General features: G+C 68.0%; 51 protein-coding genes, 1 tRNA gene, 1 other RNA gene and 1 pseudogene. 28 read left to right on the top strand and 26 right to left on the bottom strand.

What is annotated here, in order from left to right; translation table 11 throughout:
• A partial coding sequence (locus tag ACK5M9_RS11645) for a PPE family protein (RefSeq protein WP_416893318.1) occupies window positions 1-1,650 on the top strand: 1,650 nt, incomplete at its 5' end.
• Here ACK5M9_RS11645 and ACK5M9_RS11640 read toward each other — a convergent pair.
• Complete coding sequence (locus ACK5M9_RS11640) at window positions 1,647-2,282, bottom strand: MBL fold metallo-hydrolase (RefSeq protein WP_416893317.1); 636 nt, start codon at window positions 2,280-2,282, stop codon at window positions 1,647-1,649. The genes ACK5M9_RS11645 and ACK5M9_RS11640 overlap by 4 nt on opposite strands.
• Window positions 2,282-3,367, bottom strand: a complete 1,086-nt coding sequence (locus ACK5M9_RS11635) for an S-(hydroxymethyl)mycothiol dehydrogenase (RefSeq protein ID WP_416893316.1) — start codon at window positions 3,365-3,367, stop codon at window positions 2,282-2,284. The genes ACK5M9_RS11640 and ACK5M9_RS11635 overlap by 1 nt, the downstream gene beginning before the upstream one ends.
• A gap of 125 nt (window positions 3,368-3,492) precedes the next feature.
• Here ACK5M9_RS11635 and ACK5M9_RS11630 point away from each other — a divergent pair, with 125 nt between their 5' ends.
• From ACK5M9_RS11630 to ACK5M9_RS11620, 3 genes are all read left to right on the top strand, one after another.
• The gene (locus ACK5M9_RS11630; RefSeq protein ID WP_416893326.1) at window positions 3,493-4,512 is read left to right on the top strand and encodes a class I SAM-dependent methyltransferase; all 1,020 of its coding nucleotides are present in this window, start codon (window positions 3,493-3,495) and stop codon (window positions 4,510-4,512) included.
• Between the two features lie 7 nt (window positions 4,513-4,519).
• Window positions 4,520-5,356 (top strand): serine hydrolase domain-containing protein, encoded by an 837-nt coding sequence (locus tag ACK5M9_RS11625; protein ID WP_416893315.1) that lies wholly within the window; start codon window positions 4,520-4,522, stop codon window positions 5,354-5,356.
• A gap of 138 nt (window positions 5,357-5,494) precedes the next feature.
• On the top strand, window positions 5,495-6,007 hold the full coding sequence (locus tag ACK5M9_RS11620) for a DUF3145 domain-containing protein (protein ID WP_416893314.1): 513 nt from the start codon (window positions 5,495-5,497) through the stop codon (window positions 6,005-6,007).
• Here ACK5M9_RS11620 and ACK5M9_RS11615 read toward each other — a convergent pair.
• The 3 genes from ACK5M9_RS11615 to ACK5M9_RS11605 form a co-directional block, all read right to left on the bottom strand.
• On the bottom strand, window positions 6,004-6,522 hold the full coding sequence (locus ACK5M9_RS11615) for a hypothetical protein (protein ID WP_416893313.1): 519 nt from the start codon (window positions 6,520-6,522) through the stop codon (window positions 6,004-6,006). The genes ACK5M9_RS11620 and ACK5M9_RS11615 overlap by 4 nt on opposite strands.
• 89 nt (window positions 6,523-6,611) lie before the next feature.
• Entirely contained in the window at window positions 6,612-7,556 is a 945-nt protein-coding gene (locus tag ACK5M9_RS11610; RefSeq protein ID WP_416893312.1) for a diacylglycerol kinase, read from the bottom strand.
• Complete coding sequence (locus ACK5M9_RS11605) at window positions 7,553-9,133, bottom strand: FAD-binding oxidoreductase (RefSeq protein ID WP_416893325.1); 1,581 nt, start codon at window positions 9,131-9,133, stop codon at window positions 7,553-7,555. The genes ACK5M9_RS11610 and ACK5M9_RS11605 overlap by 4 nt, the downstream gene beginning before the upstream one ends.
• A 47-nt stretch (window positions 9,134-9,180) precedes the next feature.
• On the opposite strand from ACK5M9_RS11605, the gene ACK5M9_RS11600 reads away from it, so the two are divergent.
• Together ACK5M9_RS11600 and ACK5M9_RS11595 are read left to right on the top strand one after the other, a co-directional pair.
• Window positions 9,181-9,753, top strand: a complete 573-nt coding sequence (locus tag ACK5M9_RS11600) for a TetR/AcrR family transcriptional regulator (RefSeq protein WP_416893311.1) — start codon at window positions 9,181-9,183, stop codon at window positions 9,751-9,753.
• Window positions 9,753-11,333, top strand: a complete 1,581-nt coding sequence (locus ACK5M9_RS11595) for a glycerol-3-phosphate dehydrogenase/oxidase (RefSeq protein ID WP_416893310.1) — start codon at window positions 9,753-9,755, stop codon at window positions 11,331-11,333. The genes ACK5M9_RS11600 and ACK5M9_RS11595 overlap by 1 nt, the downstream gene beginning before the upstream one ends.
• Window positions 11,334-11,383: 50 nt before the next feature.
• Here ACK5M9_RS11595 and ACK5M9_RS11590 read toward each other — a convergent pair whose 3' ends face one another.
• The 7 genes from ACK5M9_RS11590 to aceE all read right to left on the bottom strand — a co-directional run bounded on the left by ACK5M9_RS11590 (window position 11,384) and on the right by aceE (window position 21,058).
• Entirely contained in the window at window positions 11,384-12,805 is a 1,422-nt protein-coding gene (locus ACK5M9_RS11590) for an acyl-CoA carboxylase subunit beta (RefSeq protein WP_416893309.1), read from the bottom strand.
• Between the two features lie 50 nt (window positions 12,806-12,855).
• Window positions 12,856-14,109, bottom strand: coding sequence for a 3-oxoacyl-ACP synthase KasB (kasB, locus tag ACK5M9_RS11585; protein WP_416893308.1), 1,254 nt, complete (start codon window positions 14,107-14,109; stop codon window positions 12,856-12,858).
• Window positions 14,110-14,141: 32 nt separating this feature from the next.
• On the bottom strand, window positions 14,142-15,392 hold the full coding sequence (kasA, locus tag ACK5M9_RS11580; protein WP_416893307.1) for a 3-oxoacyl-ACP synthase KasA: 1,251 nt from the start codon (window positions 15,390-15,392) through the stop codon (window positions 14,142-14,144).
• On the bottom strand, window positions 15,389-15,685 hold the full coding sequence (gene acpM / locus ACK5M9_RS11575; RefSeq protein WP_416893306.1) for a meromycolate extension acyl carrier protein AcpM: 297 nt from the start codon (window positions 15,683-15,685) through the stop codon (window positions 15,389-15,391). Before acpM ends, kasA begins: the two co-directional genes overlap by 4 nt.
• Window positions 15,686-15,791: 106 nt before the next feature.
• Complete coding sequence (locus ACK5M9_RS11570) at window positions 15,792-16,700, bottom strand: ACP S-malonyltransferase (protein WP_416893305.1); 909 nt, start codon at window positions 16,698-16,700, stop codon at window positions 15,792-15,794.
• A gap of 151 nt (window positions 16,701-16,851) precedes the next feature.
• On the bottom strand, window positions 16,852-18,159 hold the full coding sequence (locus tag ACK5M9_RS11565; RefSeq protein WP_416893304.1) for a PucR family transcriptional regulator: 1,308 nt from the start codon (window positions 18,157-18,159) through the stop codon (window positions 16,852-16,854).
• A gap of 97 nt (window positions 18,160-18,256) precedes the next feature.
• Window positions 18,257-21,058 (bottom strand): pyruvate dehydrogenase (acetyl-transferring), homodimeric type, encoded by a 2,802-nt coding sequence (aceE, locus tag ACK5M9_RS11560; RefSeq protein WP_416893303.1) that lies wholly within the window; start codon window positions 21,056-21,058, stop codon window positions 18,257-18,259.
• A 162-nt stretch (window positions 21,059-21,220) separates the two neighbouring features.
• Here aceE and ACK5M9_RS11555 point away from each other — a divergent pair, with 162 nt between their 5' ends.
• The 4 genes from ACK5M9_RS11555 to ACK5M9_RS11540 all read left to right on the top strand — a co-directional run bounded on the left by ACK5M9_RS11555 (window position 21,221) and on the right by ACK5M9_RS11540 (window position 22,863).
• On the top strand, window positions 21,221-21,805 hold the full coding sequence (locus tag ACK5M9_RS11555) for a hypothetical protein (protein ID WP_416893302.1): 585 nt from the start codon (window positions 21,221-21,223) through the stop codon (window positions 21,803-21,805).
• 77 nt (window positions 21,806-21,882) lie between these two features.
• Window positions 21,883-22,305, top strand: coding sequence for a DUF3052 domain-containing protein (locus ACK5M9_RS11550; protein WP_416893301.1), 423 nt, complete (start codon window positions 21,883-21,885; stop codon window positions 22,303-22,305).
• Entirely contained in the window at window positions 22,305-22,772 is a 468-nt protein-coding gene (locus ACK5M9_RS11545) for a peroxiredoxin (protein WP_416893324.1), read from the top strand. The genes ACK5M9_RS11550 and ACK5M9_RS11545 overlap by 1 nt, the downstream gene beginning before the upstream one ends.
• Before the next feature lie 16 nt (window positions 22,773-22,788).
• A tRNA-Val gene (locus tag ACK5M9_RS11540) sits at window positions 22,789-22,863 on the top strand.
• A 45-nt stretch (window positions 22,864-22,908) separates the two neighbouring features.
• On the opposite strand, the gene ACK5M9_RS11535 is transcribed toward ACK5M9_RS11540, so the two are convergent.
• Both ACK5M9_RS11535 and ACK5M9_RS11530 read right to left on the bottom strand, forming a co-directional pair.
• Complete coding sequence (locus tag ACK5M9_RS11535) at window positions 22,909-23,286, bottom strand: hypothetical protein (protein ID WP_416893300.1); 378 nt, start codon at window positions 23,284-23,286, stop codon at window positions 22,909-22,911.
• A gap of 118 nt (window positions 23,287-23,404) precedes the next feature.
• Entirely contained in the window at window positions 23,405-23,854 is a 450-nt protein-coding gene (locus tag ACK5M9_RS11530) for a 2,4'-dihydroxyacetophenone dioxygenase family protein (protein WP_416893299.1), read from the bottom strand.
• A gap of 259 nt (window positions 23,855-24,113) precedes the next feature.
• On the opposite strand from ACK5M9_RS11530, the gene ACK5M9_RS11525 reads away from it, so the two are divergent.
• On the top strand, window positions 24,114-24,947 hold the full coding sequence (locus ACK5M9_RS11525) for a patatin-like phospholipase family protein (RefSeq protein WP_416893298.1): 834 nt from the start codon (window positions 24,114-24,116) through the stop codon (window positions 24,945-24,947).
• Window positions 24,948-25,313: 366 nt separating this feature from the next.
• Here ACK5M9_RS11525 and ACK5M9_RS11520 read toward each other — a convergent pair whose 3' ends face one another.
• Window positions 25,314-26,009, bottom strand: a complete 696-nt coding sequence (locus ACK5M9_RS11520; RefSeq protein WP_416893297.1) for a zinc-binding dehydrogenase — start codon at window positions 26,007-26,009, stop codon at window positions 25,314-25,316.
• A 19-nt stretch (window positions 26,010-26,028) separates the two neighbouring features.
• On the opposite strand from ACK5M9_RS11520, the gene ACK5M9_RS11515 reads away from it, so the two are divergent.
• From ACK5M9_RS11515 to ACK5M9_RS11500, 4 genes are all read left to right on the top strand, one after another.
• Window positions 26,029-27,039, top strand: coding sequence for an AraC family transcriptional regulator (locus ACK5M9_RS11515; RefSeq protein ID WP_416893296.1), 1,011 nt, complete (start codon window positions 26,029-26,031; stop codon window positions 27,037-27,039).
• A 123-nt stretch (window positions 27,040-27,162) separates the two neighbouring features.
• A complete protein-coding gene (locus ACK5M9_RS11510) occupies window positions 27,163-28,227 on the top strand; it encodes a thiamine pyrophosphate-dependent dehydrogenase E1 component subunit alpha (protein ID WP_416893295.1) in 1,065 nt (354 codons plus the stop codon).
• On the top strand, window positions 28,224-29,237 hold the full coding sequence (locus tag ACK5M9_RS11505; protein WP_416893294.1) for an alpha-ketoacid dehydrogenase subunit beta: 1,014 nt from the start codon (window positions 28,224-28,226) through the stop codon (window positions 29,235-29,237). The genes ACK5M9_RS11510 and ACK5M9_RS11505 overlap by 4 nt, the downstream gene beginning before the upstream one ends.
• Window positions 29,238-29,247: 10 nt before the next feature.
• On the top strand, window positions 29,248-30,657 hold the full coding sequence (locus ACK5M9_RS11500; RefSeq protein WP_416893293.1) for an SRPBCC family protein: 1,410 nt from the start codon (window positions 29,248-29,250) through the stop codon (window positions 30,655-30,657).
• Between the two features lie 52 nt (window positions 30,658-30,709).
• Here the strand turns inward: ACK5M9_RS11500 and ACK5M9_RS11495 are convergent, their stop codons facing one another.
• From ACK5M9_RS11495 to ACK5M9_RS11485, 3 genes are all read right to left on the bottom strand, one after another.
• Window positions 30,710-31,525 carry an oxygenase MpaB family protein gene (locus ACK5M9_RS11495; RefSeq protein ID WP_416893292.1) on the bottom strand — a complete coding sequence of 272 codons (816 nt, stop codon included), beginning with the start codon at window positions 31,523-31,525 and terminating at the stop codon, window positions 30,710-30,712.
• Between the two features lie 110 nt (window positions 31,526-31,635).
• Window positions 31,636-32,631 carry an SURF1 family protein gene (locus ACK5M9_RS11490; RefSeq protein WP_416893291.1) on the bottom strand — a complete coding sequence of 332 codons (996 nt, stop codon included), beginning with the start codon at window positions 32,629-32,631 and terminating at the stop codon, window positions 31,636-31,638.
• Complete coding sequence (locus tag ACK5M9_RS11485; RefSeq protein WP_416893323.1) at window positions 32,631-33,110, bottom strand: low molecular weight protein-tyrosine-phosphatase; 480 nt, start codon at window positions 33,108-33,110, stop codon at window positions 32,631-32,633. Before ACK5M9_RS11485 ends, ACK5M9_RS11490 begins: the two co-directional genes overlap by 1 nt.
• Before the next feature lie 202 nt (window positions 33,111-33,312).
• Between ACK5M9_RS11485 and ACK5M9_RS11480 the strand changes: the two genes are divergently transcribed.
• The 4 genes from ACK5M9_RS11480 to rnpB all read left to right on the top strand — a co-directional run bounded on the left by ACK5M9_RS11480 (window position 33,313) and on the right by rnpB (window position 36,896).
• A complete protein-coding gene (locus ACK5M9_RS11480) occupies window positions 33,313-34,473 on the top strand; it encodes a Nif3-like dinuclear metal center hexameric protein (RefSeq protein ID WP_416893290.1) in 1,161 nt (386 codons plus the stop codon).
• 16 nt (window positions 34,474-34,489) lie between these two features.
• Window positions 34,490-35,227, top strand: a complete 738-nt coding sequence (locus tag ACK5M9_RS11475) for a zinc ribbon domain-containing protein (RefSeq protein WP_416893289.1) — start codon at window positions 34,490-34,492, stop codon at window positions 35,225-35,227.
• The gene (locus ACK5M9_RS11470; protein WP_416893288.1) at window positions 35,224-36,372 is read left to right on the top strand and encodes a bifunctional RNase H/acid phosphatase; all 1,149 of its coding nucleotides are present in this window, start codon (window positions 35,224-35,226) and stop codon (window positions 36,370-36,372) included. Before ACK5M9_RS11475 ends, ACK5M9_RS11470 begins: the two co-directional genes overlap by 4 nt.
• A 93-nt stretch (window positions 36,373-36,465) precedes the next feature.
• An RNA gene (gene rnpB / locus ACK5M9_RS11465) (RNase P RNA component class A) lies at window positions 36,466-36,896 on the top strand.
• A gap of 71 nt (window positions 36,897-36,967) precedes the next feature.
• On the opposite strand, the pseudogene ACK5M9_RS11460 reads toward rnpB, so the two are convergent.
• Window positions 36,968-37,858 (bottom strand): annotated as a pseudogene (locus ACK5M9_RS11460) (CHAD domain-containing protein); the annotation flags it as partial.
• 323 nt (window positions 37,859-38,181) lie between these two features.
• On the opposite strand from ACK5M9_RS11460, the gene ACK5M9_RS11455 reads away from it, so the two are divergent.
• Window positions 38,182-38,577 carry a hemophore-related protein gene (locus ACK5M9_RS11455; RefSeq protein ID WP_416893287.1) on the top strand — a complete coding sequence of 132 codons (396 nt, stop codon included), beginning with the start codon at window positions 38,182-38,184 and terminating at the stop codon, window positions 38,575-38,577.
• Window positions 38,578-38,717: 140 nt separating this feature from the next.
• On the opposite strand, the gene panB is transcribed toward ACK5M9_RS11455, so the two are convergent.
• A complete protein-coding gene (gene panB / locus ACK5M9_RS11450; RefSeq protein ID WP_416893286.1) occupies window positions 38,718-39,572 on the bottom strand; it encodes a 3-methyl-2-oxobutanoate hydroxymethyltransferase in 855 nt (284 codons plus the stop codon).
• Between the two features lie 172 nt (window positions 39,573-39,744).
• On the opposite strand from panB, the gene ACK5M9_RS11445 reads away from it, so the two are divergent.
• The 7 genes from ACK5M9_RS11445 (at window position 39,745) to ACK5M9_RS11415 (ending at window position 48,569) form a co-directional block, all read left to right on the top strand.
• Window positions 39,745-41,304, top strand: coding sequence for an alpha/beta hydrolase (locus ACK5M9_RS11445; RefSeq protein ID WP_416893285.1), 1,560 nt, complete (start codon window positions 39,745-39,747; stop codon window positions 41,302-41,304).
• Between the two features lie 118 nt (window positions 41,305-41,422).
• Window positions 41,423-42,988, top strand: coding sequence for an alpha/beta hydrolase (locus ACK5M9_RS11440; RefSeq protein ID WP_416893322.1), 1,566 nt, complete (start codon window positions 41,423-41,425; stop codon window positions 42,986-42,988).
• Between the two features lie 48 nt (window positions 42,989-43,036).
• Window positions 43,037-43,417: a hypothetical protein gene (locus tag ACK5M9_RS11435; RefSeq protein WP_416893284.1), complete on the top strand. Its 381-nt coding sequence runs from the start codon at window positions 43,037-43,039 to the stop codon at window positions 43,415-43,417.
• Window positions 43,418-43,446: 29 nt separating this feature from the next.
• The gene (locus tag ACK5M9_RS11430; RefSeq protein WP_416893283.1) at window positions 43,447-43,620 is read left to right on the top strand and encodes a hypothetical protein; all 174 of its coding nucleotides are present in this window, start codon (window positions 43,447-43,449) and stop codon (window positions 43,618-43,620) included.
• Between the two features lie 42 nt (window positions 43,621-43,662).
• Window positions 43,663-45,003 (top strand): type I glutamate--ammonia ligase, encoded by a 1,341-nt coding sequence (gene glnA / locus ACK5M9_RS11425; RefSeq protein ID WP_416893282.1) that lies wholly within the window; start codon window positions 43,663-43,665, stop codon window positions 45,001-45,003.
• A gap of 152 nt (window positions 45,004-45,155) precedes the next feature.
• Window positions 45,156-48,080: a bifunctional [glutamine synthetase] adenylyltransferase/[glutamine synthetase]-adenylyl-L-tyrosine phosphorylase gene (locus tag ACK5M9_RS11420; protein ID WP_416893321.1), complete on the top strand. Its 2,925-nt coding sequence runs from the start codon at window positions 45,156-45,158 to the stop codon at window positions 48,078-48,080.
• 249 nt (window positions 48,081-48,329) lie between these two features.
• Window positions 48,330-48,569 carry a hypothetical protein gene (locus tag ACK5M9_RS11415; RefSeq protein ID WP_416893327.1) on the top strand — a complete coding sequence of 80 codons (240 nt, stop codon included), beginning with the start codon at window positions 48,330-48,332 and terminating at the stop codon, window positions 48,567-48,569.
• A gap of 503 nt (window positions 48,570-49,072) precedes the next feature.
• On the opposite strand, the gene glnA (ACK5M9_RS11410) is transcribed toward ACK5M9_RS11415, so the two are convergent.
• Window positions 49,073-50,509 carry a type I glutamate--ammonia ligase gene (gene glnA / locus ACK5M9_RS11410; protein WP_416893281.1) on the bottom strand — a complete coding sequence of 479 codons (1,437 nt, stop codon included), beginning with the start codon at window positions 50,507-50,509 and terminating at the stop codon, window positions 49,073-49,075.
• Window positions 50,510-50,776: 267 nt separating this feature from the next.
• Here glnA (ACK5M9_RS11410) and ACK5M9_RS11405 point away from each other — a divergent pair, with 267 nt between their 5' ends.
• Complete coding sequence (locus tag ACK5M9_RS11405; RefSeq protein ID WP_416893320.1) at window positions 50,777-51,193, top strand: RDD family protein; 417 nt, start codon at window positions 50,777-50,779, stop codon at window positions 51,191-51,193.
• A gap of 73 nt (window positions 51,194-51,266) precedes the next feature.
• Here the strand turns inward: ACK5M9_RS11405 and ACK5M9_RS11400 are convergent, their stop codons facing one another.
• From ACK5M9_RS11400 to sucB, 5 genes are all read right to left on the bottom strand, one after another.
• Window positions 51,267-52,019, bottom strand: coding sequence for a DUF4191 domain-containing protein (locus tag ACK5M9_RS11400; RefSeq protein ID WP_416893280.1), 753 nt, complete (start codon window positions 52,017-52,019; stop codon window positions 51,267-51,269).
• A 20-nt stretch (window positions 52,020-52,039) separates the two neighbouring features.
• A complete protein-coding gene (gene lipA, locus ACK5M9_RS11395; protein WP_416893319.1) occupies window positions 52,040-52,996 on the bottom strand; it encodes a lipoyl synthase in 957 nt (318 codons plus the stop codon).
• A gap of 40 nt (window positions 52,997-53,036) precedes the next feature.
• Window positions 53,037-53,789 carry a lipoyl(octanoyl) transferase LipB gene (lipB, locus tag ACK5M9_RS11390; RefSeq protein ID WP_416893279.1) on the bottom strand — a complete coding sequence of 251 codons (753 nt, stop codon included), beginning with the start codon at window positions 53,787-53,789 and terminating at the stop codon, window positions 53,037-53,039.
• Window positions 53,790-53,855: 66 nt separating this feature from the next.
• Window positions 53,856-54,788, bottom strand: a complete 933-nt coding sequence (locus tag ACK5M9_RS11385; protein WP_416893278.1) for a TIGR01777 family oxidoreductase — start codon at window positions 54,786-54,788, stop codon at window positions 53,856-53,858.
• Between the two features lie 4 nt (window positions 54,789-54,792).
• The coding region (gene sucB, locus ACK5M9_RS11380) for a 2-oxoglutarate dehydrogenase, E2 component, dihydrolipoamide succinyltransferase (protein WP_416893277.1) at window positions 54,793-55,759 on the bottom strand (967 nt) is incomplete at its 5' end.

Here is a 55,759-nt window from a genome sequence, read left to right as displayed (position 1 = left end):
GCGGCGGCGATGGCCAATGCCGCGGCACCCTATGCGGCGTTCCTGGAGGCGGCAGCCACCCGCGCCCTGGGTGCGTCGGGTCAGGCCAATGCGGTGGCTGGTGCGTTCGAGACGGCGAAGTCGGCGATGATCAACCCGGAGGCGATTGCCGCGAACCGCAATGCCTTCGTGCAGCTGGTGCGCTCGAATTTCCTGGGGCTCAACGGGCCGATGATCGCCGCGGCCGAAGGTATCTACGAAGAATTCTGGGCCGCTGATGTGGCGGCGATGTTCGGCTATTACGGGGGTGCGTCGGCGGCGGCGGAGCAGTTGTCGTCGTGGGGGCAGGCGTTGCAGGGGCTGCCGGTGATCGGCGGGCTGTTCGGCAGTGGTGCCAGCGCGGCGGCAGTGGGCAGTGCCGCCGAGGAGGCCCCGAACTATGGTGCGGGGAACAAGGGCGGGGGCAATATCGGTGCCGGCAACACCACCGATGCCGAGATCTTGGCCGACCCCACGATTTCACTGAACAACGATGCGCTGTTCGGAACTGATCCCCCCATTGGTACGGGTGCGGGCAACAATGGTTTCGGCAACCTCGGCAGCGGTAATACCGGTGGCGGCAATATCGGTATCCAGAACCTCGGCGCCGGCAACTTGGGTGCGTGGAATATCGGCGCCGGCAACGTGGGTTCGGGAAATATTGGTATGGGCAACAGTGGCATCACGACCACTGGCCAACAGGCAATCGGGTTCAACAATGTGGGTTTCGGCAATAGTGGTGACTTGAATCAGGGTATCGGTAACACCGGTACCCGCAACCTGGGCTTCGGCAACACCGGCGCCAACAACATCGGATTCGGCCTGTCCGGGGAGAACCTGATCGGGTTCGGTGGCGCCTACTACGACAATGCGACCGGGCTGTTCCATTTGGACGGGAACAACGGCACCGGCAACCTCGGGTTGTTCAACTCCGGCACGGGAAATATCGGGTTCTTCAACTCCGGTGACGGCAATGTCGGCTTCTTCAACTCCGGGCACAATCTCAATCCCGACGATCTGGGCAAGTTCCAGGGTCTGGGGATCGGCAACTCCGGCATGGGCAACGTCGGTTTCGGCAACAGCGAGCTGTTGAACTTCGGTTTCGGCAACGGCGGCGAGGGCAACACCGGTTTCGGGAATTCGGGTCTGGTCAACACCGGTCACGGCAACGCCGGTTCCGGCAACACCGGAAACTTCAACGGCGGCCACTTCAATACCTTCAACGGGAACTCCGGCTGGGGCAACACCGGAAACTACAACTCCGGCGAGCGCAATACCGGGTCGTTCTTCAACATCGACGGACCCCTGGAAACTTCGGGCTACGGCAACAGCGGCCCCATGTACACCTCGGGCTTCGGCAACATCGTTGGTGTCCCTTCGACCCCGCCGCCGCCGTGGGATCCGGGGCAGGGCCGAGGCCCCGTCTCGGGGTTCTACAACAACTTCCAAGGCGGCGAGGTGGCGAACGGGCGCGCTTCCGGCTGGTTCAACACCGGTGTTCCCGTTGTCAACCCCTTCAACCCCGGCGCTACCGGCACCGAGTCCGCCTATGCCTCCGGCTACTTCAACACCGGCTCGTTCAACGCCGGCTACTTCAGCTTGGTGCAGTGGCTGAGTAGCGTCATGCGCTAATGACCCCGGGCCACCCACTGTTCGTAGTGGACGATCTCCTCGCCGATCGTCGTGCTGTCGCCGTGACCGGTGTGCACGACGGTCTGCGCGGGTAGTTGGCCCAGCCGCTCGGAGATCGACCGCAGGATCGTCGGGAAATCCGAGTACGAGCGTCCGGTGGCCCCCGGACCGCCCGAGAATAGCGTGTCGCCGCTGAACACGACGCCCAACTCCGGGGCATGCCAGCACGCCGATCCCGGGGAGTGCCCCGGCGTGTGCAGCGCCCGCAACTCGGTGCCGGCCACCCGCACCGTCTGACCGTCGGCGATCGCGCGAAAGTCGTGCTCCGGGTGAGTCATTCGCCAGAGCACCTCGTCGGCGGGATGCAGCAGCACCGGGGCGTCGAGTAAAGTGGCGAGCTCGGGGGCCACCGTCACGTGGTCGTTGTGGCCGTGCGTGCAGATCACCGCGACCACATTGCGGTCGCCGACGGCGTCCACGATGGGCTCGGCGCGGTGTGCGGCGTCGAACACCACGACCTCGGAGTCGTCACCGACCAGCCAGATGTTGTTGTCGACTTCCCAACTGCCGCCGTCGAGTTCGAAGGTTCCGTGCGTCACGACCCGGGCGATGCGCTGCTGCGCCGACGCCATCAGAGCATCACCACCGAGCGCAACACCGTGCCGCCGTGCATCTTGTGAAACGCCTCTTCGATATCGTCCAGCCCGATCCGCTCGGAGACGAACTTCTCCAGCGGTAGCCGGCCCTGCAGGTAGAGGTCGACCAGGGTGGGGAAGTCGCGCTCGGGCAGGCAGTCTCCGTACCACGACGATGTCAGCGAACCGCCGCGGGAGAAGAAATCCACCAGCGGCATGTCCAGCCGCATGTCGGGTGTCGGCACCCCGACCAGCACCACGGTCCCGGCCAGATCGCGGGCGTAGAACGCCTGCTTCCAGGTTTCCGGCCGGCCGACGGCGTCGATCACCACGTCGGCGCCGAAGCCCCCGGTGAGATCCTGGATCGCCGCGACGACGTCGCCCTGGCGGGCGTTGACGGTGTGGGTGGCGCCGAACGTGCGCGCCAAGCCGAGCTTGGTGTCGTCGGTGTCCACCGCGATGATCTTCTTCGCGCCGACCAGCGCCGCCCCGGCGATCGCGGCATCGCCCACCCCGCCGCAGCCGATCACCGCGACGGTGTCGTCGCGGGTCACGCCGCCGGTGTTGATCGCCGCACCCAGGCCGGCCATCACCCCGCAGCCCAGCAGTCCGGCGACGCCGGGATCGGCGCCGGGATCGACCGTGGTGCACTGCCCGGCGGCCACCAGCGTCTTGTCGGCGAACGCCCCGATACCCAGTGCGGGTGTGAGCTCGGTGCCGTCGGTCAGTGTCATCTTCTGTTCGGCGTTGAAGGTGTCGAAGCACAACTGCGGGCGTCCACGCCGGCAGGCTCTGCACCGACCGCACACCGCGCGCCAGTTCAGGATCACGAAGTCTCCCGGGGCGACATTGGCGACGCCCGGCCCGACCGCCTCGACGGTGCCGGCGGCCTCGTGGCCGAGCAGGAACGGGTATTCGTCGTTGATGCCGCCTTCGCGGTAGGTCAGGTCGGTGTGGCAGACGCCGCAGGCGGCGATCTTGACGACGACCTCCCCGGGCCCCGGATCGGGGATGACGATGTCGACCAGTTCGACCGGTTGCCCCTTGGACCGGGAAATGACTCCGCGCACTGTCTGGCTCATGGATTCAACTTAACCGGGGTGCCGCCGGGTGTAGCGTCGCGGTCGTGACGGCAGCAGAGACGGCGGACAGAGCAGACGCGGCGCAGACGACAGAGACCGAAACCACCGAGGAATTCAGCGACCGGATGGTCGCGGCCATCGACAGCGCGAGCCTGGCGATCCTGGTGAGTATCGGCCACCAGACCGGACTGCTTCAGACCATGGCCGGGCTGCCGCCGTCGGACAGCAAGCAGATTGCCGACGCGGCGGGGCTCGACGAACGCTACGTCCGGGAATGGTTGGGCGGCATGACAACCGGCCGGGTCGTCGACTACGACCCCGACAGCGCGACCTACGTGCTGCCCGCCCACCGCGCAGGGGTGCTTACGCGGGCGGCCGGCGCCAAGAACCTGGCGGTGATCGCCCAGTTCGTACCGCTGCTGAGCGAGGTCGAGCAGAAGATCATCGGCTGCGTCCGGGGCGGCGGCGGGCTGCACTACCGCGAGTACCCCCGCTTCCACGCGCTGATGGCCGAGATGAGCGGGGTGGTGTTCGACGCCGGACTCATCGACGGTGTGCTGCCGCTGGTCGACGGGCTGGTCGACCGCCTGCGCGCGGGAGCGGATGTGGCCGACATCGGTTGCGGCAGCGGCCACGCCGGCAATCTGATGGCCCAGGCATTTCCGGCCAGCAGGTTCACCGGTATCGACTTCTCCGACGAAGCACTGGCCACCGGCGCCGCGGAGGCCAAACGGCTCGGGCTGACCAACTCCGCCTTCGAGAGCCACGACCTGACCCGGATGGACAAGGCCGGGGCCTACGACGTCATCACCGCCTTCGACACCATCCATGACCAGGCGCACCCGGCGCGCGTCCTGGCCAACATCCACCGGGCGCTGCGGCCGGGCGGTGTGCTGCTGATGGCCGACGTCAAGGCGTCGAGCCGGCTCGAGGAGAACATGGATCACCCGATGGCCACCCACCTCTACACGACGTCGATGCTGCATTGCATGACTGTGTCGCTGGCGCTGGACGGCGCCGGGCTCGGGGCGATGTGGGGGCGGCAGCTGGCCACCTCGATGCTCGTCGACGCGGGGTTCGCCGACGTGACGGTCGCCGAGACCGAGGCGGACCCGTTCAACTACTTCTACATCGCCAGGAAGTGACGGTCTGATGCCGGCACTTGAGGCTCTGGGCGGCTGGCCGGTCGCCAACGTCGCCGCGGCGGTCGTCGGCCCCGCCGGGGTGCTGGCGGCCCACGGCGACACCCACCGGGTGTTCGCGCTGGCGTCGGTCACCAAGCCGCTGGTGGCCCGCGCCGCACAGGTCGCCGTCGAGGAAGGTGTCGTCGACCTCGACACGGCGGCCGGACCACCCGGCTCCACCATCCGTCACCTGCTGGCGCACGCGTCGGGGCTGGCGATGCATTCCGGCGACGTGCTGGCCGCCCCGGCTGCTCGCCGGATGTATTCCAACTACGGGTTCGCCGTACTGGCCCGGGCCATCGAGGCGGAATCGGGCATCGAGTTCGGCCGCTATCTCACCGAGGCGGTGTGCGAGCCACTGGGCATGACCGCGACCGGGCTGGATGGGGGTGCCGACGCGGCCGGTTTCGGGGGGGCTTCGACGGTCGCCGACCTGGCCGGGTTCGCCGGTGACCTGCTGCGTCCGGCGACGGTGTCGGTCCAGATGCACACCGATGCGACGTCCGTGCAGTTCCCCGGCCTCGACGGGGTGCTGCCCGGCTACGGCAGTCAACGCCCCAACGACTGGGGGTTGGGATTCGAGCTGCGGGATTCGAAGTCACCGCACTGGACGGGAGCACACAACTCGATGCGCACGTTCGGCCACTTCGGCCAGGCGGGTGGCTTCGTGTGGGCCGATCCCGAGGCCGACCTGGCGCTAGTGGTGCTCACCGACCGCGATTTCGGCAGCTGGGCGCTGGAGCCCTGGCCAGCTCTTTCGGACGCGATCTTGGCCGAGTTCGCGGGAAAAGCGAACGAACACTAGCGCAACAGGGGTCACACAGGGCACAATAGACACGCAAGCCACACAAAACTCCATAAAATTGTCGACAAGCCGTCTGTTCTGTCGGATTCACCAGGTCGTTGGGGAAGACGTCCCTCGTGGAACCGAAGGAGCAAGAAGATGCGTGCGTCGAATCAGTTTGCCGACGTAACGGCCGGTGTGGTGTATGTCCACGCCTCGCCCGCGGCGGTGTGCCCGCATGTGGAGTGGGCGTTGTCGTCGACCCTGCAGGCCGCGGCGAACCTGGTATGGACCCCGCAGCCTGCCATGCCCGGTCAGTTGCGTGCGGTCACCAACTGGGTGGGACCGGTCGGGACCGGAGCCCGGCTGGCGAACGCGCTGCGCTCCTGGTCGGTCCTGCGGTTCGAAATCACCGAGGATCCCAGCGCCGGAGTCGACGGGCAGCGATTCAGCCACACCCCGCAACTCGGTCTGTGGAGCGGGGCGATGAGCGCCAACGGCGACATCATGGTCGGGGAGATGCGGCTGCGGACGATGATGTCGCAGGGTGCCGACGTCTTGGCCGCGGAGCTGGATTCGGTGCTGGGCACGGCGTGGGACGAGGCCCTGGAACGGTATCGGGACGGCGGCGACGCCGGTGAGGTGACCTGGCTGAACCGGGGCGTCGGCTAATAGACCGGTACTGTAACCGGTTTCGCTGACACCGGGATGTCGACGTTGCCCTCGCATGCGCCGCTGGAAATTTCGGTGTGAAAGACCCCGGTGAGGATGCCGTAGGAGCCGGGGGTGTAGACCGTGATCGAATGCGCGGGGTCGTACTCGACGGTGCCGTCGGGCAACAGGCAGTCCCACTGCCACGTCATCTCGCGTACCCACTGCGCGCCGTTCCAGGTGTACTCGATCGACGACGGCATGGTGTCGTTCTTCGGCGGCGGGGGATTGTCGATGGTGGCCACACAGACATCCGCCGTGCAGCTCGAGGTGATCGAAACGCTCGTCCGGTGGGCGACCTCGGGTTGCCTGGCCGCCACGCTGGTGCCGGACTTTGCGTTGGTCGACAACACCAGGATGTAGTCGCCGTTCCAACTGGCGACCTCGCCCGCCGAGGCTGCCGGAGCCAGGCACAATGCGGTGGCGAGGCCGGCAGACGCCAGCGAAACCGCGGCGGCCGTTCTGAGCTCGGGCATTGTTTCCTCCGGATTTGGATGGGATGTTGGAATCGGCGGGGGTTCTGTTACAGATCGGTTGGTTACAGATCGGTGACATTCGTTGCACGTCAGCAACGTTCGGGCCGCACCACCTCCAGTGCGGCCGGCACCACGGAGATCCGGGCCGGCAGGGGGCAGGCGAAGTCGCCGTCGGCGTAGACGTTGATCCCGGGGCACTCGACGTCGATCGTCGTGGCTCGCGCGGTGGTCACCTCGTCGAGTTCTACATGCGTGCCCTTCATCACGGTGGGGAAGACGCGCAGGAACTTCGAGCGCGGCGCCGCGTGCACCATGGTGATGTCGAGCAGGCCGTCGGTGTGGTCGGCGTTGGGGCAGATCAGCATGCCACCGCCGTAGCTGCGGGTGTTGCCGAAAGTGGCCAGGGCGAGATCCGTTTCGACGGCCGGAGCCCCGTCGAATGCCAGCCGGAACGTCAGCGGCCGCAACTGCGAGAGTTCGACCAGCATTGCGATGTAGTACCGCAACCTGCCGTGCGGCCAGGTCATCCGATTCGCCCGATCGGTCACCAGGGAATCGAAACCGGTTGCCGCCACCGTGCCGAACCACTTGTCGACTCCGGTGTCATCGCGGATCCGGCCCAGGTCGATGGTTTCCGTCCAACCGTTGACGATGATCTCCGCGGCGGCTTCGGGATCCTTTGTCGGAATGCCGAATTCGCGGGCGTGGTCGTTGCCGGTGCCCGCCGGAACGATACCCAGCGGCACATCGGTGCCGGCCAGCACCTGCAGTGCGTTGGAGATGACGCCGTCGCCGCCGGTGACCACGACCCCGTCGGTGCCGTTGTCCAGCGCCGCGGCCAGTAGGCGACGTGCGTCCTGGGCGTCGTCACCGATGATCTCGGTGACCTCCAGACCGCGCTGACGCAACCGGGTCAGCGCCCGCCGCGCCGCCTCGATGGCCGCCCCGTGCCCGGATACCGGATTGGTCAGCGCGGTCACCTTCGCCAATTCGCGACGGTGACACCGCCCGGCGGCCGGATCCTGGTGTGTCACGGGATCAGCTTGCCGGGGTTGAGGATTCCGGCGGGGTCCAGCGACGCCTTGATCGCGCGCAGCACCTGTACGCCCAGATCGCCCACCTCGTCGCGCATCCAGGGCCGATGGTCGGAGCCCACCGCGTGATGATGGGTGATGGTCCCGCCGGTGGCCATGATGGCATCGCAGGCGGCCTTCTTGGCCGCCAACCACTGTTCGAGCGGGTTGCCGCGCTGCCCGGCGACCACGGTGAAGTACAGCGAGGCGCCGGAGGGATAGACGTGCGATATGTGACACATCACCAGCGCCGGGGTGCCCGATTCGGCCAGCGCCGACGTCAGCGCCTCGGTGACAGCGGCTTTGAGCGCGGCGATGTTGGACCAGTCGGTGGCGGTTTCCAGCGTCTCGCACAGCGCGCCGGCGGCCAGCAGTGAGTCACGCAGATAGGGCGCGCTGAACCGGCCGTGCTCCCAGGACTGCGCCGGATCCGCCCCCAGCGAGGTGCCGCCGTGGGCTGCGATCAGCGCGCGCGTCTCGGCGTGCCGGCTCTCGGTGTGCGCACCGGTGCCCTCGAACAGCGTCAGGCCCAAACAGCCACCGGTGGAATCGTTCTCGCCGATCAATTCGTGGGTGGCCAGGCTGACTCCGGTCTCGGCTTCGTCGGACAGTCGCACCACAGTCGGCCCGGTGCCGGTTTGTGTCACCGCACGCAACGCCTCGACCCCGGTGGCGAAGTCCGGGAATGACCACGCCTCGTAGCGTGTGGTTTCCGGTGCCGGATGCACCCGCAGCCGCACCCGGGTGATGACACCGAGCACGCCCTCGGAGCCGATCGCGATCTGGCGCAGATCGGGGCCGGCCGCCGACGCGGCAACCCGGCCGAGGTCCCACACACCGGCGGGGGTGATCATCCGCAGGCCGACGACCATGTCGTCGAAGCGCCCGTACCCGGCCGAATCCTGGCCGGAGGATCGGGTGGCCGCGAAGCCTCCGATGGTGGCGTACTCGAAGCTCTGCGGGAAATGTCCCAGGGAGAAGCCCTGTTGGCCGAGCAGGCGCTCGGCTTCGGGTCCGCTGAGGCCGGCACCGAGTTCGGCGATGCCGGACACGTCGTCCAGGTGATGCAGTTCGTCGAAACGACGTAGATCCAGCGAGATGACGGCGGTGAACCGGCCCCGGGCGGGGTCCAGACCGCCGGTCACGCTGGTCCCGCCGCCGAACGGAACGACCGCGATAGCGTGATCGGAGCAGTAGCGCAGGACTCCGGCGATGGCCTCCTCGTCCCCGGGCAGCAGTACCGCGTCGGGCGCGTCCTGGACGCCGGTGTCCTTGCGGCGCAGCAGGTCTGGGGTGGACTTGCCGCCGGCGTGTAGCAACCGGTCATGGTCGGCGGTGCGAAAGAACTCGGCGCCGACGAGTGCGGCGAGCCCGTCCCGATCGGCTTGCGACAAGGCACACGGGCGTAGTGTGACTTGCTCCGGGCGTAGCTCGACCTCGGTCGAATCCTCAAGTCCCAGAGCTTGTTTGAGTAGTGACCGGATTCCGCCGGAGAGCGGCCTGGCGGCCGCCGGGTCGCCCCAGGCATTCCACTTCATCGGCGGAACCAGTGCATCGACACGTGTCATGCGTTACAGTATTACACATGCTGTCAATTAGTAATGATTCCGATCTGGACATCGGGGATCGGATACTTGCTGCGGCGGCAAGCTGCGTGCTGGATTACGGCGCGGATCGGGTGACCCTGGCCGAGATCGCCCGGCGCGCCGGGGTAAGCCGGCCCACGGTGTATCGCCGATGGCCGGACACCGAGTCGATCGTGTCGACCCTGCTGACCGGCCACATCGCCGACGCGGTGCGGCAGGTGCGGTTCGACGGGGACGACCGGGCATCCCTGGTGAAACAGGTAGTCACGGTCGCCGGCCAATTGCGCCGCGACGACCTGATCATGTCGGTGATGCGGTCGGACCTCCCCGGGGAATCCATCGCCGAGCGCCTTGGCGCCGGCCGGCGGTTCCTGCTGGACGGACTCGCGGCCCGGCTGTCGGCTGCTCAGCGCGCGGGCAGCGTCCGGGCAGGGGACCCCGTTCAACTCGCGACCATGATCCTGCTGATCGCCCAGTCGACCATCCAGTCCGCCGACGCCGTCGAACCGATCCTCGACGACCACGCCCTGGCCGCCCACCTCTCCCACGCGCTGAACGGATACCTGTCCTGATGGAAAAGCCGCCCGCACACTCTGCCGCGCTCAACGCCACCCGCCGCACCGCCGAACTGGCCGAACTCGCCGACGGCGCCGACCTCGACGTCATCGTCATCGGCGGCGGCATCACCGGCGCCGGCATCGCCCTGGATGCGGCGTCCCGGGGTTTGCGCACGGCCCTGGTGGAAAAGCACGATCTGGCGTTCGGCACCAGCCGCTGGAGTTCCAAGCTGGTGCACGGCGGACTGCGCTACCTGGCGACCGGCAACGTCGGTATCGCGCGGCGCAGCGCCATGGAACGCGGCATCCTGATGACTCGCACCGCCCCGCACCTGGTGCGGGCGATGCCTCAGCTCGTCCCGCTGCTGCCATCGATGAATCACGCCAAACGCGCACTGGTGCGCACCGGCTTCCTGGCGGGCGACGCGCTGCGGGTGCTGGCGCGCACGCCGTCGGCGACTCTGCCCCGGTCCCGCAGGGTTTCCCCGCGCCGTGTCGTTCAGATGGCGCCCACCGTCGAGCGTGCGGGTCTGGCCGGGGGATTGCTGAACTACGACGGGCAACTGATCGACGATGCCCGGCTGGTCACGGCGGTCGCGCGTACCGCAGCCCAATACGGTGCCCGGATCCTCACCTATGTCGCCGCCTCGGAGGCCACCGGCACCTCGGTGCGGCTGACCGACCAGCGCAGCGGCCAGTCGTTCGACGTCTCCGCCGGCGCCGTCGTCAGCGCCGCCGGAGTCTGGGCGGGCGAAATCGACCCGGAGTTGAAGCTGCGGCCCAGCCGCGGAACTCATCTGGTGTTCGATGCCGCGGTGTTCGGCAACCCGAGCGCGGCGCTGACCATCCCCATTCCCGGTGAGCTGAACCGCTTCGTCTTCGCCATGCCCGAGCAACTGGGCCGGGTCTACCTCGGCCTGACCGACGAGGATGCCCCGGGCGCGATTCCCGATGTGCCACGACCCTCGGCGCAGGAAATCGCGTTCCTGCTGGACACGGTCAACACCGCGCTGGGCACCAAGGTGGGCGAATCCGAGGTGATCGGCGCCTACGCGGGGCTGCGGCCGTTGATCGACACCGGGGAGGGCCGCACCGCCGACGTCTCCCGCAACCACGCCGTCTTCGAATCACCCGGCGGGGTGATCAGTGTCGTCGGCGGCAAGCTGACCGAATACCGGCACATGGCCGAGGATGTGCTCGACCGGGCCATCGGCCTGCGCGGGTTGGGTGCCGGTGCCTGCCGGACGCGCACCCTGCCGCTCGTCGGCGCCCCGGCCAATCCGGGGCCGGCTGGGCATGGCGGTGTGTCGGGTGTGTCGGGTGGGTCCGGGATACCGCTGCCGGAGTCGCTGGTCGCCCGCTTCGGGGCGGAAGCGGCCAATGTGCTGGCGAGCGCATCCTGCGAGCGGCCCGCCGAACCCGTCGCCGACGGTATCGACGTGACCCGGGCGGAATTCGAATACGCCGTCACCTGTGAAGGGGCGCTGGAAGCCGGCGACATTCTGGACCGGCGGACAAGGATCGGACTGGTGACGCGGGATCGCGAGCGGGTTGCCGCGGTGGCCGCAGAGTTCCTGGCCGGGTTCGGCGGGTAGTCGGAACCTTCGGCGCGGCCGACGGAGCCGTTGGAGTCCCGGCGTGCTGTTTACAGCGGAATGTTCTTGTGGCGACCGCGACGGGCGGGAGCCTGAGCCAGCGCCTCGGTCAGCTTGCTCCGGGTGTGTGCGGGGTCGATCTTCTCGTCGACCACACCGATGTCGATGGCGCTGTCCACGCCACCGGCGATGCGTTCGTGCTCGACGGCCAATTCTTCGTGCAGCGCCTCGCGCTCATGGTCCGGTGCAGCCGCCAGCTTGCGCTTGTGCAGGATGCCGACCGCGGCCTTGGCGCCCATCACGGCGACTTCGGCGTCCGGCCAGGCGAACACCTTCGTCGCGTTGAGGGAACGGGAGTTCATCGCAATGTAGGCCCCGCCGTAGATCTTTCGGGTCACCAGCGTCACCCGCGGCACCGTGCACTCGCCGAAGGCGTGCAGCAGTTTGGCGCCGCGCCGCACGACGCCGCCCCACTCCTGGTCGACACCGGGCAGGTACCCGGGCACGTCGACGATCACCACCAGCGGAATGCCGAACGCGTCGCACAGACGCACGAAACGCGCTGCTTTCTCGGCGCTTTCGGAGTTCAGACAGCCGCCCAGGCGCAGCGGGTTGTTGGCCAGCACGCCAACCGTGCGGCCCGACAACCGGCCCAGCCCGACCACCATCGACGGTGCCCACTTGGCCTGGAACTCCGCGAATGGTGCGTCCTGGTCGAGGATCGCGGCCACGATCGGGTGCACGTCGTAGGCCCGGCGAGCGGACTCGGGCATGAGCGCCTTGATGTCGGTGTCGCCGGCCTCGGCCTTGCTGCGGTCGAAATGGCCCTGCTGGCAGAAAAGTCCGACGAGATCGCGTCCGCGCGTGTAGGCGTCGAGTTCGTCGTCGGCGACGATGTGGCACACCCCGGACTTCTTGTGGTGGGTTTCCGGGCCGCCCAGCGAGGCCATGTCCACGTCCTCGCCGGTGACGCTGCGCACCACGTCGGGCCCGGTGACGAACACCCGGCTTTCCGGCGCCATCACGATGACGTCGGTCAGCGCCGGGCCGTAGGCTGCACCACCCGCGGCGAAGCCGACGACCACCGAAATCTGCGGAATGTAGCCCGAGGCCCGGATCATGGCCTCGAAGACCATGCCGACCGCGTGCAGGGCCCGCACACCTTCGGCCAACCGGGCGCCCCCGGAGTGCCAGATGCCCACGATCGGGCTCTGCTCCTCGATCGCGGTGTCGTAGGCGTCCACGATGTGCTGGCAGCCCTCGGTGCCCATGGCACCGCCCATGACGGTGCCGTCGGTGCAGAACGCGATGGTGCGCACCCCGTTGACGGTGCCCGCGGCGGCGAGCAGACCGGAGCGGTCACGCTCGTGCAGCAGCTCCAGGCTGCCGTCGTCGAAGAAGTTGCTCAGACGCAGCAGCGGGTCGCGCGGGTCGAGCGTTTCACCAACCATCTCTGGGGCCATGGTCGTCATCGCAATTCTCCTAGTTTCCACAGGGATGCTCTTGGGGGCGGCGGCATTGCTCAGTACCGTCCAAAGGCGATCGCCACGTTGTGTCCGCCGAACCCGAACGAGTTGTTGACGGCGTACTGGTAGTTGCCCGGCCGCGGCTTGCCCGCGACGACGTCCAAGTCGATCTCGGGATCGAGGTTCTCCAGGTTCAGCGTCGGCGGGACCACCTGGTCGCGCAGAGCGAGCACCGTCAGGATCGACTCCACGGCGCCGACGGCGCCCACCGAGTGGCCCAGGGCCGACTTGGGCGCGTACACCGCGGGTTTGTGGCTGCCCATCGCGTTGTTGATCGCCTTACCCTCGGCGACGTCGCCGACCTGGGTGCCGGTGGCGTGGGCGTTGATGTGATCGATGTCGGTGGGGGTGAGGCCGGCGAGCTGGACCGCCCGGGTGATCGCGTGCCCGGCTCGAGCGCCGTTGGGGTCGGGGGCAACCATGTGGAAACCGTCGGAGGTGACGCTGGCTCCCATGATGCGGGCCAGAATGTTGGCGCCGCGCGCCTTGGCGTGCTCCTCGGTTTCGATCACCAGCAGCGCACCGGCCTCGCCGAAGACGAAACCGTCGCGGTCCCGGTCGAACGGGCGGCAGGCACCGGCCGGATTGTCGTTGTTGGCCGACATGACGATTCGCATGTTGGCGAAACTGGCGATGGGCACCGCTTCGATCTGGGTCTCGATACCCCCGCAGATCGCGATGTCGGCTTCGCCGAGCACGATCTGCTGCCACGCCCGCGCGATGCCTTCGGAGCCCGACGCACACGCCGATACCGGGGCCATCACGCCGGCCTTGGCGTGACGCTCCAGACCGACCACGGCGGCAGGACCGTTGGGCATGAATTTCTGCACGGCCAGCGGGGAGATCGCCTTGAAGCCGCGTTCGCGCATGGCGTCGTAGCCGAAGACCAGTTCTTCGGATGACCCCATTCCGGTGCCGATGGCAACCGCCAGCCGATTGGTGTCCACCTCGGGTGAGCCGGCGTTCTCCCACACCCGCCGGCCCACAATCGTCGACAACTGCTGCAGGTACGAGGTCCGGCGCAGCTCGACCCGCGTCAGCTGGCTGTTGAATTCCTCAAGCAGGTGTCCGCCGATGCGCACCGGAAGGCCGTATTGTTCGATGAAGGGGTCCTCGAGGGTCCGGATCCCGCTCCGGCCGTCCAACAACAACTTCCAGGTGTTCTCGGCGTCGGTCGCCAGTGCCGTCGTCATGGCAATGCCCGTGACGACCACGTTCGGGAAGGCTTTCCCGGTGACCAACTCTGTCATGGTTTCTGCGAACGTTCCTTCCTAATCCCGCTCTAGTACCGCCCGAAAGCGAGTGCCACGTTGTGGCCGCCGAATCCGAACGAGTTGTTGATCGCGTATTGGAAATCGCCGTACCGGGGTTCGCCCGCGACGACGTCGAGGTCGATCTCGGGATCCGGGGTTTCGTAGTTCAGCGTCGGAGGGATGACGCCGTCGCGGAGGGCGAGCACGGTGAGCAACGACTCCAGGGCGCCGACCGCGCCGATGGAGTGCCCGAGTGCCGACTTCGGCGCGTAGACCGCGGCCTTCTCGCACCCGGCCACCCGGATCGCATTGGCCTCGGCGGCATCGCCGATCGGGGTCGCGGTCCCGTGCGCATTCACATGGTCGATATCGCCGGGGGACAAGCCCGCCAGCTCCATCGACCGCTGCATCGCCCGGCCGGCCCGAACGCCGTCGGCGGCGGGTGCCACCATGTGGAAGGCGTCGGAGGTGATCCCGGCGCCCAGCAGCCGGGCCAGCGGCTTGGCGCCGCGGGCCTTGGCGTGCTCCTCGGTCTCGATGAGCATCATGGCCCCGGCCTCGCCGAACACGAAGCCGTCGCGGTCCTTGTCGAACGGGCGCGAGGCGCGTTCGGGCTCGTCATTGCGCGTCGACATGGCCCGCATCATCGAGAAGGCAGCGATCGGCAGGGCCTCGATCGGCCCCTCGACGCCGCCGCAGACGGCGATATCGGCGTCACCCATGACGATCTGGCGCCACGCGTGGGCAATGGCCTCCGAACCCGACGAACACGCCGACACCGGGGTGATCACCCCGGCCTTGGCGCCGAGCTGCAAACCCACCACGGCGGCCGCGCCGTTGGGCATGATCATCTGCACGGCCAGCGGCGACACCTTGCGGGGGCCGCCTTCGTTCATCAGGTCGTAGCTCTCGACGATCCGCTCGGCACCACCCAGGCCGGTGCCGACGACGACCGTGAACCGATCGGGGTCGACCTCGGGGCTGCCCGCGGATTCCCACAGCTGACCGCTGAGAAACTTGGCCAACCGCTGGACGTAGGACATGCGGCGCATGTCGAGCCGGCCCATTTGAGCGTCGACGGACTCCTTGAGGTGCCCGCCGATCTTGACCGGAAGATCCCACTTGGTGACGAAGTCGTCTTCGAGAACGTGGATACCGCTCTCGCCGGCCAGCAAACTCTTCCACGTGCTCTCGATGTCCGGCGCGAGCGCAGTCGTCGCCGCGACGGCGGTTACCACAACGCTGGGGTAACCGCCGTTAGCAGTGGAAGGCTTCGTCACTTGCTCTCCAGCTTGGCGCGCAGCGCCTCGGCAGCCTCGGGGTTCTCTTCCTCGAGCTTCTGGATGTAGGCCACGACGTCGCCGACGGTGCGCAGGCCGGCGAGGTCCTCGTCGGGGATCTTCACGCCGTACTTGTCCTCGGTCTGCACCGCGATCTCGACCATCGACAGCGAGTCGATGTCCAGGTCGTCGACGAACGACTTCTCCGGGGTGACCTCGGAGGGCTCGATGCCGGTGACCTCTTCGATGATCTCGGCGATACCGGCGATAATTTCTTCTTGACTGGCAGCCACGGCTGGTTCCCTTCGTAATATGTTGTGTACAAACCGAATTGATGTGTTGTTGCGGTTCGAACTGTTTTTAGATGTTGTTGTGGGTTCTGGCTTCGAGTGCCGGCGGCTACGGTGCCGCCAGCTCGTCCAGGTCTGCGGGGGACTTGACGGCGCGCGCCGGAGTTCCCCGAAGTTCGCGTTTGGCGATACCGGTGAGCGTGCCCGCGGGCGGGAACTCCACGATCGCCGACACATCGTGCTCGCGCATATATGCGGTGCACAGATCCCAGCGCACCGGCCGGGTCAGCTGAGCGACCAGCGCCCGCATCGCCGCGGCGGCGCCGGCCACCGGCTTGCCGTCGTAGTTGGACAGCAGGGTGGCGGTGGGCTCGGCCGTTGCGATACCCGCCGCGGCGGCGGCGTAGCCGTTCAGCGCGGCGGCCATGAACTCGGTGTGGAACGCTCCGGCCACACCCAGCGCTCGTACCCGGGCCTTGGCGGGCGGGTCCTCGGCGAGCTTCTCCAGCGCGGTGAGCCGGCCGGCGGCCACGATCTGGCCGGCGGCGTTGCGGTTGGCCGGGACCAGGTCGAGTTGGTCAAGGCGGTTCAGCACCTCGTTTTCGTCACCGCCGAGCACGGCCGACATCCCGGTTGGTTCGGCTGCGCAGGCCTTGGCCATCTCGGCGCCGCGAATCGCAGCCAGCATGACGGCGTCATCGGCGGCGAACACGCCGGCGATGGCGTAGGCGGCGATCTCGCCGACCGAGTGGCCGGCCACGATCACGTCTTCGCCCGTCAGCAGTCCACGCGTAGTGAGCTGCTGGTGTGCGAGCAGGGTCGCCGCGACGATCAGCGGTTGGGCGATCGCGGTGTCGGTGATCTCCTCGGTCGACGCGGTGGTGCCCAGCCGCGCCAGATCGAGACCGCTTGCCTGCGACCAGGCGTCGACTTGCTCCGCCGCCCCGGGCAGTTCCAGCCACGACGACAACATCCCCTCGGTCTGGGAACCCTGTCCGGGCGCGAGAAATGCAATCACGCGTTTAAGAGAACACTGTGAGGACGGTTTTGCGGGGTGTACCAAATTATGAACCTCGTCTTAGGTTTTTGTATGTATTCTACAAAACACCCCGGTAAGCTACATGTTTGAGACGGGGCCGCGATCTGTCATCTGAATCACTATCGCGCCGTTACGATGCCGATACCCCGCTGACCGGCGGTTTAAGCTGCGGGACTGCGATGACGGCCGGGTTCGGCGGATGCGTCGGATAGTTGAGTTGGCCCACCGTAGCCGCGACCCGCAGCACGTATGCGTCGCGAGGCCGGGTGGGATCGCGCCCGGTGAAGTCGGCGATCCGCTTGAGCCGGTATCGGACGGTGTTTGGATGAACGAACAACTTCCTGGCGCATGCCTCAATGGCGCCGCCGCAGTCCAGGTAGGCGTCCAGGGTTTCGATGAGTGTCGGCCCGGCGTCGGAAAGCGGCCGCATGACGTCGGCGTGCAGCGCCACGATCGCCGAAGCGTCACCCATCAGGGCGCGCTCGGGCAGCAGTTCCCGCGCCAGGACGGGCCGGGGGGCGCCCCGCCAGCCGGTCACCGCGTTCATCCCCGAGATCGCCTCGCTGGCACTGTGATACGCCGCCGTCAGCATCGGCGCCGTCGGGCCGATGACCACCGGATCCGCTGAGAACGCCTTGAGTAGGTCGTTGAGGAACTTGTCGGTGTGCGACAGCTGGCCGGAGACGATGGTCACCAACCAGGTGCCGTGCACATCGGTGAGCGCGGCGCGGCCGTGCCGTGCGGCGATATCGCGGGCGTACTGGCTTGCCCGGTCGCTGGCGTCTTCTTCGCCGGTGCCCTCGTCGCCGGGCGCCGGGGTGCCCACCACCACGGTGGCCGGCGCGGTGGTATCCCAGTTGAGGGCGGCGGCGCGGGACAGCAACTCGGGGCCGGTGTCGCCGCGTACTACCGCGTCGACAACGCTGGCCTCCATCCGGCTGTCCCAGGCGCCCCGCGCCTCGGCGGCGTCGGCGTAGGCCGAGGCGGCGGTGAAGGCCAGGTCACGGCTGTACTTGAGGATGCCCACGGTCAGGCCCGTCAGCTGCTCGTCGGAGCGGGCCAGCAGCGGCACCGCCTCCTCGAAGAAGTCCATGGTGACCCGCACCATGTCCACGGTGTGGCGCAGCGCGATGCGCCGCGTCAGCTCCTGGGGCACCAGTTCGAACGCCTTTGCGGTGTAGCTGACGTTGCTGTGCGGGTCCTGCATCCACTCGACGAAGTTGACCACCGCCGTCTGCACAACCAGTGCCACGCTGGCGCGCTGCGAGGCTTCCAGGTCGGCGAAGAACGGCAGTCGCTCGTGCATGGCCGAGACCGCCTCGGTGGCCAGCCGGCCCGAATACTGCTTCAACCGCCGCAGCAACGAGTCGGGCACGGCATCGAGCATTTCCAGCGGCGACCGGGAGTGCCCGATCTGCGCAAACTGGTTGTCGCCCATCCCTAAAAGCTACGCCTGCCATCTGGAACATTTCACCAAACAGCCGGGTTTGTCTTAACGATTCCTTACATGGCCGACGGCCAGCGGCCAGCGGCAGCTATGCCACGCCCGGATCCGACGTCTGCTCCCCGGCGGCATGGACCTCGTCGATCCGGTATTGGCGGGCTGCGGCGACCGCCACCGACGGGTCGATCTCGCCGTCGCGGGCCAGTGCTTCGAGCACGGCGACCACCTGGGATTCGGCATCGGTGTTGAAGTAGCGGCGGGCAGCCGGGCGGGTATCGGAGAAGCCGAACCCGTCGGTCCCCAGCGTTACGTAGGTGCCGGGCACCCACGGCCGGATCTGCTCGGGGACCGCGCGCATCCAGTCCGACACCGCTACCACCGGACCGCGGGCGTTTTCCAGCGCCCTGGTCAGGTAGGCGACACCCGCCGGCTGTTCGGGATGAAGCAGACGCTCCTTCTCGATCGCGACACCGTCGCGGTTGAGCTCGCTCCAGCTGGTCACCGACCATACGTCGGCGGCGACGTCCCACTGGGCGGCCAGCATTTCGGCGGCCTTCAGCGCGGCGGGCACCGACACTCCCGACGCCAGTATCTGCGCGGAGTTGTTGCGCGGTTCGGCTGCCGCGTGGCAGCGGTAGATACCGCGCAGGACGCCTTCGGGGTCGAAGTTCTCCGGCTCCGGCGGCTGCACATACGGCTCGTTGTAGAGGGTGATGTAGAAGAAGACGTTCTCCGGGTCCTTGCCGAACATCCGCTGCAGGCCGCTCTCGACGATGTAGGCGACCTCGTAGGCGAACGCGGGATCGTAGGACACCGCTGCCGGGTTGGTGGCGGCGATCAGCAGCGAATGGCCGTCGGCGTGCTGCAGGCCCTCTCCGGTCAACGTGGTTCGCCCTGCGGTGGCCCCGAGGACGAACCCGCGCGCCATCTGGTCTCCGGCTGCCCAGAACCCGTCGCCGGTGCGCTGGAATCCGAACATCGAATAGAAGATGTAAACGGGGATCATCGGGACGTCGTGGGTGGCATACGACGTTCCCACGGCGGTGAACGAGCCCACCGATCCCGCCTCGTTGATGCCCTCGTGCAGGATGTGGCCGACCTCGCTTTCCCGGTAGGCCAGCATCAGCTCGGCATCGACGGCGGTGTAGAGCTGGCCGTTGCGGTTGTAGATCTTCAGCGACGGGAACCAGGAGTCCATGCCGAAGGTGCGGGCCTCGTCGGGAATGATCGGGACGATCCGGTTCCCGATTTCCTTGTCCCGCAACAGTTCCTTGAAGGTGCGCACCAGGGCCATGGTGGTGGCGACCTCCTGGTTCCCGGATCCCCGCTTCAGGGCCCGGTAGGTGTCGCCTCCGGGCAGCTTGAGCACTTTGGCCTTGGTCCGGCGTTCGGGGACGAAGCCGCCGAGGGCGCGGCGCCGGTCCAGCAGGTACCGGATCTCCGGGGTGTCCGGCCCGGGGTGGTAGTACGGCGGCAGGTACGGGTTCTCGTCGAGTTGGGCATCGCTGATCGGAATGCGCATCGAGTCCCGGAACCGTTTGAGGTCGTCGAGTGCGAGCTTCTTCATCTGGTGGGTGGCATTGCGGCCCTGGAAGTGCGCACCCAGCGAATAGCCCTTGATGGTCTTGGCCAGGATCACCGTCGGCTGTCCTTTGTGCGCGAGCGCGGCGTGGTAGGCGGCATAGACCTTGCGGTAGTCGTGGCCGCCGCGCTTGAGGTTCCAGATCTCGGAGTCGCTCATGTCTTTGACCAGCGCCTTGGTGCGCGGGTCGCGCCCGAAGAAGTGGTCGCGCACATAGGCTCCGTCGTTGGCCTTGTAGGTCTGGTAGTCGCCGTCGGGGGTGGTGTTCATCAGATTCACCAGTGCGCCGTCGCGGTCGGCGTGCAGCAGGGCGTCCCATTCCCGGCCCCACACCACTTTGATGACGTTCCAGCCCGCTCCCCGGAAGAACGACTCCAGCTCCTGGATGATCTTGCCGTTGCCGCGCACCGGGCCGTCGAGGCGCTGCAGGTTGCAGTTGATCACGAAGGTCAGGTTGTCCAGGCCCTCCAGCGCGCCGATGTGCGCCAGCCCACGGCTTTCCGGCTCGTCCATCTCGCCGTCGCCCAGGAAGCACCAGACATGCTGGCCGGCGGTGTCCTTGATGCCCCGATCGTGCAGGTAGTGGTTGAACCTGGCCTGGTAGATCGCATTGAGCGGCCCCAGGCCCATCGACACGGTGGGGAATTCCCAGAAATCGGGCATCATCCGCGGGTGCGGATACGACGGCAGCCCGCCGCCGGGATGGCTGTGCTCCTGGCGGAATCCGTCGAGACGGTCGGCGCTGAGCCGGCCCTCCAGGAAGGCGCGGGCGTAGATCCCGGGGGAGGCATGCCCTTGGATGAATATCTGGTCGCCTCCGCCGGGGTCCGATTTGCCGCGGAAGAAGTGGTTGAAGCCGACCTCGTAGAGTGCCGCCGAGGAGGCGTAGGTCGAGATGTGGCCGCCGACGCCCACTCCGGGTCGTTGCGCGCGGTGCACCATGATTGCGGCGTTCCACCGGATCCAGGTCCGGTAGCGGCGCTCGACGTCCTCGTCGCCGGGGAACCACGGCTCCAGTTCGGTGGGGATGGTGTTGACGTAGTCGGTCGAGGTCAGCGCGGGTATTGCGACCCGCTGCTCACCGGCTCGCTCCAGCATCCGCAGCATGAGGTAGCGCGCGCGGGCCGGCCCGGAGCGCTCCAGCAGCTTGTCGAACGACTCCAGCCACTCCGAGGTCTCCTCGGGATCGATGTCGGGCAGATACGACGCCACGCCCTCGCGGATCACCCGCACGCGGTCGGGTTCTGATGGGTTGCCCGAGGTCTCGGACGCGGCTGTGGACAGATCCCGGTGGGTGGACTCGGTGGTCAATTTCCGCTCCTATTGTTGGCGGTCTGACGGATTGCGCGGCTGCCTTCCCCTATCGTGCCGTACCGGGGACTGCGGTGGATACCCACCGCCGGGTACCGGGTGCAGGACGGAAGTCGGTGGTTGTGGGGCAGGAGGGATCGCGACCCGGTAACCTCACATCCCGTGCTCATCGGATGGCGTGTGGTCGCTGGCAGGCACGCGGGGGAGATTCCCAAACGAGGCGCCCTGGTTCTGGGCTGCGTTGCGGCGCTGGCGGCCGCGATCGTCGGCTGCACGAAGATTGCCGACGGGGCGGGCGCGGCCGACACCGCCGTCGCGCCGGCCTACCGGACCTCGGTGTCGATGTCGATATCCGCGTCGTCGGTGACGTCGCAGGTACGGGAGTCCCAGCGGCAACAATCGGTGACCACTAGGGCGATGCGGACGTCCTGTGAGGTGATGGCCACCACCAGCGAAGAGGCCATCGACAAGGTCAACGACTTCGTCGCCGCCTACAACGCCGAGCGCAGCACCGGCCCCACCGAGGGCCCGGCGATCGAGGCGCTCAACGACAGTGCCGATTCGGTGGAGAACAGTTACGGCGATGCCCTGCCGGCGTCGATGCGCGACGCTTTCAACGCCTACACCGCAGCAGCCCGCGAGGTGGCCAAGGCGATCGGGACCCATGCGTCGACCGGCGAGTTCAACAGGCGGGTGGATAATCTCAACGACACCAAGAGCGAGGCGCTGACCCTGTGTTCGGGCTAGCCGTATGAAGCCGGGCGGCGCCTGTGCGACGATTACATCCATCACGTACCGTGCGGTCGGCTGAAGGAGGTTTCACGGTGGTCGCGGCGGATGACGCCCCGGGCTACGCCCGCAAACTGGGCATCCAACCCGACCAGATCGTCCAGGAATGGGGCTGGGACGAGGACACCGACGACGACATCCGGGCCGACATCGAGGACGCGTGCGGCGGCGAACTGCTCGATGAGGATACCGACGAGGTGGTCGACGTCGTGCTGCTGTGGCACCGCGACGGCGACGGCGACTTGGTGGACATCCTGATGGACGCGATCACCCCGCTCGCCGAAGACGGCGTGATCTGGGTTCTCACCCCCAAGACCGGACGGGTGGGCCACGTGTTGCCCGCCGACATCGCCGAGGCGGCGCCCACCGCCGGCCTGATGCCCACCTCCTCGGTCAACCTCGGCGATTGGAGCGCCAGCCAGATGGTCCAGCCGAAGTCACGGACGTCGAAGCGCTGATGCTCGACATTGGAACGGCCGCCCCCGACTTCAGTCTGCGCGACCAGAACCAGCAGCCCGTCGCGCTCAGTGGTTATCGCGGCGCCAAGAACGTCCTGCTGGTGTTCTTCCCGCTGGCGTTCACCGGGATCTGCCAGGGCGAACTGGACGAAGTTCGCGATCACCTGCCCGATTTCGAGAACGACGACAGCGCCGTGCTGGCCATCTCGGTGGGGCCGCCGCCGACGCACAAGATCTGGGCTGTCCAGAGCGGGTTCACCTTTCCGGTGCTGTCGGACTTCTGGCCGCACGGAGCGGTCAGCCAGACCTACGGGGTGTTCAACGAGGCGACGGGGATCCCCAACCGCGGCACCTTCGTCGTCGACACCTCGGGGATCATCCGGTTCGCCGAGATGAACGGGCCGGGCGAGGCGCGCGATCCGCGGCTGTGGAACGACGCATTGGCGGCGTTGCGGTCCGGCGTGTAGCCTGCGCCGGGGCAGAGGGCGCGTAGCTCAGTGGTAGAGCTCTGGTTTTACACACCAGCGGTCGGCGGTTCGATACCGTCCGCGCCCACCAGTGTCGGTGCAGCTCCGGGAGATTTTGCGGCGCACCGTCGAGGTGCTATCGGGTCTCCATTTTGACCAGTTGCTTGCCGACGTTCTCGCCGGTGAAGAGGCGCCGCAGGGCATCCGGGGCATTCTCGAACCCCTCGACCACGTCGATCTGGTTCTTGATCTTTCCCTGGCCAGCCCAGGTCGTCGGGTCGACAGCAGCTGCCGGCACCCGATCAAGGTAGTCGAAGACGAGGAAACCGCGCATGGTGGCACGCTGCAGCGTGAGGTTCAGCAGGTTCTTGACGCCCGTCCGCTGCGCGGGATCGCAACTCAGCCACTGGTTTCGGACGAGAAACTCACCCTCGCCGATTGCGGGCACGGTGTCGCACGCAACTCGAAATGTTCCCGGCCCGCGAATCCGGTGGGCCGCTTTGCAAGCAGCCATCGGTGGTTCGTGGGCTCGGGCACTTCTGCAGCTACTTTCATCCTCGGTGTGGATCGAATATCGATCCCGATTTCACAGGTTGGTATCGAGCGCTCATCACGCTGCTAGACGGTGCACATCAGGCGTTGTTGGCGGTGTAGCCGGCCGCGCCGCCGCCGATGTAGTTGACCGGGCCGAGGTTCTGCTCGGCGGCCAGCGTCTCTGCCAGGAAGGCGATGGAGGCCGTGGCCAGGATGGAGTGGAAGTTGCCGTCGTTGTCGAAGTTGATGTTGCTGCCGACGACACGGACCAGGATCAGGGTGTCCTCGGTGTTGTCCGCGGGGGTGACGAAGGTGTGCACCGACGTGGCCGGTTCGTACAGGTAGGACCCGACGGTCTGAAGCTGGTCGGGGTACTCGTAGTAGTGCCAGCAGCCGGTCAGGGTGTACACCTCTGCGACGCCGGTGTGGTAGTGCAGCGGCACCGATGCGCCGGGTTCGAAGATCGCCAGCACCACCCATTCGCCGTGTTCGATATCCAGGCGCAGCGGCTTGAAGTGCACGCCGGGCGCGAGTGCGTTCCGGATCAAGGGGGGCTTCCAATGTGCCACCCCGCGGCCCTCGGCGCTTGACAATAGAGGACTAACTTTTGACAGCAAAGGACTTCTCGCTGTTGACGGCATAGGCTCGTATGCAAGGCTTGTTGCCTTGCGCGGAGACGGCGCACGCCCAGGTGAAATGGTCTCAGGTATGTGCCCCAACGAGAAGGAGGCCGATGCGATGACGCCGACCGAACGCGGCCGTCGACCGCGCAACCTGGGTGAGTAGCTGCCACACCCGATCGGCTTCGTGCTCGGGGGTGGCGGGAGCCTGGGTGCGGCCCAGGTCGGGATGCTCGAAGCACTGGTCGAAGTCGGTGTGTTCGCCGACCTCGTAGCGGGAACATCGATCGGTGCGATAAACGGCGCGCTGGTCGCGGCCGACCCCGTGGGCGCTGCCAACCGGCTCTCTCACTTGTGGCGAGAGCTGGATGTCGATCAGATCCTGCCGACGACCTTTGCCCGTCGGGTGCGTGCCCTGATCCGGCCGGGTACAACCCTGTACGACAGCCCGCGGATCAGTGAGCTTATCCGGCGGGAGGTCGGTGTCGCGGACATCTCCGAGCTGGCCATCCCGTATCTGGCGATGACGGTCGATGCCGACACCACCGAGCCCGTCGTCCTGGATTCGGGCCCGCTGTTGAGCGCCATGCTTGCGAGTTCAGCGATTCCAGGGGTGTTCCCCGCGATCACCCGCGACGGCCGTGACTTCTTCGATGGCGGCCTCAGGGTCAATGTGCCCATCCGGCAGGCACTCGACCAGGGCGCCCGATCGCTCGTCGTGCTCGACTGCTCGTTCCCCGGCCAGCCGATCTCCCGGCCGGCGAATCTGCCGGAGGCGGTGATGTATGCGTTCATGATCCAGCTTCGCCAGCAGGTCTCCCGCGATCTGCCCGTCGCCGCCCGCGAGGTGCCGGTGCTGGCGGTGCCTGGGCCGCCGCCCGCGGCGGTCTCACCCTTGGACTTCACCGGTGCGCTGCCGCTGATCGCGTCTGGGTATCGGGCCGCACGGGAATTCCTAGCCAAGGTGGCCGTCGATGGGCCGGGTTTGTATGACGCCGACCGGGTCGACGCCGACCGGTAGGCGACTCGCGTTGATTGTGAAGCCAGGGCTTTCACTGTGAACACAGGGCTTTCACTGTGAAGTGAGGGCGCGATCCGGGCGATTTTCCCGCCCTGGCTTCACAGTTGACGCCCTGGCTTCACAGTCGACGCCAAGGCTTCACAGTCGACGCCAGGGAGGAGGAGTCCAAGTGTGCCGGTCGCTGCCGCTGCCGCTGCCGCTGCCGCGAGCCGCGAGCCGCGAGCTGCGAGCGGCCTGCCCCTGGCGTGGGCTCCCGATTGCAGCCGCGCGTGCGGCCGTGGATGCGCGTTCCATGGGTTTGGTCATCGCATTGCGTTGAGCGGTTCGGCCTCCCCCAGGTTCGGTCCTTTGCGCAGGTTGCACCCGTCAGCGGGTCGGATCGATCAGGATCTTCGCTTCGCGCGGGCTGTTGCGCAGGCGTTCGAAGGCGTCGGCGACGCCGTCGTCGGTCATCGCCGCCGCCCTGAACGCCTCGTACGGGGAGCTCTCGTTGGGGTCGACGACCACATCAACACCCAGTTGTCTTGCCAGCGCCCGTCTTTCGGGGGAGAAGTCCGATGCGACGATCGGGGAGATACCCTTCATCTTCAGCACCGCGATGACGGCCAATCCAATGGGCCCGCAGCCGATCACCAGGGCGGCGTCCTCGGTGCTGGTGTCGACCCGGGCCACCGTGCGGTAGGCCACCGCCAAGGGTTCGGTCAGCGCCGCCAGCTCGGTGGGCACGTGGTCGGGCACTTCGATCAACAGCGGTTCGGAGAGCAGCATGCGCTCGCTGTAGCCGCCGGGAGCCTCCGGGCCGGCTACGCCGAGCGTGATTTTCTGCTCGTGCAGCAGGAACGGCGCCGAAACCACGCGACCGCCCACTGGGATTCGCGCTGCGGTGTCGTGCCCGTAGGCGGCGATGCGGCCCACGAACTCGTGGCCGAATATCACCGGTTGGTTCAGGTCCATCACGTCGAATCCACCCGCTGCCTGGGTGGCGGCGTTGAACTCGCGGCCGTGTGCGGCGAAGTGCAGGTCCGACCCGCAGCGGCCGCCCGCCTTGACAACAGCGCCCAATTTCTTGATCGTAGAGGACATGTCCGTGATTCGGGGGACATCCCTGAGCGGCTACCCGGGGCTGGTGTCCGAACTCGGCGGCGATCCGGATGAGCTGCTCACTCGTGCCGATATCCGGCGGGTTGATGTCGGCCGGTTCGACAGCTTCTTCACGTATCTGTCGCTGATCCACGCCGTCGAATCCGCGGCAGCCGCCACCGGCGTGCCGGACTTTGGCCGTCGGCTGGCCCAGCGTCAGGGTATCGAGATTCTGGGGCCGGTCGGGCTGGCGGCCCGCACCTCGAAATCGGTGCTTGAGGCCCTGGAGACCTTCGAACAGTACCTCGGCGCCTACAGCCCCGCGATCTCCACGACGATCAGTCGCGAGCCTGGCGATGAGGCTGCGTTCCTGGAGTTCACGATCCTCGTTCCGCACGCGCCGGCACACCCGCACACCACGGAATTGTCACTGGGCGTGGTGTTGCGGGTGCTGCGTTTTCTGCTGGGTTCGGGATACTCGCCGACGGTGGTGCACCTGCCCCATGCCGCCCTCGGCGATCGCGCCGACTACCTGCGCTACTACTCGTGCGCGCCGCGGTTCGGGTCGAGCCGGGCCGGATTCGGCATTGCCGCCGCGGACCTGCACCGGCCTTTGGTGCGAGACGAGCTGGCACATCAGGTGGTCCTCGACTATCTCGACACCGTGGTCGGCCAGCAGACGCCGACGATGTCGTCCTCGATACGCGAACTCATCCGACAGCTGTTACCGGCGGGTGCGGCCACAGTTCCGGTGATCGCCGAGCAGTTCAGGTTGCACCCCAAGGCGTTTCGGCGCCGGCTGGTGGCCGAGGGAACGAATTTCAACGCGGTGGTCGACGACGTGCGGCGTGACATGGCCGAGCGTTATCTGCGGGACACCGATATGGCGCTGAGCCACCTGGCGCGTGAGCTTGGGTACTCCGAGCAGAGCGTGCTCTCGCGGTCCTGCCGGCGCTGGTTCGGCGCCAGCCCCGCGGCGTTGCGTGAGCAGTGGAGACGCGCAGCCGTCTGACGCCGGTACGCGCCGCGAATGTCCTTTGCTGTTAAGCACTCGGACGCTGCTGTCAAGACTTCGGCGCGTTGCGTCGGCAGGCTGAAAGCCGACGGTACCCCGACAGCGAAAGGAAGGTGCGCGATGAGTCCCATCGACGCCGCTCGCGTCTACCGGATGATGGTGCGAATGCGCCTGGTCGAAGAGGCCCTGGTCGAGGCATGGGAGGAGGGGCTGGTCCCCGGGGAATACCACTCCGGCATCGGCGAAGAGGGTATCAACGCCGGCGTGCTGGCCCACCTGTCCGAATCCGACACCCTGGCACTCGACCACCGCAACACTGCGCCGTTCGTGGGCAGGGGCATGGACCTCACCGCCCTCATGCTCGAAGTGCTGGGCTCCGATGAAGGCATTGCCAGCGGCATGGCCGGCCATATGCATATCTTCGACCCCGATCTGCGGTCCGGTGCCGACGGTATCGTCGGCGCCTCCGGCCCGCTGGCCGTCGGCAACGCGATCGCGCACACCCAGTTGAATCCGGGCAGCGTCGCGATCGCATTCCACGGTGAGGCCGCCATGAACGCCGGCATGCTGATGGAGTCCTACAACATGGCCGTGGCCTGGAACCTGCCGGTGGTGTTCGTCTGCAAGGACAACAAGTGGGGCATCACCACCATGTCCAAAGATCAGACCGGCGGTGACCCGATCAGCCGGGCGCGCGGTTTCGGCCTCAAGGTCGCCACCGCACCGGGCCACAAGGTTGCCGACGTGCACGCCGCGGCCGGACGGCTCATCGACCGAGCTCGAAGTGGTGGCGGCCCCGGCTTCCTCTACGTCACCTGCCACCGGCCCGGCGGCCACTTCGAAGGTGACCCGCTGGTCGGGCTGCTGCGCAACCCGCGCAAGCAGCTGTCCGTCTGGGTTCCTGAACTGCAGTCCGGCATGGCCGCCGAGGAAGGCGGGTCGCGCACCGACAAACTGCGCGCCCTGGCCGGATTCGGCCGCCGCGCTGCCCGATTCGCCTATGACATCGGCATGACCCCCCGCAAGGATCCCCTGCGCCGCGGTCAATCGCTGCTCCACGCGGATGCCGCGGACGCAATCGAAGCCCAGGAGCGAGCCGAGGTGCTCGCCGCAATCACCGAAGCACGCGCTCGCGTCGGCCAGCGCGCCGGCTTCGGCGTAACCACGACAGGAGTGAACCGATGACTACCATGCGCTACGACGAGGCAGTCGACCACGGTCTCGGCCAGGCCATGGCCGCGGATTCGACGGTGGTCACCTGGGGCGAGGACGTCCAGGTCCTGCGCCGGGTGCTGTTGAGCCGCTTCGGCCCGGACCGGGTGCGCGACACCGCGATCTCCGAGCAGGGCTTCATGTACGCCGGGATCGGTGCGGCCATGGCCGGCCTGCGCCCGGTGGTGGAGCTGTACATGATCGACTTCGGCACTGTCGGCTGGTCGGCGATCGTCAACGCCGGCTCGAAGTTCAAGGACTTTTCCGGCGGACGGTGGAACGTGCCGATGGTCCTGCGGGCCGGGGTCGGCGGCTGGTACGCCGACGGCGGCGAGCACGAGCAGACGCTGTGGGGATCGCTGGCCTCCTACCCGTCGACCGAGGTGGTGGTGCCGTCGACACCCGCCGACGCCGCCGGCCTGATGCTCTCGGCGGTGCAGAGCGACGAGTTCACCGTCTTCCTCACGCCCAAGCTGCTCGACCAGCAGATCCTGGATTACCTCGGCGGCGACCAACGGCCCACGGTCAACCTGACCGGCGTACAGCCCGCGGACGGTGTCCGCGGTGAGGTGCCCGACCGGGTCGAGCCGATTCCGTTCGGGCAGGCGGCCGTTCGGCGAGAGGGCGGCGACCTGACGCTGGTGTCGGTGGGTGTGGGTGTGCATCGCAGCCTGGAGGCGGCCGAGCGCCTGGCCGCCGACGGTATCGAAGCCACCGTCGTGGACCTGCGCACCCTGGCGCCGCTGGACAAGGAGGCGATCGTCACGCAGGTCGGCAAGACCGGCCGCGTGGTCGTCGTCGACGAGGACTACGTCCGCGGCGGGCTCACCGGTGAGGTGGCCGCACTGCTGCTGGAAGCCGGGACCAGTGTCCGCTACGGGCGGGTCGCGGTCGAGCAGACCATCCCGTTCGCACCGCATCTGGAGTACGCGGCGCTGCCCAATGCCGATCGTATCGTCGACATGGCGAAGTCACTAGCCTGAGGGGGACACGATGAATGACGTTCTGCCACTTGTCCAAATCGCGTTCAGCGTCCGTGATGTCCAGCACACGCAACGTTGGCATCGTGATCTGTTCGGGTTCACCGAAGCCGGTGGCACGCACATGTTCATCCCGTCACTCGGGTCCGAGGATGTGCAGGGCGTGCCGGGTGCGACCAGCATCTGCTGGTGGCTCCTGGACGGCAAACCGGGATTCCAGCTGGAGCTCTTCGAATACTCCAAGCCCTATGCGCACCCGATTCCGCGCGGCTGGCGCCCCTGCGACATCGGCTACACGATCGTCGGTTTCCACGTCAGCGATTTCGACGCGACCCTGGAGAGACTCCGTCGCCGGAAGGTGGCGCTGCTCACCGAACCGATGGGGAACGTCGGCTCCCGCCGCGTCTGCGTCAAGGATCCCGACGGAACCCTGCTGGAGATCATGGAGGACGACCCGGTGGTCCCGGGCATGGCGCCGCGCCCGGCCACGCCGACTGTGGTGCGGTTCGCCTCCCTGTCGGTGCCGGATCTCGATGAGGCGCGACGGACCTGGGTCGACGTGATGGGGTTGCCCGAGGTCGACTTCCATCTGCACACACCCGAGCACGAGGGGCTGTGGGGGCTGGCCGGGGCCAGCCGCGAGTCCTTCGTGGTGCGCGCCGGTGATGGGCTGATCGAAGTGGTGAAATACAGCGACCCGGTGGGCAAGCCGTGGCCGGTCGGGTATCACATCAGCGACATCGGGATCTTCAACGTCGCACTGGGGCCGCCGGACCGGGTGACGCTGGACGCGCTCGTCGCCAAGTGCGAGAACTCCGGCATCTACCCGAACACCATCAAGTCGTTCCCACTCGACCGGTTCTGGCATGCCAACTACGTCAACGACCCGATGGGCTTCTCCATCGAGCTGCTGTTCCACGGCAGCAAGGGGCGTACCTGGCCGGTGGACCCGTTCAACCTGCTCGAACTGGGTTTCACCGAGAAGGACCCGCCCGTAACCCGCGCCCAGGCGGTCGCGTCGTCAGCCGCCACACCCGAGCAGGTGTGGGCCGTGCTGGTCGACCACGAGGGGATGGCCGAGTGGGCGCCGTTCGAGGCGTGCGAAGTCCTACACGATGGTGACGCCGATGGCGTCGGCCTGGTTCGCCGGCTGACCGGTGGCCCGGCGAAAATGTCGGTGCTCGAGCATGTCGTTGCCGCCGAGGCCCCGTACCGCTTCGAGTACAAGGCCCAAGGTGCCCCCGGGCTGAGCCGGTACCACTCCTTCGTCACCGTCGAGGCCGCTCCGTCGGGAGGTAGCACCATCAGCTGGGAGGTGCAGTACCGCACCTCGATGCCCGGATCGAGGCTGATCACCGGCAAGATGATGCGCACCTTGGCTCAGGGGCTGGCTCAGACGGCTGCGAGTCGTTCGCGAGCGTAACGCAGCTGCGATTTCGGGCGCCGGATTTCGCCGTGGCGTTACGCTCGCGGTACTAAACGACCGGCAGGCCGAGTTGCGCTCGCAGCCGCATGTCCCAGAGGGACAGCTGGTAGCCGAAAACCCAGACCTCCTGCGGAATCAGCCGGTCGGCCAGCCGCAGCGCCGACAAGAGGAGTTCGAACCGGCGCTGCTGGGAGCCCGACCAGTCCAGCCGCATCAGCGCGCGGAACTCCGGGGCCAGAAAACCCGTCGTCGCGAACAGGTTGAGCCGTCCGGCCAGCGCGCGGATCGGTAGGGGCAGGAAGGCCATCGAGGCGACCCCGCGCAGATGCTCCCGCACCGGCGGGTCGATCTGCAGCTCGTCCAGGGACCGCTTCCAGTACTCATCGAAAGCGACCCGGTCGGCCGGCCACAGATGGTCGGGGACCTGCAGTGTGGTGCCCAGGCGCTTGGCGTCCTGGTAGACCGCGTCCGCGGTGGCGTCGTCGAGTGGGCCGTGCAGGTATTCGTGCTGTTCGACGAAGTAGCGGTACAGGCAGGCGACCACCCACAGTTGTAGGTTGCGGTCGAAGGCGTTGTAGGACACCGGGCTTGACGACGTCGACCGGATCTGCCGGTGGGCGGCGCCGACGGCGTCGTGCATCAGCTTGCGGTCGGCCTCGGTCCCGATGGTGGCCACTGCCAGGTAGGTGCCGGTGGTGCGGGCACGCTTGAACGGATGCTTGTAGACGTTCCCGCTGTCGACCGGGCTTTCCAGCACGCCGTAGCCCACACCGGGATGGGACAGCTGCATGATCACGTTGGCTGCGGGCATGAGTAGCGATGCGGGGTTGAGCAGGTCGACAACCCGGGTCGCCGGCCGCTTCACTGCGGGTCCAATTCCATACCAAGAAGTACACCACGGGCGAGGCGCGGCCGGGGGGGATTGCGACGCGGTCGTGCCGCATCGCGAGTAGCCGGGGGCCCGGGGCCCAGCCGCTATCGCCGGCGGCCGTAGCGGTCGGCGAGCTTCTCCTCGACGGTTGCCGGTGCATCCGGTGCATCCGGTGCATCCGGTACGGCCGGTACGGCCGGTGCGGCTGGTGCATCCGGCGTGTCCGGTCCGGGCTGCGCAGCCGGCGGATCCTGCCCGGGCTGCGCGGCCGACGGCTCCCCGGTCCCGCCGGCCGGCCCACCTGCCGCGGAACCGGCACCGTCCTCGCCGCGGCGCAGCTGCCGCTCCCGCCGCAGCGCGCGGATCTCGGCGTAGACGAAGTATCCCAGTGCAATCGGGGCGACCACACCGAACAGGATCCATTGCAGCCCGTAGGACAGGAACGGCCCGGCGTCCAGCCGCGGTATCGCGAGCACGCCGAGGCCGCCGGGCTGGTCATCGACCAGCTGCAGATACGGCCCGGCCAGCCGAATCCCGGTCAGCGCGGCGATCTGCGCGGTGTCGATCGAGTAGACCTGGCGGTAGCCGTCCCTGGTGAACGGACTCTTGCCCGCAACCTCCGCCTCTGAGTCGCGCAGCCGGCCGGTGATGGTCACCGTGGCTTCCGGCGGTGGCGGGATCGACGGCACATGGGAACCGGTCTCGGGGCGCACGTATCCGCGGTTGACCAGGACGGTCGGTCCATCGTCGACGACGAACGGTGCGAGGACCTCAAAGGCCTGGCCGGAGTCGACCACCCGTAGCCGGGCCAGCACCCGCACGTCCGACAGGTAGTGCCCGGTAGCGGTCACCCGACGCCACTGCGCTTCGAGCTCAGACGAATCCTGTTTCGACAACAGTGTTTTCAACGGCACCGGCGGGGTATTCAGGGAATCGGCGATCTGCTGGTTCTCCCGGGATGTCGCGGTGTTCTTACCCAGCTGCCACGGGGCGAGCACGGTGAAGCACAGGTAGGTGAATGCGATGCACACCAGCCACAGCGCGATCCAGCCCGGCCGCAACAGGAACGCCAGACGCCGAAGCCCGCCGGCCGCGGCCATCAGCCGGATCCGTCCCGGGCGAGTCTGTCGTCGACCCAGTCGTGCAGCCCGGGCAGGGCGGCTTCGATGACGGCGAAGGCCTCTTCGAAGTCGTCGTGGTCGCCGTAGTAGGGATCCTCGACGTCGGGGGCGTAGGTGCCCGAACGCGGATCGAATGACCGCAGCATCCGCAGCCGGTGGGCCTGGACCCCCAGCTCTCGCAGCATCAGGGCGTGGTTGCGACCCAGTGCCACCACCAGATCGGCCGATAGATGGTCGTCGTCGACTTGGGCGGCACGGTGGCCGGTGGGGTATCCGTGGTCGCTCAGCACCCGCGTCGCCCGCACGTCGGCTCCCTCGCCGACGTGCCAGTGACCGGTGCCGGCGCTGGTCACCCGCACGACCTCACCCAGGCCGCGCTGCTCGATCTGGTGGGCGAACATCTTCTCGGCCATCGGCGAACGGCAGATGTTGCCGGTGCACACGAACGTCACGTGCAGTCCGGTCCGGCCCGGAGAAGGTGTCACGGGTCCCATTCTGGTCGATGCCGCAGCCTGCTGCGCGTCCGGTCCGGGCACCGGTGGGATGGACCGCCCGAACTCCTGCCGGCACGGCTCCCTGTCCCCGGTTCGTGCGGTGGCGCACTAGTGTTTGCCTGGTGGCAGGTCCGGTTTCGACGCGCTACCCCAGTGGGAGCGGCCGATGAGTGTGCCATTGGCAGACGTGATCGACACGCTGGAGCAGGCGTACCCGCCTCGGCTGGCGCAGTCGTGGGACTCGGTTGGTCTGGTGTGCGGCGACCCGGCCGACCGTGTGACGTCGGTGACCGTGGCGGTCGATGCGACGCCGGCCGTCGTGGACGACGTGCCCGACGGGGGCCTGTTGCTGGCGCATCATCCGTTGCTGCTGCGCGGGGTGGACACGGTGGCGGCCAGCACGCCCAAGGGCTCGCTGATCCACCGGCTCCTGCGCTCGGGACGGGCGCTGTACACCGCGCACACCAACGCGGATTCCGCAGCTCCGGGCGTATCCGATGCACTCGCCGGCGCGCTGGACCTGACGGTCGAGGGGGTCATCGAGGGGTCACCGGCGACGGCCGGCCTGGACAAGTGGGTGGTCTACGTCCCCGGCGAGGACGCCGACGCGGTACGCGGCGCGGTTTTCGCGGCGGGCGCCGGACACATCGGCGACTATTCGCACTGCAGCTGGAGTGTCAGCGGGATCGGGCAGTTCCTGCCGCAAGCCGGTGCGGCTCCGGCGATCGGCAGGGTAGGCACCGTCGAGCAGGTGCGCGAGGAGCGGTTCGAAGTCGTGGCCCCCGCGCGATTGCGCGGTGCGGTGCTGGCGGCGATGCGGGCCGCGCACCCCTACGAGGAGCCGGCCTTCGACGTCTACGCACTGGCGCCGGCGCCCGCCGACACCGGACTGGGGCGGGTAGGCGCGCTGCCACGGCCCGAACCGTTGCGCGACTTCGTGCGCCGCGTTTACGCCGCGTTGCCTCCGACGTCGTGGGGAGTGCGCGCCGCGGGCGATCCCGATCTCCCGGTGTCGCGGGTGGCGGTGTGCGGGGGAGCGGGCGATTCGCTGCTGGCCGCGGTGGCGGCGGCGGGTGTGGACGCTTACCTGACGGCCGATTTGCGGCACCATCCGGCCGATGAGCATCGTCGGGCTTCGCCGATCGCGTTGATCGACGTTGCGCACTGGGCGAGCGAATTTCCCTGGTGCGGCCAGGCGGCCGCGCTGCTGGAATCCCGGTTCGGGGCCTCGCTGCCGGTGCGGGTATCGGCCATCCGCACCGACCCGTGGAATCTGGGGGTCGGCGTCGGCGCCGGCGCCGGCGCCGGGGAAGAATCTCGCCGATGAGATCGGGAGGTCAGTCATGAAAGCAGAAGTGGCACAGCAACGTTCGCTGCTCGAATTGGCCGGGGCGGATGCCGAGCTGTCCCGGATCGCTTTCCGGATCACCCATCTGCCCGAGCGCGAGGCCTACGAGCGGGTGCAGGGCGAACGCGACGCTGCGGGTGAGCGGCTGGCGGCCATCGGCATTGCGATGGCCGACCTGGACGCCGAAGTGTCCCGTTTCGAGACGGAGATCGACTCGGTGCGCAAGCGTGAAGACCGCGACCGCGGGCTGCTTGCTTCCGGGGCCACCGATGTCAAGCAGTTGGCCGACCTGCAGCACGAATTGGAGACCTTGCAGCGCCGCCAGGCCAGTCTGGAGGACACCCTGCTGGAAGTGCTGGAGCACCGCGAAGACTTGCAGGCCCAACAGGTCCGCGAGGAGGAGACCGTCGACCGGCTGGCGGCTGAGTCGTCCGAGGCCGGCCAAGCCCTCGACGCCGCGCTCGCCGAGGCCGACCGCACACGGGCCGAGCACTCGTCGCGCCGGCAAGCACTGGCCGCCTCGCTGAATCCCGATCTGGCGGCCCTCTACGAACGGCTACGTGCAGGCGGAGGCCCGGGAGCCGGGCAGCTGCTGGGCCATCGCTGCGGAGCCTGCCGGATCGAGATCGGCCGCAGCGAACTTGCCGGCATCACCGCGGCGGCCGAGGACGAAGTGCAGCGCTGCCCGGAATGCGGCGCGATTCTGTTGCGGATCAGGGGCCCCGGGCAATGAAGGTGACCGTCGAAGCCGACGGTGGTTCTCGGGGCAATCCGGGGCCCGCCGGGTATGGAGCGGTGGTGTGGACGGCGGATCGCCGGACCATTCTGGCTGAATCCAAGCAGGCCATCGGCCGCGCCACCAACAACGTTGCCGAATACCGCGGGCTGATCTCCGGTCTGGACGACGCGGTGAAATTGGGGGCCACCGAGGTGTCGGTGCTGATGGACTCCAAGCTGGTTGTCGAGCAGATGTCGGGGCGATGGAAGGTCAAGCACCCCGACCTGGTGGACCTGCACGCCCAGGCGCAGGCGCTCGCCGCGAACTTTCTGCGGATCGACTATTCCTGGATTCCCAGGGAGCGCAACAAACATGCCGACAGGTTGGCCAACGAGGCGATGGATGCCGCGTCCCGCGCGGGCGCGAAGGGGCCGAAGACCGTCGTGCCGGTCACCGAAGCCGCGCGGAGGTCGGAGACGGCATCGGAGGCGACACCCGCGGCGACGCCCACGGCGATCCCCGCGGCACCGGGATGGACCGGTGCCCGCGGAACCCCCACTCGTCTGTTGCTGCTGCGACACGGGCAGACGGAATTGTCGGTGCAGCGCCGCTATTCCGGACGCGGAAACCCGCCGTTGAACGAAGTCGGCTGGCGCCAAGCCGGTTTGGCGGCCCGATATCTCAATCAGCGTGGCGGAATCGCCGCGGTGATCTCCTCGCCGCTGCAGCGGGCACTGGACACCGCTACGACGGCGGCCCGGGCGCTGGGTCGGGAGGCCAGCGTCGAAGAGGACCTGATCGAGACAGATTTCGGCGCCTGGGAGGGTCTGACGTTCGCCGAAGCCGCAGCCCGCGATCCCGACCTGCACCGACGGTGGCTGCGCGACACCGCCACCGCGCCTCCGGGCGGTGAGAGCTTCGACGACGTGTTGGTGCGCGTACACCGCGGCCGGGACCGGATTGTCGCCGAGCACGAGGGCCACAACGTGCTCGTCGTCTCTCATGTCACGCCGATCAAGCTGCTGCTGCGGATGGCGCTGGATGCCGGGTCCGGCCTGCTCTACCGGCTGCACCTGGACCTGGCGTCGTTGAGCATCGCCGAGTTCTACCCTGACGGTGCGACGTCGGTGCGGCTGGTCAATCAGACCGCCTATCTGTGACGCGGGCAGCCCGCGACTCGGCTCGAGCCCGGTCGTGCCGGTGACCCGGAACTCGTCGGAAATGCCGGTAGCGGGTACCGTGTCGGTCGCGGACGAGTTGGCCGGGCGGCCGCGGCTGGGGTCGGGCTCCGGTTGATTCCGGAAGTTCTGTGCCCGAGTCGAGGAAAGTCCGGACTTCACAGAGCAGGGTGATTGCCAACGGCAATCCGAGGTGACTCGCGGGAAAGTGCCACAGAGAACAGACCGCCATCCTCGCGGTGGTAAGGGTGAAACGGTGCGGTAAGAGCGCACCAGCATTCCGGGTGACCGGAATGGCTTGGCAAACCCCACCCGAAGCAAGGCCAAGAAGGCCGCGCCGATGGTGCGGCCGCGCAGACGTTCGAGGGCTGCTCGCCCGAGTCTGCGGGTGGGCCGCTCGAGGTACCCGGCAACGGAGTGCCCAGATGGATGGTCGCCACCGCACCGCCGCCGGCTTCGGCTGCTGTGGTGCGGGACAGAATCCGGCTTACAGGCCAACTCGTCCGCCCAGCCCCCTGCGTGTTCAGTCTGCGCTCAGGGCGCAGTCCATTCGCACTTTTGCGTCAACGGGGCAGAGTCAGCGCCGGTATTCCCGCATCGCGGTGCGCAGCTCGGCCAGGGCCGGGCCCACCAGCCGGCGGCTGTACTCGGCCAGGGCGGCCTCCTGCTGATACAGCAGTTCGTAGGTGAGGGTGTCTTCGCCCGCGGCGCGGGCGGTGTCGGCTTGGACGAGTAGATGTTCGCGGCTGACAACGCTGTCCTGGTGATCGCCGAGTAGCGATTGAACGGTCTTGGACCGCTGGGCGACGTCGGTGGCGCCGATCGCCGCCGCCGTGTATCGAAGACGTTTGGCGTATTTGCGGATGCGGTGCAGGGCTTCGTCGGCCGCACGACGGTGTTCGTCGTGGCCGGACTCCGGCGTACCGGCCGCGGCGCGCCGCGCGGCCTTGGCCGCTTTGCGCACCCGCCGGTAGGCGTGATCCAGGGTGACCGGAACAGGGGCCTCGCCCTCGGCGGCCATTGGCCGGTTGGCCGCCGTCGCGTCGAGGGCGTCCAGGGCAGCCAGCAGGCGGAAGTAGCGCTCAGAGTTCATCGCCGCCTGTGAGCGTCGCAGTCCCAATCGGTACCGCTCGCGAGCGCCGTCGACCAGGCGCCGGCGGACAGGCCCGCGAACCAGCCCGGCATCCAAGCGGCTCAGCGCCCGTTCGTAGCGCTCGGCGAGCACCTCGGCGTCGCGGGCCTCGCCCAGCACACGGGCGAGTTCGCGCAGCTCGCGGTGTACCCGAGCGCCGTCGTCCAATGCGCAATGATCCGTGGATTCCTTGAGCAGGCTGCGAATGATGCGGATGGTCACCCGCATCTGGTGCACGGCGTCGTCGGCGTCTGCGCGCACGGCACGATCCCAGGTCCGCAGCTCGGTGACTTGGCGGGCCAATTCGCGCCGAACGGGGTCGTCCGGCCCAGCGGGCTTGGCTGTATCGACCGGGGGCTGGACCTCGAGATGCCGCGCCTGGTCGGGCACGGGAATGGGCAATGTCTTCTCCGCTGGAGACCTCGGCGGCAAGCCGTGGTGACAGTTCGTTCACGGGTGCCGATCGTCGGTGATCACATCCCGGGATTGCCATTCTAGAGTCGCCGGCCCGCTGTCGATTCCCGCTGAGCAAATCACGGCCCCGCGGGCGGCATCGGCGGTGCCGAGGCCGGCTGATCCCGTCGCAGTGAGCGCGTTTCGCGTGCGGTAGCGTGACTATTAAGCAGGGGTTTCCGCGGGCCAGGGGTAAGGAGCTGTCGATGTCGAATGTCCGGGTTTTTGCCGGCCGACTTGCTGTCGGGGTGGTCGGCGGTGCGCTGGTTTTGGGTGGCGGCGCGACGGCGGCCGGTGTGGCGAATGCGGACCCGGATGTGGACCCGGTGCCGGTGAACTGCACCGCGGGGGACCTGGCCAGGGTATCGGCCGGCGTCGCCGCCTCGGCCTCGGCCTTTTTCTTCGCCAACCCGGACGTCAACGACTTTTTCACCGGTTTGCGGCAGGTGCCCCGCGATGAGATGCGGGCGACCCTGGAGGACTACATGGCCGCCAACCCGGGGACCTACGTGCAATTGCAGGGAATCCGCCGGCCGCTGGTGGACTTCCGGGCCCGCTGCGGGATGGAGCCGCTGGCGATGGGGGATACGCCCGGCCAGTAGCCGGCGCGCCGGGTGCTCGCGAGCGTAACGCCACGGTGAAATCCGGAGCGCAAAATCGCAGCCACGTTACGCTCGCGAACGACTCGCAGCCGCCTACGCCCGGGCAGCAGCCGGCGCGCCGGGTGTCGCGGGCCAGAAGCCTAGAAGCAGTGCTCTTCGGCCGGGAACGTCCCGGTGGCGACCTCTTCGGCGTATTGCAGTGCCGCCGTTCGTAATTCGCCACCTACATCGGCGAATCGTTTGACGAACCGGGCGGTCTTGCCGCCGCTGAGTCCGGCCATGTCCTGCCAGACCAGCACTTGCCCGTCACAGTTCGGCCCGGCGCCGATCCCGACCGTCGGAATGGTCAGTTTGCCGGTGACCTGGGTGGCCAGCTCAGCCGGCACCATCTCCATCACCACGGCGAACGCACCGGCCTCGGCCACGGCTATGGCGTCGGCGATGGTCTGCTCGGCGGCGTCGCCGCGGCCCTGCACCTTGAACCCGCCGAGGGTGTTGACGCTCTGCGGAGTGAAGCCGATGTGGGCCATTACCGGGATGCCGGCGGCACTGAGGTGCGCGATCTGGCCGGCGACCCGCTCACCGCCTTCGAGCTTGACGGCGTGCGCGCCGCCTTCCTTCATGAACCGGGTGGCGGCGGCCAGGGCGGCCTGGGGTCCCGCCTCGTAGCTGCCGAACGGCAGATCGGCCACCACCAGAGCGTGCGGCGCCCCCCGCACCACACCGCGGACCAGCGGGATCAGCTCGTCGATCGAGATCGGCACCGTGGTGTCGTAGCCGTAGACGACGTTGGCAGCCGAGTCGCCCACCAGCAGCACTGGGATGCCTGCGTCGTCGAAGACGCGTGCGGTCGAGTAGTCGTAGGCCGTGAGCATGGCCCACTTGTGCCCTTCGGCCTTCCATTTCTGCAGGTGGTGGGTGCGGATTCGGGGCCGTGGCGCCGAAGCGTCGGCAGTGGTCGAACCATAGACGTTCTCGGACACCTTCTCAGACATCACTGTCCCTCAATGGGTGGTCGGGTCGATCCTCGAGGCCGCCAGCGGTCCCCGGGTTTCGTCTGACCCCGTCATTCTGCCATCCCAGGAGGGCCGATGCACTGCTGCGCCGGTGTGAGACATGCCATCGATGCACCGGCATCGCGCGGGTGTTCTGGCAGCATAGGGTGCCATGTGCCTGACTCGCCGCGACAAGATCGCGCGCCTGCTGCTGGTCTGGACTGCTCTGGCCGCCGCGATGCTGGTTCCGACGGGCTGTGTTCGCGTGGTCGCCGGGCGGGCGCACATGGCGGAGCCACGGCTGGGTCAGCCTGTGGAGTGGACGCCGTGCCGCAGCTCCGACCCCAGCGTGAAGATCCCCGGGCACGCCATGTGCGGCAAGCTCGCGGTACCCGTGGACTACGACCACCCCGAGGCCGGGACGGCGTCGCTTGCGATGATCCGCTTTCCGGCGACCGGCGACAAGATCGGTTCGCTGGTGATCAACCCGGGCGGCCCCGGCGAGTCGGGCATAGAGGCCGCGCTGGGTCTGCTTCAGAACCTTCCCCGCAGTGTTCGCCAACGGTTCGACCTGGTCGGTTTCGACCCGCGCGGGGTGTCGTCCTCACGGCCGGCGATCTGGTGCAACTCCGATGCCGACAACGACCGGTTGCGGGCCGAACCGCAGGTCGACTACAGCGAGGCCGGGGTGGCACGCATCGAGAACGAGACCAGGCAGTTCGTGCAGCGGTGCGTGGAGAAGATGGGCAAGGAGTTCCTGGCGAACGTGGGGACGGTCAGTGTCGCCAAGGACCTGGACAGCATCCGGGCTGCGCTGGGCGACGACAAACTGACCTATCTCGGCTATTCCTACGGCACCCGGATCGGCGCAGCGTACGCAGAGGCCTTCCCGCAGAACGTACGGGCGATGATCCTGGACGGCGCCGTGGACCCCAACGCGGACCCGGTCGAGGCTGATCTGAGGCAGGCCAAGGGTTTTCAGGACGCTTTCGACGACTATGCCGCCGACTGCGCCAAGGACGAGAGCTGCCCGCTGGGCGACGACCCGGCCAAGGCCGTCGACGCCTACCACGACCTGGTCGACCCGCTGGTCGACCCGGATGACCCGACAGTCGGCAGACCGGCGAAGACCCGCGATGAGCGCGGCTTGAGCTACAGCGATGCGATCGTGGGCACGATCATGGCGCTGTACTCGCCGAACCTGTGGTCCCACCTGACCGACGGGCTCAAGGAGCTGGCCGACGAAGACCACGGGGACACGTTGCTCGCGCTGGCCGACATGTACATGCGGCGCGATGCACAGGGCCATTACAACAACTCGACCGACGCGCGGGTGGCCATCAACTGCGTCGATCAGCCCCCGATCACCGACCGCGCCACGGTCATCGAGGAGGATCGCCGCTACCGCGAGGTGGCGCCCTTCATGAGCTACGGAAAGTTCACCGGCGATGCGCCCTTGGGCACCTGTGCGTTCTGGCCGGTGCCGCCGACCAGCCGGCCGCATGTGGTCTCGGCTCCCGGGCTGCCGCCGACGATCGTCGTGTCGACCACCCACGATCCGGCGACGCCGTACCAGGCCGGGGTCGATCTGGCCGAACAATTGCACGGGTCCCTGCTGACATACAACGGGACCCAGCACACGGTGGTCTTCCAGGGCGACAACTGCATCGACAAGCACATCGCCGACTATCTGATCGCCGGCACGACACCGCCCGCCGGGGCCACCTGCTGACCGGGGCCGCAGGCTGAATCACGCGCGCCCGGCGACGCGCTGACACGCGCAGCGGGAACCAACAAGTGACCAAGGCGTAACCATTTCGCGCTGTCACGGCGTTTTTTTGAGTGAGACGATTTCGGCCATGTTGCGCCTGAGAACGTTGAGCTCGGCGCTGTTGTCGGCGGGTCTGGTGCTGTGCGCCCAACCGTTGGCATTGCCGTTCGCCGCCGCGACTCCCGAACAGGACACCGGCCAGACTCGGGCCCCGGCCGCTCCCGCAGCCGCCCCACAACAGGGCTGGGGCGGCTGCTCCGAATTCGTCGCCAACATCTCCGATGTGCCCAACGCGCAATGTGCGACGCTGTCGGTGCCCGTCGACTACGGCAACCCCGCCGGGGCCCAGGCGAAATTGGCGGTCATCCGGATCCCGGCCACCGGTCGGCGGATCGGTGCCTTGCTGGTGAACCCGGGCGGCCCGGGCGCGTCGGCGGTGGACCTGGTCGCCGGCCTGGCGCCGGTCATCAAGGGCTCGTCGATGGCCAGCCACTTCGACCTGGTGGGGTTCGACCCCCGGGGCGTGGGCCATTCCACTCCGCAGTTGCGCTGCCGCACCGATGCGGAGTTCGACGCCTTCCGCCGTGATCCGATGGTGGACTACAGCCCGGCCGGGGTGGCGCACATCGAGCAGGTCTACAGCGACATCGCCCAGCACTGCGCGGACCGGATGGGGCAGGCGTTCCTGGCCAATATCGGCACCGCGTCGGCGGCCCGGGACATGGACATGGTCCGGGTGGCGCTGGGCGACGAGCAGATCAACTACCTGGGCTACAGCTACGGCACCGAGTTGGGCACCGCCTACATCGAACGGTTCGCGCCCCATGTGCGGGCAATGGTGCTCGACGGTGCGATAGACCCGATGGTCGGCCCGATAGAGCAGACCATCAACCAGATGGCGGGTTTCCAGACGGCGTTCAACGACTATGCCGCTGATTGCGCGCGGTCGCAGGCGTGCCCGCTGGGCACCGATCCGGCCCAGTGGGTCAACAGGTACCACGCGCTCATCGACCCCCTGGCTACCACACCAGCCAGGACGTCGGACCCGCGCGGGTTGAGCTATGCCGATGCCACCACCGGCACCGTCAACGCGCTCTACACCCCGCAGCACTGGAAATACCTGACCAGTGGCCTGCTGGGGCTGCAACACGGCGGAGATCCGGGTGATCTGCTGTTGCTGGCCGACGACTACAACGGTCGCGACCGGGCGGGGCACTACGACAACGGCCAGGATGCCTTCAACGCGATCCGCTGCGTCGACGCGCCGACACCGGCGGACCCGGCGGCGTGGGTGTCGGCCGACCGCCGGATTCGCGAGGCCGCCCCGTTCATCAGCTACGGGCAGTTCACCGGCTCGGCCCCGCGCGACATCTGCGCGATGTGGCCGGCGCAGGCGACCTCGACGCCGCACACGGCGGCCCCGGCCCCACCCGGCAAGGTCGTCGTCGTCTCCACCACCCACGACCCGGCCACCCCGTACCAGGCGGGCGTCGATCTGGCCCGGCAGCTGGGCGGCCCGCTGATTTCCTACGACGGCACCCAGCACACCGTGGTCTTCGACGGCAACGACTGCGTGGACGCCTCGGTGGTGCGCTATTTCCTGGATCTGACGCTGCCGCCGCCGAATCTGCGCTGCCGGGAGTGACGGCCGGATTCTGTTGCTCGATCCCGCCGGTCGAGTGACGATTGAGCCGTGGCAGCGCAGTTCTCGCTTCGGGAGATCGCCGAGCAGATGCTCGATGAGCCCCGCTACAAGCACAGGCTGAAATTGGTGTTCGAGTTCTTTCGCGGTGTCGGCGATGCGGAAGTCGAGCTGGCTCGGTTGATTGCGCAGGAACCGCCACGGGTGGGGGACGCACGGTTCGACGCGATCCTGGCGGTCAGCGCGGAGTATGTGGCGTACCACCACGGCCTGCCTGTTCCGGCGTGGGCGACCGATGACAGTCGCACATTGGGGTTCGGCTGGTTCATCCCTGAATATCAGCAGGCTCGCCGCTGGGCGATGGTTCGTTCGCCGGCGGCGTTTAAGGCTCGTGGCATTTACATCGAGGAACGCGATCTGGCGAACGTCTGATTGTCGGAGGCGTGGCTCACAATGAGGGGGTGGAGCGCACACCGCGCTCTGCCCGTGATCGTGATGACCTGCTGCTGCTGGTGTCCTATCTGGGCTGGACCCGTAGGGACGAGTTGCTCTCGGCGGTGAATAGCTACTTCCCCCATGAGGAGTTGGGTGCTCGTCAGCGGGCAATGCTCGACTCCCTGGGGTTATCCGAGTAGCCGTAACACGGGCTTAACAGAACGTGCCTAGGGTTTCGGGATATGGATCGTCAGAAGGAGTTCGTCCTACGCACGCTGGAAGAACGCGACATCCGCTTCGTCCGGCTGTGGTTCACCGACGTGCTCGGCTACCTCAAATCGGTGGCGATCGCCCCCGCCGAACTCGAAGGGGCTTTCGGAGAGGGCATCGGCTTCGACGGATCCTCGATCGAGGGATTTTCGCGGGTCTCGGAATCGGACACGGTGGCCCACCCCGACCCGTCGACGTTCCAGGTGCTGCCGTGGGTCACCGACTCCGGTCATCATCACTCGGCGCGGATGTTCTGCGACATCACCATGCCCGACGGCTCACCGTCGTGGGCGGACCCGCGGCATGTGCTGCGCCGCCAGCTCCAAAAAGCCAGTGAACTGGGCTTCTCCTGCTATGTGCATCCCGAGATCGAGTTCTTCCTGATCAAGGCCGGGGCCGAAGAGGGTGCCGAGCCGGTTCCGATCGACAATGCCGGCTACTTCGACCAGGCCGTACACGAGTCGGCGTCGAAGTTCCGCCGGAACGCGATCGACGCCCTGGAGTTCATGGGCATCTCGGTGGAGTTCAGCCATCACGAAGGCGCCCCCGGCCAGCAGGAGATAGATCTGCGGTTCGCCGATGCGTTGTCGATGGCCGACAACGTGATGACCTTCCGCTACGTCATCAAGGAGGTCGCGCTGGAGGAAGGGGTGCGCGCGACCTTTATGCCCAAACCTTTTGGCCAGCACGCGGGTTCGGCTATGCACACCCACATGAGCCTGTTCGAGGGCGACGTCAACGCCTTCCACAGCGATGACGACCCGTTGCAGTTGTCGGTCGTCGGCAAGTCCTTCATCGCCGGGATCCTCGAACACGCCGCGGAGATCAGCGCGGTCACCAACCAGTGGGTGAACTCCTACAAGCGGCTGGTGCACGGCGGTGAGGCGCCGACGGCGGCGAGCTGGGGTGCCGCCAATCGCTCCGCGCTGGTGCGGGTCCCGATGTACACCCCGCATAAAACATCCTCGCGTCGCGTCGAGGTGCGCAGCCCGGACTCGGCGTGCAACCCCTACCTGACGTATGCGGTGCTGCTGGCCGCCGGATTGCGCGGGGTGGAACAGGGCTACGAACTGGGACCGGAGGCCGAGGACAACGTCTGGGACCTGACCTCGGAGGAACGCCGCACCATGGGCTACCGCGAGTTGCCGTCCAGCCTGGACAATGCGCTGCGCGCCATGGAATCTTCCGAGCTGGTCGCCGAGGCGCTGGGAGAACACGTCTTCGACTTCTTCCTGCGCAACAAGCGCACGGAGTGGGCGAACTACCGCAGCCACGTGACGCCGTTCGAGTTGCGCTCCTACCTGTCGTTGTAGCCGCGCGGGAGTTGTGACACCGCACCCGGCCGGGCAGCCGGCGGCCGGCGGCCGGCGGCCCTGACCGGTCGGGCTACTGCGATACCGTCGGAGTCGTGACCAAGCCGACGACGCAGCGCCCGAAGCTGCCCAGCGCCGGACGGCTCGGGCTGATGGCCGGCTCGGCCGGTGACGGGCTGGCCCAGCTGGGGTGGGACCAACACGACGACGAGGCCCACGTGGAGCGGCTCTGGGCGTTGTCCCGGGCGGCCGACGCCGACGCCGCCCTGCGCGCGCTGGTCCGCCTCTCGGAGAACCCCGACGCGCAATGGGACGAACTCGATTCGGAGCTGCTCACCGACCGCGGGCTGCGCGGACGTCTGTTCGCCGTACTGGGCGCGTCGCTGGCGCTGGGGGATCACATCGTCGCCAACCCGCAATCCTGGAAACTGCTGCGGGGTACGGTGGCGCTGCCTTCCCGCGAGCAGATGCTCCAGTCGTTCGTGGCATGCGCCGAGGAGTCATCGGCGGGCGCGGGTTCGGTGGAGCACCGGTTGCGGGTGCACTACCGCGACCATCTGCTGGTGCTGGCCGCACTAGACCTGGCCGCCACCGTCGAGGACGAGCCGGTGGTGCCCTACACCACCGTCGGCGCGCAGCTCGCCGACACCGCAGACGCCGCACTGGCGGCCGCGCTGCGGGTAGCCGAAAAGACGGTGTGCGCCGACGGCCCACCCCCGCGCCTTGCCGTCATCACCATGGGCAAATGCGGTGCCCGCGAACTGAACTATGTCAGCGACGTCGACGTGATCTTCGTCGGCGAGCGCACCGATCCGGTCACCCTGCGGGTGGCCGGCGAGATGATGCGGCTGGCGTCGTCGGCGTTCTTCGAGGTGGACGCGGGGCTGCGCCCGGAGGGCCGCAACGGTGAACTGGTGCGGACGGTCGAATCACACCTGGCCTACTACCAGCGCTGGGCCAAGACCTGGGAGTTCCAGGCGCTGATGAAGGCCAGGCCCGCCGTCGGCGACGCCGAGCTGGGCGAACGCTACCTGCAGGCGCTGATGCCGATGGTGTGGGTGGCCTGCGAGCGCGAAGACTTCGTGGTCGAGGTGCAGGCTATGCGGCGCCGGGTGGAGCAGCTGGTGCCGGCCGAGGTGCGCGGCCGCGAGCTCAAGCTCGGCAGCGGCGGCCTGCGAGACGTGGAGTTCGCCGCGCAGCTGCTGCAGCTGGTGCACGGCCGCGACGATTCCTCATTGCACGTGGCGTCCACCGTGGACGCGCTGACAGCCCTCGGAGCGGGCGGATATATCGGCCGCGACGACGCGGCGAACATGATCGCGTCGTATGAGTTCCTCAGGCTGCTCGAACACCGGTTGCAGCTGCAGCGGCTCAAGCGCACCCACCTGCTGCCGGACCCGGGTGACGAGGAGGCCGTGCGGTGGCTGGCGCGGGCGGCCCGCATCCGCCCCGACGGCCGCAACGATGCCGCCGGAGTGCTGCGCGACGAACTCAAACATCAGAACGTGCGGGTGTCCCGGCTGCACGCCAAGCTGTTCTACCAGCCACTGCTGGAATCGATGGCCCCGGCCGAACTGCAGATCACCGGCCACCCGATGACCTCCGAAGCCGCCGAACGCCAGCTGGCCGCACTCGGCTACGAGACACCGCGGATCGCCCTCAAGCACATGGCCGCGCTGGTCAACCTTAGCGGCCGGCGGGGACGCGTCCAGTCGGTGCTGCTGCCGCGGCTGCTCGACTGGCTGTCCTATGCCCCGGACCCCGACGGCGGGTTGCTGGCCTACCGGCGGCTGAGCGAATCGCTGTCCACCCAGGGCTGGTACCTGGCGACGCTGCGGGACAAGCCCACCGTCGCCAAGCGGCTCATGCACGTGTTGGGCACCTCCACCTATGTGCCGGACCTGCTGATGCGCGCGCCGGAGGTCATCGCCTCCTACGGGGACGGCACGCACGGGCCGAAGCTGCTGGAGGCCGACCCAGCCGGGGTTGCTCGGGCACTGGTCGCCTCGGCGGGCCGCCAGCACGAACCCGCTCGGGCGATCGCGTCGGCGCGCACGCTGCGCCGCCACGACCTGGCCCGCATCGGATCGGCGGACCTGTTGGGCATGCTGGAGGTCACCCAGGTGTGCGCAGCGCTGACGTCGGTGTGGGTGGCGGTGCTGCAAGCCGCGCTGAACGTGGTGATCAGGTCCAGCCTTCCCGAGGACGGCAGGGCGCCGGCGGCGATCGCGGTCATCGGCATGGGCCGGCTGGGGGGTGCCGAGCTGAGCTACGGTTCGGATGCCGACGTGATGTTCGTCTGCGAGCCGGCCGAGGGCGTGGCCGATCCGCTGGCGGTGAAATGGTCGACGACGGTGGCCGAGCGGGTCCGCAAGTATCTGGGCGAGCCCAGCGTGGACCCTCCCCTGGAGGTCGACGCCAACCTGCGGCCCGAGGGCCGCTCCGGCCCGCTGGTCCGCACCCTGGCGTCGTATGAGGCGTACTACGCGCAGTGGGCGCAGCCCTGGGAGATCCAGGCGCTGCTGCGCGCGCATGCGGTGGCCGGCGACGCGGAGTTGGGGCAGCGTTTCCTGCTGATGGCCGACCGGACCCGGTATCCGCCCAACGGTGTATCGGCCGAGGCGGTGCACGAGATCCGCCGGATCAAGGCCCGCATCGAGTCCGAGCGGCTCCCGCGTGGCGCCGACCCGAAAACCCATACGAAGCTCGGGCGGGGCGGACTGGCCGATATCGAGTGGACGGTCCAGCTGCTGCAGTTGCGGCATGCCCACGAGATTCCGGGCCTGCACAACACCTCGACGCTGCAATCGCTGGACGTTATCGCCTCGGCCGGCCTGGTCGGCGAAGAAGAGGTCGACCTGTTGCGGCAGGCCTGGCTGACCGCCACCGGGGCACGCAACGCGCTGGTGCTGGTCCGGGGCAAGCCCACCGACCAGCTGCCGGGCCCGGGACGCCAGCTCAATGCGGTCGCGGTGGCCGCGGGCTGGCACAACGACGACGGCGGGGAGTTCCTGGACAACTACCTGCGCGTGACCAGGCGGGCCAAAGTCGTGGTGCGCAACGTGTTCGGGAGCTGAGACTGCCGGGTTCTTCGGCGCCGCAGTCGGGGAGGTCGGGGAGGTCGCGGAGGTCGCGGAGGTCGGGGCGCCCGCGAACTGGGCCTGGCCGCGAACTTGTGGCGGCGCTGTGGCCGCCAAGAGCAGGGTCGAACCTGACTTCGGACACGGTCTCCGAGATTCTGCTTCGCTAGGTGTTTTACCTGTGGGTTCGCGTGGTCGGGTGGCCTTTTTGGGGTACTAGGCGGGTAGGTTCACGCGGGGGCATACGTGCGGAAGGCGCGCACGACCTCGGGCGCGGCGACGATGCAGGTCGCGCGCAAAGATCAGGGCAAAGCGGTGATCCGGGCGCATCTTGGCTCGGCGCATACCGATGCTGAGTTGGGCATTCTGCTCGACCAGGCCCGAGGGATCGTTGCCGGTGGGCACGCTGCACTCGATTTCGAGGTGGTGACGTGTGCGCAGGCGAATGGCTCCGGGGCGATTCAACCCGCTTGCTCGCGAGCGTAACGCCAGGGCGAAATCCGGAGCTCGAAATCGCAGCCACGTTACGCTCGCGAACGATTCGCAGCCACCTGCCCCGAATTCGACCTCACGCCTGGGTACTAGGCAAAATGTCCGAACTCAGGTGGGCCTGGACGCGAACTGGTGGCGGCGAACTGGTGGCGGCGCCGTGGCCGCCAAGAGCAGGGTCGAACGCCGGCAGTGGCCCGGGACCCGGCGGGAGCGATGCCGGTGAAGCTGTGCGGCCTCGGCTTTGAGTGTGAACGTAGGGCTTTGAGTGTGAGCCCACGGCTTTCACTGTGAGCAGAGGGCGGGGATCTGGGCGATATTTCCGCCGTGGCTTCACAGTGAAAGCCGTGGCTTCACAGTGAAAGTCACCGGCCGCCGGCCGCGAGTGGACAGCAGACAGCAGACAGCCCGCCCGGCCAGGTGATGCCTGCCGAGCGGGCTGTCTCTACCCCGCGTTCTTCAGCGCCCTTCGACTGCTACACGTCCTGCTACACGTCCTGTTATACGTCGTAGTAGAGCGCAAACTCATACGGTGTGGGCCGGATCTGCACCGGCAGGATCTCGTTGTCCCGCTTGTAGTTGATCCACGTCTCGATGAGGTCGGAGGTGAACACGCCGCCCTCGGTGAGGTACTCGTGGTCCTCCTCGAGCTTGTCGATCACCGCCGCCAGCTGGGTGGGGGCCTGCGGGATGTTCGCGGCCTCCTCCGGCGGAAGTTCGTAGAGGTCCTTGTCCACCGGCGCCTGCGGCTCGATCTTGTTGCGGATACCGTCCAGGCCGGCCATCAGCATCGCCGAGAACGCCAGGTACGGGTTGCCCGAGGCGTCGGGGCAGCGGAACTCCAGCCGCTTGGCCTTGGGGTTGCTGCCGGTGATCGGGATCCGCACGCACGCCGACCGGTTGCGCTGGCTGTAGACCAGGTTGATCGGCGCCTCGAAGCCGGGCACCAGCCGCTTGTAGGAGTTCACCGTGGGGTTGGTGAACGCCAGCAGCGATGGTGCGTGGTGCAGCAGGCCGCCGATGTAGTGGCGGGCGGTGTCCGACAGGCCGGCGTACCCGGTCTCGTCGTACATCAGCGGGCCGCCGTTCTTCCACAGCGACTGGTGGGTGTGCATGCCCGAACCGTTGTCGCCGAACAGCGGCTTGGGCATGAAGGTGACGGTCTTGCCGTTGGCCCAGGCGGTGTTCTTGACGATGTACTTGTAGAGCTGCATGTCGTCCGCGGCATGCAGCAGGGTGTTGAACTTGTAGTTGATCTCGGCCTGCCCGCCGGTGCCCACCTCGTGGTGGCCCTTCTCCAGGCTGAAGCCGGCGTTGATCAGGTTGGTCAGCATCTTGTCGCGCAGGTCGACGTAGTGGTCGACCGGCGCCACCGGGAAGTAGCCGCCCTTGGGGCGGACCTTGTAGCCGCGGTTGGGGCTGCCGTCGGCTTCGTTGGCCGCACCGGTGTTCCACCATCCGGCGATGGCGTCGACCTCGTAGAAGGATCCGTTGGTGCGCGAGTCGAAGCTGACCGAGTCGAAGATGTAGAACTCGGCTTCGGCGCCGAAGTAGGCGGTGTCGGCGATGCCGGTGCTGATCAGATAGTTCTCCGCCTTGCGGGCGACGTTGCGCGGGTCGCGGGAGTAGGGCTCCAGGGTGAACGGGTCGTGGACGAAGAAGTTCAGGTTCAGCGTCTTGGCTTCCCGGAACTGGTCGATCTTCGCCGTCGCTGGGTCGGGGAGCAGCAGCATGTCGGACTCGTGAATGGACTGGAACCCGCGGATCGACGAGCCGTCGAAGGCCAGCCCCTCTTCGAACACGGCCTCGTCGAAGAAGGAAATCGGAATCGTGAAGTGCTGCATGATGCCGGGCAGATCGCAGAACCGGACGTCGACGAACTCGACGTTCTCGTCTTTGGCAAGTTTGAAGACGTCGTCGGGCGTCTTATCCGTCACGGAATGCTCCTTATGTTGTTGATTCACGGCCGACGCTAGGCAGGCGATATTGCCCGCCGGTCAACCCGATGTTGCGCAGACGTTACGTAGCTAACCACCCGGAGACGATCCCGGGCCGGTGGCCGGTGGCCGGTGGCCGGTGCCGGTGTGGGCCCTGATGCGGGACCCTATTGTGAAGGCCATGGCAGATCAGATGGTAGCCGATCGCACGCTGAGGTTCGGCGGCCCGTCGGGGTGGTGTGCATCACCGGCGGCCGGCCCGAGCCGATGACGTCGGAGTCGCGGCCGCGCCACCCAGGCGAAATACTCGGCCTGCCGCCGTCGGGATCGGGTTCGGTGGCCCCGATGGGTCGCAGGCTGGCGGCCCTGCTGGTGGACTGGCTGATCGCCGGAGGTGTGGCGGTGCTGGCCAGCCGGGGCATGGCCTCGGACGCGTGGGTCAACGCCCAGGTGGGCATCTGGCTGGTGCTCGGTGTGGTGGGCGTGCGGCTGTTCGGCTTCACCTTCGGGCAACTGGCGCTGGGCCTGCAGGTGGGGGCGGTGGACGGCCGGTTGCCGATCAGCATCGGGCGGGCGCTGGCTCGTGTGCTGCTGATCTTTCTGGTGGTTCCGCCGCTGTTCACCGACTTCGACGGGCGCGGCCTGCAGGACCGCCTGACCAGCACTGTCGTGCTGCGACGCTGAGTGTCTGCTTCGCGAGCGTAACGCCAGTGCGAAATCCGGCGCCCCAAGTCGCAGCTGCGTTACGCTCGCGGTCTTATTTGCGACGCACGGTGCGCTGGACGCCGCGCATCTTGCCGGAGTTGGGCAGCGGCCCTTTGGGCAGGACGCCTGCCCCGGCCCGCGAATTCAGTGCGGTCAGCCTCGACTCGAGTGAGTCCATTTGTTTGGCGCTGATGTTCGCCGGCAGCCGGGTCAGGTGCCGCTCCAGCTTGGCCAGGGGGATTTCGCCGTCGCCGTTGCCGATGACGATGTCGTAGATCGGCACGTCGCCGACCAGCCGGGCGGTGCGCTTCTTCTCCTGGGCCAGCAGCGGCTTGACCCGGTTGGCCGAACCCTCGCCGACGAAGATCACGCCGGGACGCCCGATCACCCGGTGCACCGCGTCGAAATGGCCGGTCGCCGCCACACCCGGAGTGACCCGCCACTTGCCGCGCATGTTGTCCAGCACCCAGCCCGCCGCACCGGCCTGGCCTTCGGCTTGGCGGTACATGCTGCGCTGGGCTCGGCGACCGAAGATGATGAACGCCACCAGGCCGGCCAGCGTCAACCCGAGCAGGGTCATGAAGATCATGCTCATCCCGCCGGCCCAGACGCCGAGTGCCACCGACGACCCCGCCACCAGGACGAACGCGCTGATCATGTAGGGCAGCAGGCGCTTGTCCTGCTTGCGCTGCATGTTGAACGCCTGCCACAACTGGGCTCGGCGTTCCTTGGAAGCGGCTTTGCGCGCGGCTTTGGCTTCAGCCTTGGCGGCCTTGGTTTCAGCGGCGGTTCGAGGTTTGGCCATAGTCGTCAAGGATACGGAAGTCAGGAAGGGCGGGCAGGCGCCGGCAGGTCGGCAGCCGGGGTTCGCGCGCCGCTAGCCTGCTCGTAGAGCCGCCCGGCCCGGTACGATGACCTGACCAGCGGGCCGGCCAGCACTCCGGCGAATCCCAGCTCCTCGGCGTAGTGTGACAGCTCGACGAATTCGTCCGGGGTGACCCAGCGCCGCACCGGATGGTGCCGGGGGGAGGGCCGCAGGTACTGGGTGATGGTGACGATGTCGCAGCCGGCGGCGTGCAGGTCGACGAGTGCGGCACGCACCTCCTCGGACGTCTCGCCCAGGCCCAGGATGAGGTTGCTCTTGGTGACCAGGCCGGCATCGCGGGCCGCCGTCAGCACATCCAGGCTGCGCCGGTAGGAGAACGCCGGGCGGACCCGTTTGAACACCCGCGGCACGGTTTCGACGTTGTGTGCCAGCACTTCGGGGTGTGTTCGGAAGACCTCGGCGAGGCGGGCCCGATCACCGTTGAAGTCGGGGATCAGCAGTTCGACCCCGGTGGCCGGGTTGAGTTCCTTGATGGCGCGCACCGTTTCGGCGTACAGCCAGGCACCGCCGTCGGGCAGGTCGTCGCGTGCGACGCCGGTGACGGTGGCGTACCGCAGCCCCATGGTGTGCACGCTCTGGGCAATGCGGCGCGGTTCGTCGCGGTCCAGTTCACCGGGCTTGCCGGTGTCGATCTGGCAGAAGTCGCATCGCCGGGTGCACTGGTCGCCGCCGATCAGGAAGGTGGCCTCCCGGTCCTCCCAGCATTCGAAGATGTTGGGGCAGCCGGCCTCTTCGCACACCGTGTGCAGCCCCTCGCGCCGGACCAGTCCCTTGAGCTCGGTGTACTCCGGCCCCATGCGGGCCCGCGTCTTGATCCAGGGAGGTTTGCGCTCGATCGGAGTCTGGGAGTTGCGCACCTCCAGGCGCAACAGCCGCCGGCCCGGGGGCGGTGACACGGAGGCGCCGGCATCCGGTCTCTCCGCGACAGTCACCTCGTCAGTCTAGGGCCAGTTCGGGCCGCGGCCGGCGGCCGGGGGCCGGGGCGGCGGGTTCAGCCGGGCCGGCTGCGGGGATGGCTGGGACGGCAGCATGCTCGCCCACCGGCAGCACACCGTCGAGGGCGTCGCAGACAGCGCGGGCCACCGTCGAGCGCATCTCGTCGACACCGATCCGGCGGCCCAGTTCCGCCGACAGCGACGTCACCTCGGCGTCGCTGATGCCGCAGGGCACGATGGTGGTGAACGCGGACAGATCGCAGTCGCAGTTGATGGCGAACCCGTGCAGTGTGGTGGCGCGGGCCACCCGCACGCCGATGGCCGCCACCTTGCGGGCCGGCCGGCCGTCGACCCAGACCCCGGAGCGGCCGTCGACCCGGCCCGCGGCCAGCCCCAACTCCGCGCACACGCTGATCAGCGCTTCCTCGATGCGTCGCACGTAGTCGACCACGTCGAGCGGCTCGGCCAGACCGATCACCGGATAGCCGACCAGCTGGCCGGGGCCGTGCCAGGTGATCTTGCCGCCCCGGTCGGTGTCGATCACCGCGGTGCCGTCGACCGGGCGCTCCTGGGCTTGGGTGCGCCGCCCCGCGGTGTAGACCGCCGGATGTTCCAGTAGCAGCAGGGTGTCCGGGCCGCCGGCAACCCGGGCATCCGCCAGCTCGCGTTGCATATCCCAGGCCGCCCGGTAGTCGAGAATGCCAAGGTTGCGCACCTGGACCGCGGCGGTGCCGGAGCGGATGGATCGCCTCACACCGGCGACGCTACCCCTACACCCGATGCCGCCGGACGGGCGGCGTCGCCGGGGCTCGGGTGGCGGTCAATCCCGGAGGCGGCGGGCGGTCGCATACCCCAGGGCCTCACCGATGGTGTTGTGGTGGAACCGGAATCCGGCGCGCTCCAGCGCGGTAGGGATGGCGCGCTGCCCGGCGAGCAGGCCCTCGTCGGCGAATTCCCCGAGGGCCGCGCGGACCGCGAAACCCGGCAGCGCCAGCGGTGTGGGGCGGTTGACCGCACGGCCGAATGCGGTGGTGAATTCGGCGTTGGTCACCGGCGCGGGCCCGGTCAGGTTCACCGGCCCGGACAGCTCGGGATGGGAGATGGCGAACAGCAGCGCCCGGATCTCGTCTTCGAGGCTGATCCACGGCATGTACTGGCGGCCACCGCCCAGCCGGGCGCCGAGGCCCGCCGAGAACAGCGGTCGCATCATGCGCAGCGCGCCGCCCGCCGGGGCCAGCACCACCCCGGTGCGCACCAGCACCACGCGGGCGCCGCAGTACCGGGCCGGGAAGGTCGCCGCTTCCCAGTCCACGCACAGCTGCGCCAGGAAACCCGTTCCCGCCGGGTCGTTCTCGTCGACGATCCGGTCGCCGGAATCGCCGTAGTAGCCGACCGCGCTGGCGTTGATCAGGGTGCCGACCCCGGCGACGGCTACGGCGGCGGCCAGCACCTCGGTCGGGGCTATCCGGCTGTCGCGCAGGCTCTGTTTGAACGCCCCCGACCATCTGCTGGAGCCGACGCCGACCCCGCACAGGTTGACCACGACGTCGACGTCGGCGAGCGCGTCGGGGTCCAGCTCGCCGCTTTCGGGATTCCAGTGCAGCTCTTCGGAATTCGCCGGGGTACGGCGCACGATGCGCAGGACGCGGTGATCGGCGGCGCGCAGCGCCGAGGCCAGGGCCGAACCGATGAGCCCCGACGAGCCGGCGATGGCGACAACGGCCTTGTCGGCCGCGGAATCGCCGTGAGTCACCGTCCTACAAACCCAGGTCGGCCTCGAAGGCCCCTTCTTCGAGCCGCTGCTTGACGGTGGTGACGAAGCGGCCGGCGTCGGCGCCGTCGATGAGCCGATGATCGTAGGTCAGCGGCAGATAGCTGATCGAGCGGATGCCGATGGACTCGTTGCCCGCCTCGTCGGCGATCACCCGCGGGCGTTTGACGATGGCGCCGGTGCCCAGCATGGCGGCCTGGGGCGGCACCAGGATCGGGGTGTCGAACAGGGCGCCCTGGCTGCCGATGTTGGTGATGGTGAAGGTGCCCCCGGACAACTCGTCGGGCTTGAGCTTGTTCGACCGCGCCCGGGCGGCGATGTCGACGATCGCCCGGGCCAGCCCGGCCAGCGACAGGTCACCGGCGTTGTGGATCACCGGCGACAGCAGACCCTGCTCGGTGTCGACGGCGAACCCGAGGTGTTCGGCGTCGTAGTAGGTGATCTCCTTGGTGTCCTCGTTGTAGCTGGCGTTGACGTTCGGGTGGATCTTGAGGGCGTCGATGACGGCCCGGGCGATGAACGGCAGGTAGGTCAGGTTCACGCCTTCGCGTTCGGCGAACGAGGCCTTGGCCCGGGTGCGCAAGCCCACGATCCGGGTCATGTCGACTTCGTGGGTCTGGGTCAGCTGGGCGGTGGCCTGCAGGGATTCCCGGGTCTTGTTGGCGGTGATCTGACGGATCCGGGTGGCCTTCTGCGTGGTTCCGCGCAGATGCGCCAGGGCCGGGGCCGCGGTGGCCGCGGCTTTGGCTGCCGGGCCGACGGGCGCGGGCTGGGCCGGCGCCGCGGCTGCGGCTGCGGCTGGCTGTGCCGGTTGCGCCGCGGCCAGCACGTCCTGCTTGCGGATACGCCCGCCCACCCCGGTGCCGGTCACCGTGGACAAGTCGATGTTGTTCTCGGCGGCCAGTTTCCGCACCAGCGGGGTCACGTAGGGGGCACCGCCGGATTCGGCCGCG

The organism is Mycobacterium sp., from assembly GCF_047975165.1.
GTDB lineage: Bacteria > Actinomycetota > Actinomycetes > Mycobacteriales > Mycobacteriaceae > Mycobacterium.
The sequence above is the reverse complement of the archived record's forward strand: the minus strand, read 5'-3'. Positions and strand labels throughout refer to the sequence as shown.

Coding starts and splice junctions, on each gene's coding strand:
- ACK5M9_RS11640 (WP_416893317.1), bottom strand. CDS start 2,282: ATGGCGTCGGCGCAGCAGCGCATCGCCCGGGTCGTGACGCACGGAACC.
- ACK5M9_RS11635 (WP_416893316.1), bottom strand. CDS start 3,367: ATGAGCCAGACAGTGCGCGGAGTCATTTCCCGGTCCAAGGGGCAACCG.
- ACK5M9_RS11630 (WP_416893326.1), top strand. CDS start 3,493: ATGGTCGCGGCCATCGACAGCGCGAGCCTGGCGATCCTGGTGAGTATC.
- ACK5M9_RS11625 (WP_416893315.1), top strand. CDS start 4,520: ATGCCGGCACTTGAGGCTCTGGGCGGCTGGCCGGTCGCCAACGTCGCC.
- ACK5M9_RS11620 (WP_416893314.1), top strand. CDS start 5,495: ATGCGTGCGTCGAATCAGTTTGCCGACGTAACGGCCGGTGTGGTGTAT.
- ACK5M9_RS11615 (WP_416893313.1), bottom strand. CDS start 6,522: ATGCCCGAGCTCAGAACGGCCGCCGCGGTTTCGCTGGCGTCTGCCGGC.
- ACK5M9_RS11605 (WP_416893325.1), bottom strand. CDS start 9,133: ATGAAGTGGAATGCCTGGGGCGACCCGGCGGCCGCCAGGCCGCTCTCC.
- ACK5M9_RS11600 (WP_416893311.1), top strand. CDS start 9,181: ATGCTGTCAATTAGTAATGATTCCGATCTGGACATCGGGGATCGGATA.
- ACK5M9_RS11595 (WP_416893310.1), top strand. CDS start 9,753: ATGGAAAAGCCGCCCGCACACTCTGCCGCGCTCAACGCCACCCGCCGC.
- ACK5M9_RS11590 (WP_416893309.1), bottom strand. CDS start 12,805: ATGACGACCATGGCCCCAGAGATGGTTGGTGAAACGCTCGACCCGCGC.
- kasB (WP_416893308.1), bottom strand. CDS start 14,109: ATGACAGAGTTGGTCACCGGGAAAGCCTTCCCGAACGTGGTCGTCACG.
- ACK5M9_RS11565 (WP_416893304.1), bottom strand. CDS start 18,159: ATGGGCGACAACCAGTTTGCGCAGATCGGGCACTCCCGGTCGCCGCTG.
- ACK5M9_RS11545 (WP_416893324.1), top strand. CDS start 22,305: ATGCTCGACATTGGAACGGCCGCCCCCGACTTCAGTCTGCGCGACCAG.
- ACK5M9_RS11535 (WP_416893300.1), bottom strand. CDS start 23,286: ATGGCTGCTTGCAAAGCGGCCCACCGGATTCGCGGGCCGGGAACATTT.
- ACK5M9_RS11515 (WP_416893296.1), top strand. CDS start 26,029: ATGTCCGTGATTCGGGGGACATCCCTGAGCGGCTACCCGGGGCTGGTG.
- ACK5M9_RS11510 (WP_416893295.1), top strand. CDS start 27,163: ATGAGTCCCATCGACGCCGCTCGCGTCTACCGGATGATGGTGCGAATG.
- ACK5M9_RS11505 (WP_416893294.1), top strand. CDS start 28,224: ATGACTACCATGCGCTACGACGAGGCAGTCGACCACGGTCTCGGCCAG.
- ACK5M9_RS11500 (WP_416893293.1), top strand. CDS start 29,248: ATGAATGACGTTCTGCCACTTGTCCAAATCGCGTTCAGCGTCCGTGAT.
- ACK5M9_RS11490 (WP_416893291.1), bottom strand. CDS start 32,631: ATGGCCGCGGCCGGCGGGCTTCGGCGTCTGGCGTTCCTGTTGCGGCCG.
- ACK5M9_RS11480 (WP_416893290.1), top strand. CDS start 33,313: ATGAGTGTGCCATTGGCAGACGTGATCGACACGCTGGAGCAGGCGTAC.
- ACK5M9_RS11475 (WP_416893289.1), top strand. CDS start 34,490: ATGAAAGCAGAAGTGGCACAGCAACGTTCGCTGCTCGAATTGGCCGGG.
- ACK5M9_RS11470 (WP_416893288.1), top strand. CDS start 35,224: ATGAAGGTGACCGTCGAAGCCGACGGTGGTTCTCGGGGCAATCCGGGG.
- ACK5M9_RS11455 (WP_416893287.1), top strand. CDS start 38,182: ATGTCGAATGTCCGGGTTTTTGCCGGCCGACTTGCTGTCGGGGTGGTC.
- panB (WP_416893286.1), bottom strand. CDS start 39,572: ATGTCTGAGAAGGTGTCCGAGAACGTCTATGGTTCGACCACTGCCGAC.
- ACK5M9_RS11445 (WP_416893285.1), top strand. CDS start 39,745: ATGTGCCTGACTCGCCGCGACAAGATCGCGCGCCTGCTGCTGGTCTGG.
- glnA (WP_416893282.1), top strand. CDS start 43,663: ATGGATCGTCAGAAGGAGTTCGTCCTACGCACGCTGGAAGAACGCGAC.
- ACK5M9_RS11420 (WP_416893321.1), top strand. CDS start 45,156: ATGGCCGGCTCGGCCGGTGACGGGCTGGCCCAGCTGGGGTGGGACCAA.
- ACK5M9_RS11405 (WP_416893320.1), top strand. CDS start 50,777: ATGACGTCGGAGTCGCGGCCGCGCCACCCAGGCGAAATACTCGGCCTG.
- ACK5M9_RS11400 (WP_416893280.1), bottom strand. CDS start 52,019: ATGGCCAAACCTCGAACCGCCGCTGAAACCAAGGCCGCCAAGGCTGAA.